The 54,811-nt window shown below is 63.3% G+C and carries 56 protein-coding genes (1 of these 56 cut by a window edge); 30 read left to right on the top strand and 26 right to left on the bottom strand.

Annotation, left to right across the window (positions count from 1 at the left end):
• Window positions 1-2,952, bottom strand: partial view of a choice-of-anchor L domain-containing protein gene (locus tag ACFOD9_RS14665; RefSeq protein ID WP_379510877.1) — the 5' portion only. Its footprint begins 1,305 nt before the window's first position; the window shows 2,952 of its 4,257 coding nt (coding positions 1-2,952); the start codon lies at window positions 2,950-2,952; its stop codon lies off the left edge, out of view.
• A gap of 149 nt (window positions 2,953-3,101) precedes the next feature.
• Here ACFOD9_RS14665 and ACFOD9_RS14660 point away from each other — a divergent pair, with 149 nt between their 5' ends.
• From ACFOD9_RS14660 to ACFOD9_RS14650, 3 genes are all read left to right on the top strand, one after another.
• Window positions 3,102-3,806: a response regulator gene (locus ACFOD9_RS14660; protein ID WP_379510876.1), complete on the top strand. Its 705-nt coding sequence runs from the start codon at window positions 3,102-3,104 to the stop codon at window positions 3,804-3,806.
• Window positions 3,803-5,155, top strand: a complete 1,353-nt coding sequence (locus ACFOD9_RS14655) for an ATP-binding protein (protein WP_379510875.1) — start codon at window positions 3,803-3,805, stop codon at window positions 5,153-5,155. Before ACFOD9_RS14660 ends, ACFOD9_RS14655 begins: the two co-directional genes overlap by 4 nt.
• A gap of 308 nt (window positions 5,156-5,463) precedes the next feature.
• Window positions 5,464-6,708 (top strand): integrase arm-type DNA-binding domain-containing protein, encoded by a 1,245-nt coding sequence (locus ACFOD9_RS14650; RefSeq protein WP_379510874.1) that lies wholly within the window; start codon window positions 5,464-5,466, stop codon window positions 6,706-6,708.
• A 342-nt stretch (window positions 6,709-7,050) separates the two neighbouring features.
• Here the strand turns inward: ACFOD9_RS14650 and ACFOD9_RS14645 are convergent, their stop codons facing one another.
• The 6 genes from ACFOD9_RS14645 to ACFOD9_RS14620 are packed head-to-tail and all read right to left on the bottom strand — an operon-like array spanning window position 7,051 to window position 11,954.
• On the bottom strand, window positions 7,051-7,380 hold the full coding sequence (locus tag ACFOD9_RS14645) for a carboxymuconolactone decarboxylase family protein (RefSeq protein ID WP_449290026.1): 330 nt from the start codon (window positions 7,378-7,380) through the stop codon (window positions 7,051-7,053).
• A 49-nt stretch (window positions 7,381-7,429) separates the two neighbouring features.
• Window positions 7,430-8,215, bottom strand: a complete 786-nt coding sequence (locus tag ACFOD9_RS14640; RefSeq protein ID WP_379510872.1) for a sulfite exporter TauE/SafE family protein — start codon at window positions 8,213-8,215, stop codon at window positions 7,430-7,432.
• 15 nt (window positions 8,216-8,230) lie between these two features.
• Window positions 8,231-9,154: an MBL fold metallo-hydrolase gene (locus ACFOD9_RS14635; protein WP_379510871.1), complete on the bottom strand. Its 924-nt coding sequence runs from the start codon at window positions 9,152-9,154 to the stop codon at window positions 8,231-8,233.
• A complete protein-coding gene (locus ACFOD9_RS14630) occupies window positions 9,151-10,431 on the bottom strand; it encodes a TolC family protein (protein ID WP_379510870.1) in 1,281 nt (426 codons plus the stop codon). The genes ACFOD9_RS14635 and ACFOD9_RS14630 overlap by 4 nt, the downstream gene beginning before the upstream one ends.
• A gap of 26 nt (window positions 10,432-10,457) precedes the next feature.
• Entirely contained in the window at window positions 10,458-10,661 is a 204-nt protein-coding gene (locus ACFOD9_RS14625; protein ID WP_379510869.1) for a YgaP family membrane protein, read from the bottom strand.
• Between the two features lie 12 nt (window positions 10,662-10,673).
• Window positions 10,674-11,954, bottom strand: coding sequence for an NAD(P)/FAD-dependent oxidoreductase (locus ACFOD9_RS14620; protein ID WP_379510868.1), 1,281 nt, complete (start codon window positions 11,952-11,954; stop codon window positions 10,674-10,676).
• 190 nt (window positions 11,955-12,144) lie between these two features.
• Here ACFOD9_RS14620 and ACFOD9_RS14615 point away from each other — a divergent pair, with 190 nt between their 5' ends.
• Genes ACFOD9_RS14615 through trxC form a run of 5 tightly spaced genes read left to right on the top strand, consistent with a single transcriptional unit; the run spans window position 12,145 to window position 17,540 of the window.
• Window positions 12,145-12,492: a rhodanese-like domain-containing protein gene (locus ACFOD9_RS14615; RefSeq protein WP_379510867.1), complete on the top strand. Its 348-nt coding sequence runs from the start codon at window positions 12,145-12,147 to the stop codon at window positions 12,490-12,492.
• Between the two features lie 24 nt (window positions 12,493-12,516).
• Window positions 12,517-13,548: an efflux RND transporter periplasmic adaptor subunit gene (locus tag ACFOD9_RS14610; RefSeq protein WP_379510866.1), complete on the top strand. Its 1,032-nt coding sequence runs from the start codon at window positions 12,517-12,519 to the stop codon at window positions 13,546-13,548.
• Entirely contained in the window at window positions 13,545-16,799 is a 3,255-nt protein-coding gene (locus tag ACFOD9_RS14605) for an efflux RND transporter permease subunit (RefSeq protein WP_379510865.1), read from the top strand. The genes ACFOD9_RS14610 and ACFOD9_RS14605 overlap by 4 nt, the downstream gene beginning before the upstream one ends.
• Window positions 16,796-17,107 (top strand): ArsR/SmtB family transcription factor, encoded by a 312-nt coding sequence (locus ACFOD9_RS14600; protein ID WP_379510864.1) that lies wholly within the window; start codon window positions 16,796-16,798, stop codon window positions 17,105-17,107. The genes ACFOD9_RS14605 and ACFOD9_RS14600 overlap by 4 nt, the downstream gene beginning before the upstream one ends.
• Complete coding sequence (gene trxC / locus ACFOD9_RS14595) at window positions 17,100-17,540, top strand: thioredoxin TrxC (protein WP_379510863.1); 441 nt, start codon at window positions 17,100-17,102, stop codon at window positions 17,538-17,540. Before ACFOD9_RS14600 ends, trxC begins: the two co-directional genes overlap by 8 nt.
• Here the strand turns inward: trxC and ACFOD9_RS14590 are convergent.
• From ACFOD9_RS14590 to ACFOD9_RS14575, 4 genes are read right to left on the bottom strand one after another with little or no spacing between them, the layout of a single operon-like run.
• Entirely contained in the window at window positions 17,537-18,259 is a 723-nt protein-coding gene (locus tag ACFOD9_RS14590; protein WP_379510862.1) for an ABC transporter ATP-binding protein, read from the bottom strand. The genes trxC and ACFOD9_RS14590 overlap by 4 nt on opposite strands.
• On the bottom strand, window positions 18,252-19,454 hold the full coding sequence (locus ACFOD9_RS14585; RefSeq protein ID WP_379510861.1) for an ABC transporter permease: 1,203 nt from the start codon (window positions 19,452-19,454) through the stop codon (window positions 18,252-18,254). Before ACFOD9_RS14585 ends, ACFOD9_RS14590 begins: the two co-directional genes overlap by 8 nt.
• A complete protein-coding gene (locus tag ACFOD9_RS14580) occupies window positions 19,451-20,632 on the bottom strand; it encodes an efflux RND transporter periplasmic adaptor subunit (RefSeq protein ID WP_379510860.1) in 1,182 nt (393 codons plus the stop codon). The genes ACFOD9_RS14585 and ACFOD9_RS14580 overlap by 4 nt, the downstream gene beginning before the upstream one ends.
• Window positions 20,623-21,225, bottom strand: coding sequence for a TetR/AcrR family transcriptional regulator (locus ACFOD9_RS14575; protein WP_379510859.1), 603 nt, complete (start codon window positions 21,223-21,225; stop codon window positions 20,623-20,625). Before ACFOD9_RS14575 ends, ACFOD9_RS14580 begins: the two co-directional genes overlap by 10 nt.
• Window positions 21,226-21,314: 89 nt before the next feature.
• On the opposite strand from ACFOD9_RS14575, the gene ACFOD9_RS14570 reads away from it, so the two are divergent.
• From ACFOD9_RS14570 to ACFOD9_RS14560, 3 genes are all read left to right on the top strand, one after another.
• Window positions 21,315-22,181, top strand: coding sequence for a class I SAM-dependent methyltransferase (locus tag ACFOD9_RS14570; protein WP_379510858.1), 867 nt, complete (start codon window positions 21,315-21,317; stop codon window positions 22,179-22,181).
• Window positions 22,182-22,197: 16 nt separating this feature from the next.
• Window positions 22,198-22,443, top strand: a complete 246-nt coding sequence (locus ACFOD9_RS14565; protein ID WP_379510857.1) for a hypothetical protein — start codon at window positions 22,198-22,200, stop codon at window positions 22,441-22,443.
• A 66-nt stretch (window positions 22,444-22,509) separates the two neighbouring features.
• Window positions 22,510-22,989 carry a ferritin-like domain-containing protein gene (locus ACFOD9_RS14560; RefSeq protein ID WP_379510856.1) on the top strand — a complete coding sequence of 160 codons (480 nt, stop codon included), beginning with the start codon at window positions 22,510-22,512 and terminating at the stop codon, window positions 22,987-22,989.
• Window positions 22,990-23,110: 121 nt separating this feature from the next.
• On the opposite strand, the gene ACFOD9_RS14555 is transcribed toward ACFOD9_RS14560, so the two are convergent.
• On the bottom strand, window positions 23,111-24,067 hold the full coding sequence (locus ACFOD9_RS14555; RefSeq protein ID WP_379510855.1) for a redoxin domain-containing protein: 957 nt from the start codon (window positions 24,065-24,067) through the stop codon (window positions 23,111-23,113).
• 24 nt (window positions 24,068-24,091) lie between these two features.
• Between ACFOD9_RS14555 and ACFOD9_RS14550 the strand changes: the two genes are divergently transcribed.
• Window positions 24,092-24,742, top strand: a complete 651-nt coding sequence (locus ACFOD9_RS14550) for a peroxiredoxin (RefSeq protein ID WP_379510854.1) — start codon at window positions 24,092-24,094, stop codon at window positions 24,740-24,742.
• Window positions 24,739-25,137 (top strand): ArsR/SmtB family transcription factor, encoded by a 399-nt coding sequence (locus ACFOD9_RS14545; RefSeq protein ID WP_162895905.1) that lies wholly within the window; start codon window positions 24,739-24,741, stop codon window positions 25,135-25,137. The genes ACFOD9_RS14550 and ACFOD9_RS14545 overlap by 4 nt, the downstream gene beginning before the upstream one ends.
• Here the strand turns inward: ACFOD9_RS14545 and ACFOD9_RS14540 are convergent.
• Both ACFOD9_RS14540 and ACFOD9_RS14535 read right to left on the bottom strand, forming a co-directional pair.
• Window positions 25,127-26,725, bottom strand: a complete 1,599-nt coding sequence (locus ACFOD9_RS14540; RefSeq protein ID WP_379510853.1) for an ATP-binding cassette domain-containing protein — start codon at window positions 26,723-26,725, stop codon at window positions 25,127-25,129. The two genes, ACFOD9_RS14545 and ACFOD9_RS14540, sit on opposite strands and share 11 nt — an antisense overlap.
• Window positions 26,722-28,062 (bottom strand): ABC transporter ATP-binding protein/permease, encoded by a 1,341-nt coding sequence (locus ACFOD9_RS14535; RefSeq protein WP_379510852.1) that lies wholly within the window; start codon window positions 28,060-28,062, stop codon window positions 26,722-26,724. The genes ACFOD9_RS14540 and ACFOD9_RS14535 overlap by 4 nt, the downstream gene beginning before the upstream one ends.
• Window positions 28,063-28,469: 407 nt before the next feature.
• On the opposite strand from ACFOD9_RS14535, the gene ACFOD9_RS14530 reads away from it, so the two are divergent.
• From ACFOD9_RS14530 to ACFOD9_RS14470, 13 genes are all read left to right on the top strand, one after another.
• Window positions 28,470-30,038 (top strand): cytochrome ubiquinol oxidase subunit I, encoded by a 1,569-nt coding sequence (locus ACFOD9_RS14530; protein WP_379510851.1) that lies wholly within the window; start codon window positions 28,470-28,472, stop codon window positions 30,036-30,038.
• Between the two features lie 14 nt (window positions 30,039-30,052).
• On the top strand, window positions 30,053-31,201 hold the full coding sequence (gene cydB / locus ACFOD9_RS14525; protein ID WP_379510850.1) for a cytochrome d ubiquinol oxidase subunit II: 1,149 nt from the start codon (window positions 30,053-30,055) through the stop codon (window positions 31,199-31,201).
• A gap of 12 nt (window positions 31,202-31,213) precedes the next feature.
• Window positions 31,214-31,324, top strand: coding sequence for a cytochrome bd-I oxidase subunit CydX (gene cydX, locus ACFOD9_RS14520; RefSeq protein ID WP_101797211.1), 111 nt, complete (start codon window positions 31,214-31,216; stop codon window positions 31,322-31,324).
• On the top strand, window positions 31,324-31,899 hold the full coding sequence (locus tag ACFOD9_RS14515; protein ID WP_379510849.1) for a Tll0287-like domain-containing protein: 576 nt from the start codon (window positions 31,324-31,326) through the stop codon (window positions 31,897-31,899). The genes cydX and ACFOD9_RS14515 overlap by 1 nt, the downstream gene beginning before the upstream one ends.
• Before the next feature lie 18 nt (window positions 31,900-31,917).
• Window positions 31,918-32,313 (top strand): cupin domain-containing protein, encoded by a 396-nt coding sequence (locus ACFOD9_RS14510; protein WP_379510848.1) that lies wholly within the window; start codon window positions 31,918-31,920, stop codon window positions 32,311-32,313.
• Window positions 32,314-32,709: 396 nt separating this feature from the next.
• Entirely contained in the window at window positions 32,710-33,042 is a 333-nt protein-coding gene (locus ACFOD9_RS14505) for a hypothetical protein (RefSeq protein ID WP_379510847.1), read from the top strand.
• Window positions 33,043-33,120: 78 nt separating this feature from the next.
• Window positions 33,121-33,651 carry a DUF2244 domain-containing protein gene (locus tag ACFOD9_RS14500; protein WP_379510846.1) on the top strand — a complete coding sequence of 177 codons (531 nt, stop codon included), beginning with the start codon at window positions 33,121-33,123 and terminating at the stop codon, window positions 33,649-33,651.
• Between the two features lie 3 nt (window positions 33,652-33,654).
• A complete protein-coding gene (locus ACFOD9_RS14495) occupies window positions 33,655-33,852 on the top strand; it encodes a hypothetical protein (protein WP_379510845.1) in 198 nt (65 codons plus the stop codon).
• The gene (locus ACFOD9_RS14490) at window positions 33,849-34,340 is read left to right on the top strand and encodes a copper chaperone PCu(A)C (RefSeq protein WP_379510844.1); all 492 of its coding nucleotides are present in this window, start codon (window positions 33,849-33,851) and stop codon (window positions 34,338-34,340) included. Before ACFOD9_RS14495 ends, ACFOD9_RS14490 begins: the two co-directional genes overlap by 4 nt.
• Complete coding sequence (locus ACFOD9_RS14485; RefSeq protein WP_379510843.1) at window positions 34,327-34,956, top strand: SCO family protein; 630 nt, start codon at window positions 34,327-34,329, stop codon at window positions 34,954-34,956. Before ACFOD9_RS14490 ends, ACFOD9_RS14485 begins: the two co-directional genes overlap by 14 nt.
• 44 nt (window positions 34,957-35,000) lie before the next feature.
• Window positions 35,001-37,151, top strand: coding sequence for a TonB-dependent receptor plug domain-containing protein (locus tag ACFOD9_RS14480; protein WP_379510842.1), 2,151 nt, complete (start codon window positions 35,001-35,003; stop codon window positions 37,149-37,151).
• A 68-nt stretch (window positions 37,152-37,219) separates the two neighbouring features.
• Window positions 37,220-37,867, top strand: a complete 648-nt coding sequence (locus ACFOD9_RS14475) for an energy transducer TonB family protein (RefSeq protein WP_379510841.1) — start codon at window positions 37,220-37,222, stop codon at window positions 37,865-37,867.
• Between the two features lie 131 nt (window positions 37,868-37,998).
• Window positions 37,999-38,925: a LysR family transcriptional regulator gene (locus ACFOD9_RS14470; RefSeq protein WP_379510840.1), complete on the top strand. Its 927-nt coding sequence runs from the start codon at window positions 37,999-38,001 to the stop codon at window positions 38,923-38,925.
• A gap of 90 nt (window positions 38,926-39,015) precedes the next feature.
• Here the strand turns inward: ACFOD9_RS14470 and ACFOD9_RS14465 are convergent, their stop codons facing one another.
• The 11 genes from ACFOD9_RS14465 to trbB all read right to left on the bottom strand — a co-directional run bounded on the left by ACFOD9_RS14465 (window position 39,016) and on the right by trbB (window position 48,731).
• Window positions 39,016-39,252, bottom strand: coding sequence for a DUF2274 domain-containing protein (locus tag ACFOD9_RS14465; RefSeq protein ID WP_379510839.1), 237 nt, complete (start codon window positions 39,250-39,252; stop codon window positions 39,016-39,018).
• A 1-nt stretch (window position 39,253) separates the two neighbouring features.
• Entirely contained in the window at window positions 39,254-40,399 is a 1,146-nt protein-coding gene (locus ACFOD9_RS14460; protein WP_379510891.1) for a TrbI/VirB10 family protein, read from the bottom strand.
• A 113-nt stretch (window positions 40,400-40,512) separates the two neighbouring features.
• Complete coding sequence (gene trbG / locus ACFOD9_RS14455) at window positions 40,513-41,577, bottom strand: P-type conjugative transfer protein TrbG (RefSeq protein WP_379510838.1); 1,065 nt, start codon at window positions 41,575-41,577, stop codon at window positions 40,513-40,515.
• A complete protein-coding gene (gene trbF / locus ACFOD9_RS14450; RefSeq protein ID WP_449290027.1) occupies window positions 41,574-42,257 on the bottom strand; it encodes a conjugal transfer protein TrbF in 684 nt (227 codons plus the stop codon). The genes trbG and trbF overlap by 4 nt, the downstream gene beginning before the upstream one ends.
• Before the next feature lie 9 nt (window positions 42,258-42,266).
• A complete protein-coding gene (gene trbL, locus ACFOD9_RS14445; RefSeq protein WP_379510836.1) occupies window positions 42,267-43,607 on the bottom strand; it encodes a P-type conjugative transfer protein TrbL in 1,341 nt (446 codons plus the stop codon).
• Between the two features lie 2 nt (window positions 43,608-43,609).
• Window positions 43,610-43,906, bottom strand: coding sequence for a putative entry exclusion protein TrbK-alt (gene trbK-alt, locus ACFOD9_RS14440; RefSeq protein WP_379510835.1), 297 nt, complete (start codon window positions 43,904-43,906; stop codon window positions 43,610-43,612).
• 9 nt (window positions 43,907-43,915) lie between these two features.
• The gene (gene trbJ, locus ACFOD9_RS14435) at window positions 43,916-44,689 is read right to left on the bottom strand and encodes a P-type conjugative transfer protein TrbJ (protein ID WP_379510834.1); all 774 of its coding nucleotides are present in this window, start codon (window positions 44,687-44,689) and stop codon (window positions 43,916-43,918) included.
• Window positions 44,686-47,124 (bottom strand): conjugal transfer protein TrbE, encoded by a 2,439-nt coding sequence (gene trbE / locus ACFOD9_RS14430; RefSeq protein WP_379510833.1) that lies wholly within the window; start codon window positions 47,122-47,124, stop codon window positions 44,686-44,688. Before trbE ends, trbJ begins: the two co-directional genes overlap by 4 nt.
• A 10-nt stretch (window positions 47,125-47,134) precedes the next feature.
• The gene (locus ACFOD9_RS14425; RefSeq protein WP_379510832.1) at window positions 47,135-47,416 is read right to left on the bottom strand and encodes a VirB3 family type IV secretion system protein; all 282 of its coding nucleotides are present in this window, start codon (window positions 47,414-47,416) and stop codon (window positions 47,135-47,137) included.
• Window positions 47,416-47,748, bottom strand: a complete 333-nt coding sequence (locus ACFOD9_RS14420; protein WP_379510831.1) for a TrbC/VirB2 family protein — start codon at window positions 47,746-47,748, stop codon at window positions 47,416-47,418. The genes ACFOD9_RS14425 and ACFOD9_RS14420 overlap by 1 nt, the downstream gene beginning before the upstream one ends.
• Entirely contained in the window at window positions 47,745-48,731 is a 987-nt protein-coding gene (gene trbB, locus ACFOD9_RS14415) for a P-type conjugative transfer ATPase TrbB (RefSeq protein ID WP_379510830.1), read from the bottom strand. Before trbB ends, ACFOD9_RS14420 begins: the two co-directional genes overlap by 4 nt.
• A gap of 360 nt (window positions 48,732-49,091) precedes the next feature.
• On the opposite strand from trbB, the gene ACFOD9_RS14410 reads away from it, so the two are divergent.
• From ACFOD9_RS14410 to ACFOD9_RS14395, 4 genes are all read left to right on the top strand, one after another.
• Entirely contained in the window at window positions 49,092-49,457 is a 366-nt protein-coding gene (locus tag ACFOD9_RS14410; RefSeq protein ID WP_379510829.1) for a helix-turn-helix transcriptional regulator, read from the top strand.
• Window positions 49,447-50,847, top strand: a complete 1,401-nt coding sequence (locus ACFOD9_RS14405; protein ID WP_379510828.1) for a type II toxin-antitoxin system HipA family toxin — start codon at window positions 49,447-49,449, stop codon at window positions 50,845-50,847. The genes ACFOD9_RS14410 and ACFOD9_RS14405 overlap by 11 nt, the downstream gene beginning before the upstream one ends.
• Window positions 50,848-51,191: 344 nt before the next feature.
• Entirely contained in the window at window positions 51,192-51,704 is a 513-nt protein-coding gene (locus tag ACFOD9_RS14400; protein ID WP_379510827.1) for a helix-turn-helix domain-containing protein, read from the top strand.
• The gene (locus tag ACFOD9_RS14395; RefSeq protein WP_379510826.1) at window positions 51,705-52,316 is read left to right on the top strand and encodes a DUF3800 domain-containing protein; all 612 of its coding nucleotides are present in this window, start codon (window positions 51,705-51,707) and stop codon (window positions 52,314-52,316) included.
• Between the two features lie 320 nt (window positions 52,317-52,636).
• On the opposite strand, the gene ACFOD9_RS14390 is transcribed toward ACFOD9_RS14395, so the two are convergent.
• Entirely contained in the window at window positions 52,637-54,583 is a 1,947-nt protein-coding gene (locus ACFOD9_RS14390; protein ID WP_379510825.1) for an ATP-binding protein, read from the bottom strand.
• Window positions 54,584-54,811 lie beyond the last annotated feature (228 nt).

Genomic DNA, 54,811 nt, shown 5'->3' with positions numbered 1-54,811 from the left:
GCTCGCCGCATCGGCGGGGGCGAAGCTGGCCACGGTGGGGGCGCGGGTGTCGATCGCCTGGTCGGCGGCGCTGGCGGCCTCGCCGGCATTGCCGGCCAGATCGCTCACCGCGCCAGCGGCCAGCGCCAGCGACACCACGCCTTCCACCCCGGCATCGGGAGCAACGGTAACCGCATAGGTGCTGCCGCTGCCGGCAACCTGGGTCACCGCGCCGTTCGTCACCACGAAATCGCCGGCATCCAGCCCGGTCACCGCCTCGGCGAAGGTCACGGTATAGGTGATCGCGCCGGTGGCGGTTCCGGCGGTATCGTCGGTGATGGTGGCCGTGGGAGCGAGCGTATCGACCGCCTGGCTCACGGAGATGTCCGCCGCCAGGGCATTGCCGGCCAGGTCGCTCACAGCGCCGGCCAGCAGGGTCAGCTGCACCGCGCCCTCGATGCCCGCATCGGGCGCCACGGTCACGGTGAACGTGGTGCCATCGCCGCTGATGCCGGCAACCGCGCCATTGGCGACACTGAAGGCCGAGGCATCGAACATGGCGACCGCCTCGCTGAAGGCGAGGGTGAAGGTGACCGCGCCCGTGGCCGTGCCCATGGCATCGCTGGCAATGCTGGCCTCGGGCGCGGTGGTGTCGGCCGGGTGAGCGGCGGCAGCGTCGACCACCAGCAGGGCATGGCCGAGCGTGGCTGCGCCCTGCGGATCGGCGACCAGGTAGGTCACCTCGACCGGGCCGGCATAGCCCGCGTCGGGGACGAAGGTGAAGGTGCCGTCGCCATTGTCCACGAAACTGCCGCCAAGGTCAGCAGTCAGGGCCGAGACGGTCAGCACCTGGCCTTCGGGATCGGTGTAGCCGGCGAGCAGGTCGGTTGCAGAGACGATGCAGGCCGTGTCCTGCTGGGCATGGGGCAGCGCGCCGGTGAAGAAGCCGTCCGGCGCCTGGTTGATCGGCTGGCTCAGCGTTTCCAGATGGCCCTTGTAGGGCTTGAGCGGATCGGTCTGCCCGCAATAATCGTTCCACACCAGGAGGATGCCGGAAAGGCTCGTGGCATCGGCCATGTCCTTGTTGAGACCCTGGACGATATCGAGCAGCCCCGGATCGGTGCCCGCCAGCAGGCTGGCAAGCGTGGCGGGATCGGCCAGGTTGAGCACGGTGCCGGCATCGGCCGCGCCGATCACCGCGAGGGCAAGGTTGAAGCCGGTGGGATCGGACACCGAGGCCGCCATGGCCACCTGGGCCGCCGCCTTCATCACCGCCACGGCCACCGGATCGGCCGGATTGGCCTGGAGCGCGGCATAGGCATCATAGGTCCGCAGGTCCACGCCCGGCAGGCCCAGCGCCGCCAGGATCGCCGCCTCGGCCGTGGCCGGGGTGAAGCCGAGATCGACCGCGTTGGCCAGCAGCGTGGTAAGCGGATCGGCCACCGTACCGCCGGCCGGGGTATCCAGCACCATCAGCTCGATCGCCAGCGCCCCGGTGGGCGCGGCCACGGTGAGCGCGCCCGACTGGACCAGCTCGGCCGCGCCCTTGCCGTCGGTGTAGCTGGCCGTCGCCATGACCTGCTGCCCGGCCTGGGCTTCGGCCAGGGTGAAGGTCTTGGCGGTCACCCCGGTGTCGGTCCAGGTCACCCCGTCGGCCGAGACCAGCCAGGTGTAGGCGATGCCCGCCGGGTCGGCCGGCAGGCCATCGGCATCGGTGACGATCGCGGTGAGCGCATGGCCCGCAACGGCGATGCCGGCCACGGCAAGGGCACCGGGCTGGTTGGCCCCGCCGGTGCTGCCGGCATGGGCGGTCAGCACGCCGCCCGAAAGGTCGAACAGCCCGTCGGCGAATTTCACCTGCTGGATGTTGTGCAGGCTGTCGGTGCCCTCGTCCTTGCCGTCGGCGCCGTGGTCGGTGATCGTGGTCACGCCGGTCGCGGCATAAAAGGCCAGGGCATAGTCGCTCGCCTTGCCGGCATAGACCGCCGTGTTCGCCGCACCCGCGCCGCCATCGAGCAGGTCGTTGCCCTCGTCGCCCCGCAGCGTATCCTCGCCGCTGCCGCCATAGACCCTGTCGTTGCCGGCACCGGCCACCACGATGTCGTCGCCGATCCCGGCATAGGCCACATCGTCGCCGCCCTTGAGGTCGATCAGGTCCGCGCCGGCCGTGCCGTTGACCGTTTCCGCGCCATCGGTGCAGGGCACGTCAGGCGTGATCACCACGCCCGAGCCGGGGGTGGTGCCGGCCACCATGTTGGAAATGATGATCCCGCTGTCATAGATGTGATCGCCGGTATCGGCGATGCCGATCCTGATCGCATTAACCTGGCCGGCGTTGATCGGGGCGACGATCTTGAGCACCTTGCTCACCCCGTCATATTCGATCGGCAGGACGTTCCCGGCATTGTCCTGGAAGTAGCCGGCGGCCAGGTTCGGCCCGATCACGCTCAGCGGGGCATTGGGATCGTGGTTGAACAGGGCATAGTTGACCCCGTTCACGATGATCACCGCGCAGTCGACGAACTGGTCGACCCATTCGGGATACTCGTCCGACCCGAACACGAGGTCGAACGAGATCGAGGTCGCCGCCGGATCGCTGACCGTGAAATCGAAGGCCAGCATGGTTGCATCGTAGGACTGGGTCTGGAACACGGTGTTGACCACCGCATCGATCGCGGGATCGCCGTTGGTGAAGGTAAGCGGCGTGCCATCGGCCGCATAGACCGTGTTGTCCTGGCCGAACCAGCCCACCGTGTTGGTCGTGCCCGGCGTCGTCCCCGAGGTGAGCAGCAGCCCCGCGCCGATCCCCAGCGCGCCGAGCGAACCATCGTAGACGTTCACCGCCGTGGCCCCGGAGGCCGCCAGGGTGATGCTGGCCGCATCGATCTGGATGCCGGAACCGGCGCCCAGCAGCGAGCCGGCCAGGGTGGAAAGGTCCGTGCCGGAATAGACAGTGAAAGGATCGGTCGCCATCGTGTTTCAAGCCCCGTGCAATCGCCGCGCCGTGCCACGCGGATCGCTGGCGCCGGGCAGGAAGGTGGTTTGGGGCTGGACATATCCGGCCAAACTGACACCAGTCTGAAAACCGTGGCGCCGCGATCTGGGGAGGGAGAAAGGCCGGGATGAGCGTGCTCCTCGTCGAGGATGACCGGATGCTGGGCAGCGCCATCGTCGATGGCCTGGCGCGGCATTTCGCGGTCGACTGGGTGCGCTCCCTGGGCGATGCCGAAGTGGCGCTGCGAACCGGCGCCTACGAGTTCATGATCCTCGACCTCGGCCTGCCCGATGGCTCCGGGCTCGACCTGCTGCGCGCGGAACGCCGGCGGGGCAACCAGTTGCCGATCATCATCCTGACCGCGCGCGGCCAGCTGGAGGATCGCCTCGCCGGGCTCAACAGCGGCGCCGACGATTACCTGGTCAAGCCGTTCGACCTCGATGAACTGGTCGCGCGCGGCGAGGCCATGCGCCGGCGGCTGCGCGGCTCGGCCTCGCCGGTCATCACCTGCGGGGCGCTGGCCTATGAACCGGCCACCCGCACCGCCACGCTTGATGGCCAGCCGCTCCACCTCTCCGCGCGCGAACTGGCCGTGCTCGATGAACTGATGGCGGCGCAGGGGCGGGTGATCGGCAAGGACCGGATCGAGGCCCGCCTCTATGACCTGGGCAGCGAGGTCGAAAGCAACACGGTGGAGGTCTATGTCTCGCGCCTGCGCCGCAAGATCGGGCGCGAGCGGATCGTGACCGTGCGCGGCCTGGGCTATACCGTCCCGCGCGAACCGGCACGGCAAGCAGCACCGGAAGCAGGGCCGGAAGCGGGGCGCGCATGAAGCTCTATTCGCTGCGGCGCGCCACCTTCCTCTCGCTGATCCTGCCGCTGCTGCTCTCGCTGGTGCTGGTCGCCGGCTCGGGCCTGCTCAGCGCCCGCTCGGCGATCGCGGTCCTGCGCGATCACGAAATGGAGCAGGAGGCGGTGTTCCTCCAGATGCTGTCGGTCCACGAGGCGGCCGAGGGCGAACGGCTGGGCGTGGTCCGCAGCACCGAAAGCTTCGGCCTGCGCGCCCTCCAGGCCCACGGCGCGGGCTTCCGGATCTGGGCCGGGCGCATGGTGATGACCAGCGCCGGCACCCTGCCCGCACCGGGCGCCGCACCGCCGCCGCCGGGCTTCGCCGACCTTGATGATGGCACCACCCGCTGGCGGCGCTATGCGCTGGGCGGCGGGGCCGAACCGCTCACGGTGGAAATCGTCGAGCCGGCGGCGGTCCGCATGGCGCTGGCCTGGCGCATGGCGCGCGCGCTGGTCGTGCCGATGCTGGTGCTGGTCCTGGCCGTCGCGGTGATCGCCACGCTTCGCCTCACCGCCGCGATCCGCCCGATCGCCGACCTCTCGCACGAGCTGGACCGGCGCGACAGCGGCGATCTCCAGCCGCTGGCCGGCGGCCGCATCCCCCGCGAGGTCGCGCCGCTGGTCGCGGCGATCAACGACCTGATGGGGCGGCTGGGCCGCGCCATCGCCCGCGAACGCGAATTCGCCGACAATGCCGCGCACGAATTGCGTACGCCGCTCGCGGCGCTCAAGGCCCGGGCGCAGGCCACGCGCCAGGCGCTGGGCGGCGACCCGGCGGCCCAGCGCTCGCTCGCCGAGCTGGATGCCGCGGTCGACCGCACGACCGGGGTGATCGAACAGCTCCTGCTGCTCTCGCGAATCGATTCCCAGGCCGATGGCGCCGCCGCGCGGCGCTTCGCCCCGGTCGACCTGTCGCGCCTCGCGGCCGACGTCGCGCGCGAGATCGCCCCCGCCGCCCTCGCCAAGGGGCTGGACCTGGCCGCCGAGATCACGCCGGGCCTGGTGCTGGACGGCAATGCCGACAGCCTGGCGATCCTGATCCGCAACCTGCTCGACAATGCCGTGCGCTACACCCCGCCGGGCGGCCAGGTGACCATCGCGCTCGATCCGGGCGCATCGGGCGGCGCGGAGCTGCGCGTGGCCGACACCGGCCCCGGCATGAGCGCCGACCAGATCGCCCGCGCCTTCGAGCGCTTCACCCGCTTCGATCCCGACCAGCCCGGCAGCGGCCTGGGCCTGTCGATCGCGAAGCAGGTCGTCGCCCAGCACGGCGGCACGATCGCGCTGACATCGCCAGACGAGGGCGGGCTGGTCTGCACGGTGCGGCTCTAGGCCCGCCCCCGCACCACGCGCCAAAAGCGCCGCTTGCGCGGCGCCTTGAAAGGCCGAATCTGGCAGGAAAACTGGAGCGGGCGAAGGGATTCGAACCCTCGACCCCAACCTTGGCAATTTTGAAATTTCCTTACGCCGTAACGCGATATGACACGATATTCGCGTATATTCAACAAGTTATGTATAATCACTTTCGCCGCACCATCCGATTTCCGCCGTCTAAACGCCCTTTTCTGCTTACGTATTGCTTACTTTTGGTCTAGAAGTGATCCGCGTAAGCAAGCGGTAGGCGCTGGATCGAGACGGACATGGCAAAACTCACCAAGAAGGCGATCGACGCCCTGCCGATCCCCCCGAAGGGACAAACTTTCCACTGGGATACTGAAACTCGGGGCTTTGGAATCCGCGTTGGCGCATCGGGAGCGAAAACCTTCGTCATCCAGTATCGCAACGTCGATGAGCGCTCTCGCCGGGTCAAGCTCGGCCGGTATGGCATCTTCACTGTCGAGCAAGCCCGCGATCTGGCCAAGATCAAGCTGGGTGAAGTTGCGGCAGGCGGCGATCCAGCCGAGGCAGTGGTCCAGGCTCGCAAAGATGTCACCGTTGCGGAGCTATGCGATTGGTATCTGGAAGAGGCTCGCGCAGGTCGCATTCTTGGGCGACGCAACAGACCCATCAAGGCCTCGACTCTCAATATGGATGAGAGCCGGATCAAGTCACACATCAAACCGTTGATCGGTCAGCGCAAAGCGCGCCATCTGACGGTGGCTGACGTCGAGGCAATGCAGGCCGACGTCGTAAATGGAAAAACGGCCAAACCGCGCACTGGTGGTCGCGGCGGCGTCAGCACTGGCGGCGCAGGTGTTGCCCCCCGCGTGGTGAGTACGCTTCAAAGCGTGCTGGGACATGCGAAGCACAAGGGCTTGCTGAAGGAACACCCTACCAAGGGCGCCCGTAAACTCGCGACCAACAAAAAGAAGCGTCGTTTGAGTGTAACCGAGATCGAAGATCTGGGTGCAGCCATGATGGTGGCAGAGCGTCACGGCGAAAACCCGGTGGGAATCGCCATCATCAAGCTGCTGCTGCTGACCGGCTTCCGGCGCCAGGAGGGGCAGGCAATGCGCCGCGACTGGCTGAATGCCGGAGGAGGTTATGTGGCGTTTCCCGACACCAAAGGGGACGCTCAACTTCGAGCGATCGGCGCTCCCGCGATCTCGTTGATACTGGAGCAGCCCACGGTCGCCAGCAATCCCTACGTATTTCCATCTGCGGGAACCGATGGCCCAATCACAACGGCCCGGGATTGTCTCGGTCGTTTGTGTGCCATCGCAAAAATCGCCAACGCCACCCCGCATACGCTGCGGCATACATTCGGCAGCGTCGCGGGTGACCTTGGCTTTTCCGAACTGACGATAGCCGCCATGCTGGGGCATGCCGCACAGACGGTGACGCAAGGCTATATCCACGTCGATGAGGCGCTCAGACTGGCAGTGGCGCGGACATCCGAAGAGATTGCAGCCATATTAAATCGCGGTGCAATGCGACTTAAATAGGTCCACGCCACATTGCTAACGAGCAGGATTCTCAGAATTCTTGGCGAGATGAGTGATCTTTCGCGCGACAAACCAACTGATCGGTATTGCTAGTACGAAGCCCGCCAGCGCGGAGATCAGAATTGCCCGGCCTCCTGTGTAGCCCGCGCTCAAAGCCGCAGTTACAAAGATACCCATGATCGTAGTGCTGATCATGAAGTGGAGGATAAATGTCAGTCGTCCCTGCATCACCAATCTCCAATATTAGATTACCATTATGGAATTGGGCGACCCCTGCATTGATCTAACGCAAGGGGAGAGATTGTCGGCTCGCATAAGTAAGATGCGGGGGTGGCCGTGTGATCAGGGTCTGCTCGCTGCAAACTGATCGTAGGCTTCAACAGCCTGCGCCGCGTACATAAGGCTCGGTCCAGCACCCATGTAGAGTGCCATACCCATGGTCTCCATAATTTCCTCCCGTGTTGCACCCTGCTTGACTGCCGCCTGGGAGTGAAAGGCGACGCATCCATCACATCGAATGGCGACAGAGATTGCCAGTGCAATGAGCTCCTTGGTTTTCGTATCGAGAACACCGTCTTCAGTTGCCGCCTTGGCCATGGCCGAGAATGCCTTCATGACCTCGGGAGTGCCAAGCCGAACTTCCTTGATGGCTCCTGACAGTTCGCCTGCCATTGACGGCCAATCCTTGTGCATTGCTGTTCTCCTTGATGATATCGTTCCCTCAGGACTGGAATGCCATCCAGTTGCGGTAGAGCATGTATACAGCGACGATGGCGACCAGTGCGGCGAACAGGGTATTTAGCCGCCCTTTAGATGCCGACAGCTTGCGTGCCGCCGCAGCGCCAAGCATCGATCCGACGATCCCGCCGCTTATGAAGCTTGTTGCAAGCGGCCAGTCGAGCAGGCCGGACAAGGCATAGTTCGCCGCAGTCGTCAGCCCGAATGCGGCAACCGCGATCAGCGAAGTACCGATAGCCCGGTAGATCGGCATCGCTGTCGAGGCGACCAGCGCAGGCACGATCAGGAACCCGCCTCCGATCCCGAAAAAGCCCGACAGCGTGCCCGTACCGATGCCGAAGGTGATTACCTTCGGCAAGTTCTCCCGGTTGCACTGGACGCCTTCTATACCCGATGCGCCCCGACCACGGTACATTGCGACAGCCACTACCAGCATCAAAAGGGCGAATAGGAATAGTAGCTTCTGGCCATCGAAGGCCTTTCCAAGCGTCGAGCCACCGAGCGCGCCGATAACGCCGGCAATTGCGAACGAACCACCGCAGCGCCAGTTGACGTTTTTCTCGCGTGCATGGTTCCACAACCCAGCAAGCGCGTTCGCAGCGACTGCAAGTGCACTGGTCCCAATCGCCAGATGCGGACTTTTGACACCGACCACGTAGACCATCAGCGGCACTGCGAGGATGGAACCGCCCCCGCCTACGAGGCCAAGGGTAAAGCCGATCAGCACCCCGCTCAGGCCGCCCAAAACATATTGGAGTTCACTGAACATAGGCGGCCCTCCCGCTTAGAGCAGGTTCAACGGTAGCTTGAGATAACTGACTCCATTGGCCTCCGGTTCGGGTAAATGTCCGGCACGGATGTTGACCTGGATCGAAGGCAGGATCAGCCGAGGCATTCCGAGTGTTTGATCACGCGCCTCGCGCATGGCGACGAAGGTGTCCTCGTCGATACCATCTCGGACGTGGACGTTATCCTCCCGCTCGGCACCGATGCTCGTTTCCCAGACAAAGTTATCGCGACCAGGAGCCTTGTAGTCATGACACAGGAACACGCGCGTCGCATCGGGCAAGGCCATAAGGCGGCGTATCGAACGGAAGAGTGTGCGGGCATCGCCACCTGGAAAGTCAGCCCGGGCGGAGCCATAGTCGGGCATGAATAATGTATCGCCGACGAAGACCGCGTCGCCGATGACATAGGCCAGGCAGGCCGGTGTGTGGCCTGGAACGTGAAGAGCAATCGCGGGCAAATTGCCGATGCGGAAGGCCTCCCCATCGTCCATCAGGTGGTCGAATTGCGATCCGTCGCGTGCGAAGCTGGCAGGCTCGTTGAACACGCCGGCAAAGACGTTCTGGACGGTGACTATGTCGCGTCCGATCACGACCTTTCCACCGAGATACTTCTTGAGATAGGGGGCGTCCGAGAGATGATCCGCATGCGCGTGGGTTTCAAGCAGCCAGTCGACCGCCAGGTTCTGCTCGCGCACATAAGCGATGACCGCGTCGGCCGACGCATGGCTGGTCCGGCCAGCAGCCTGGTCGAAGTCCATCACCGAATCGATGATCGCGGCGCGGCGCGTCACGGGATCGTGAACGACGTGGGTTGCTGTGAAGGTAGGTTCGTCGAAAAAGGTGCGAACTATCGGCCTTTCGGAGGTGCGACGCGCTGCTTCGATCTGGACGGTGGCCCGGTTGATCGCGGTGTCGGTCATGGCGCGATGTTCCCGGTAAGGGCATTGAGCCGCCAGGCGGCGACCGTCTGCATCCCTTCTGCTTGAAGCATTGCAGTCTCAGCCTCAATTGCTTCGCGTTCGGCGTCCAGTACGGCAAGGGTGGGCTTGGCACCAACGCGCGCTTCCAACTGCGTGCCGCGCAAGGCTTCGGCCGCTGCGTCACGCCGTGCCCGAGAAGCATCGGTCATACGGCGCGCGGTGGCCAACCCCTGCCACGAATCTATGACCATGCCTTCGAGCGTCTGTTCGGCCTGGCGCAGCCGCGCTTCGCTTGCATCGAGATCTGCATCAGCCGCGCGCGTCTGCGATGACACCCGGCCGCCGGCCCACAAAGTCCAGCGTCCGCGCACGCCGACTGCGACAGAATCGGCCTTGTATCCCGGGAAGAACTGATCACGCACATGTGCCGCTTCAGCGAAGGCGCCGATGGTGGGCATTCCCTCTGCCTTGGCTGAGCGAACACCGGCGCGAGCAACGTCGACGCCTGCCTTTGCCTGACGCAGTGCCGGATTGTTCTGACGCGCCATGTCGAGAGCTTCGTCGAGAGTGGGCGGAACCGGCGGCAAGTCAGGCAGAGGCGCAAGATCGCCCGCAGGCTTGCCTGTCAGTCGCTGATAAGCGGCTTCGGCCGAAGCGCGCCTGCCCTGCGCCTGGGCAAGGCCGGCGTCGGCCTCTGCTTTACGCGCTCGGGCTTGGGCCAATTCCGAACTGGCGATTTCGCCCGCACGAAAGCGCAGTCCTGCCTGCCGCTCGGTCTCGGCGAGCTCGCTTGCAAGTTGCCCGTAGCGCGCTTCCAGCTTTCGGGAGGTCAGCACTTCGGTATAGGTGCTAACCGCGAGCACGATCGTTTGCAGACGGGCCTGTTCGGCACCGAAGCGCGCTACGTCGGCCCCGCCGCGTGCCTGATCGATGGCTGAAGACACGCGCCCGCCAGCATAGATTGGCATTTCGGCGGTGGCCTGCAGTGCCAGAGGGGAGACATTGTCGGCGGTAATGCCGAAGAAACCGCCGTTGTCGATCCGGCCTGCGCCGTAGGACCCTTCCACTTTCAGCAGCGGATTGCTCTCTGCACGCGCGCGATCCAGTCGAGCTTTCGCCGCCGCCTCACCGGCACTTGCCTCAACCAACGTGGGGGCGTTGGCCAGGGCGTCGGTGATGGCGGCGGCGAGGTCCTGCGCCATCGCCGGGGGGGCAGCGATGACGCAGGATAGCGGCAGCAGACTGAGGCTCAGGAGTGATGTCTTCAGGCGGGACATGGCATACTCACTTCAGGCGCGACGTATCAGTTGAACGATGCGCCAGGCTTCACGCCCAGCTTTTTGAAGATCATTGCCGCAGGGCAAAAACCAGTAAAACTGGCCTGAAACATGTTCGCTCCGGCAAATGCGGTCAGCCAGAGGAAGGCGGGGTTCACCCAATGGGCGAGCGCCAGACTGCCCAAGACTACCAGTCCGGCAAAACGGAATACGGCGGAATCAATCGTCATCACCTGATCTCCTTACTTGAAACGCAACTTGCGAATGCCCAGTGCATGCATCGCCAGCTTTTCGTAGAAAGGCTCACTGGTTCCCCGACGAACCTTGTGCAGGAAGTATTTTTCGAAACCGATCTTGGCGAGGTGGACCCACTTGCCGCTGGATGACCAATTGAGGTTGCGCGGCGGGATCTGCGGCTGCGCAACGAACGCGACGCCACCATCGCCGAAATCAGCAAGGCACACGGCATTCCAGGTCGCTTCCTCGACCGGCTCTTTGCCGGCCAGTTCAAGCGCCAGGTTGTGCGCGATCGCGGTTACCATCGATTCGATCATGAACCCGGTCTTGGGCACGCCCACCGGCACCGGGGTCGGTCCGATCGGCGGAATGGCTACGCAGACGCCGAGCGAATAGATATTCTTGAATGTCGGGTTGCGCTGGTGCTTGTCGGCAAGGATGAAGCCGCGCGGGTTGGTAAGCCCTTCGATGCCATGCACTGCCCCCACGCCGCGGAACGCAGGCAGGATCATCGAATAACCGAACGGCAGATCATGGCTGGCCTTGACCGAACCATCGTCGGCCACTTCCTCGACGTGCATTGAGCCCTGCTCCACCTTGGTGATGCGGGCATTGGTGATCCATTTGATGTGGCGGTCGCGCAGTTCGCTTTCGAGCAGGGTCTTGGTGTCGCCGACCCCATCGAGCCCAAGATGACCGATATAGGGCTCTGGACTGATGTAGGTCATCGGCACCCGGTCGCGGATCTTTCGGCGACGCAATTCCGTGTCGAGAATCAGTGCGAATTCGTAGGCGGGTCCGTAGCACGAAGCGCCCTGCGCCGCACCAATCACGATAGGCTTGGGATCCTCACAGAAGCGGTCAAAAGCGTCGGCAGCATGTGCAGCGTGATCGGTGCGGCAAACCGACTGGGTAAAGCCATCAGGGCCAAGGCCCTCGACCTCGTCAAACGCCAGTTCCGGACCGGTCGCGATCACCAGATAGTCATAGTGGAGCGAGGTGCCGTCGTTGAGCTCGACCCGATTCTCCGCCGGGTGGACGCGCTTTGCACCGATCGCAGTAAAGCCAATGCCCTTCTTGCTCATGATTGGAGGTAGATGGACTTTGATTGCCTCCGGTTCACGCCAGCGCACCGCAACCCAAGGGTTGGAGGGGACAAACCAGTAATCCTCCTGGTCATTGACCACCATGACCTCGGCCTTGCCCTTCACGGCATCGCGAATTTCATAGGCGGCAATCGTTCCACCGAGCCCAGCACCGAGGACGATTATTTGCGGCAACGACATTGCGTCTTCTCCCTTAGCCCGGCGGGGTATCTGACCCGCGCGGCGATCACTTTGCTAGACCGGATCGCTTGTCCAACGATCTGCATCGGACTTGACTTATATAAGGCAAATGCGATATGAGCAAGTGGTAATCTAGTGTTGGGCGCTGCAGTCATGTCGTGCGGTGCCATGAACGGGAAAGGCAGAGGCCATGGTTTTCGGTTTCGGAAAGGGAAAGAAGCGCATGCAGCACCGGGAAATCAGCGCATCAGAGCTCAACGCAATGGTTCGTGCAGGCGAAGCGCTCGTCGTCGATGTCAGGGAAACGGATGAGTTTGCGGCCGGTCACATTCCGGGCGCGGTGAACATGCCTTTGTCCACATTCCAACCATCAAAGTTACCCGAATCGGAAGGCAAGACCTTGGTGCTCAACTGCCTCGGCGGCAAACGTTCTGCGATGGCGCTCGACAAGTGCGGAATAGCTCAAGCCGCGGTCGACACGCACCTCGCAGGTGGCTTCGGTGCGTGGCAGTCAGCCGGCTTGCCGATTGAGCGATAAGACAAGTCAGTGAGGAACACGACGATGCGGGGATATCTGATGGCCTTTGCTGCGGTGAGCACAGTGGTGCTTGGCCTGCCGCTCGGCGGGTGTAGCGGCAGCGACGAGACCAGACAGGCCGCGAAGGCTCCGGAAGGTCCGCGTCTTGTCCTTGCCGCGCAGGATACGACGAACTGGCAGGACGTGAGCGCCGAGATCGCTACCGTCGACCAGGCACAGGTTCTCGCGCGTATACCCGGCATCCTCACCACCCTTTCCGTCAAGGAAGGCGACATGGTGTCGAAGGGACAGGTGATCGGGCGCATCGTCGACAGCCAGCTCGGCTATCAGGCCGGAGCCTATGGTGCCCAGGCGGCTGCAGCGCAGGCGCAAGCCGCTCAAGCTGCGGCAGAGTTTCAGCGTGTGAAGTTTCTCCACGACAATGGGGTCTATGCCAAAGCCAGGCTGGAGCAGGCGCAGGCAGCAGCCAGTGCGGCACAGGCGCAAGTTCGCGCCGCTCAGGCCCAGCAAGCCGCAGTCGGTGCGGTCGCAGGGCAAGGTTCGGTGATCGCACCTGCAACCGGACGTGTCTTGCGGGCCGATGTCCCGGCGGGGTCGCCTGTCGCGCCTGGAATGGCCATTGCCGTCATCACCGCAGGTCCGACCATCGTCCGTCTCGAAATGCCTGAGTCGCTGGCCGGCAAAGTTCAGGCCAGTTCGCGGGTGACGGCTACCGGACTTGAACCAGGCCGGGTGATCAAGGTCTATCCGTCGGTCAATGCGGGCAAGGTTATGGCCGATGTCGATATGCCCGGAGTCGATAACATCCTGATCGGCAGACGTGTCGCGGCCCGGGTCGAAACCGGCTCGCGCAAGGCGCTTTTGGTGCCCGCCGCCTTTGTCACCACCCGCTACGGTATCGATTACGTCACATTGCTGACAAAGGATGGCAGTGCGACGCAGGTCCCGGTCCAGACCACGCCGTCAAGCGAAGCAGGGAAGCTTGAAATCCTGTCGGGCGCGAACCCGGGCGATACTCTGATCGGCAATTCGGGGACTGGAGCCGCCGGCAAATGAAACTCGGTCTTTCTGGCAAGCTGACCCGCGCGACGATCCAGTCGCCGCTCACTCCGTTGTTTCTGCTTGCGGCGATGATAGTCGGCCTGATCGCCACGATCACGATTCCGCGTGAAGAAGAGCCGCAGATCAAGGTGCCGATGGTCGACATCATGGTGCAGGCACCCGGCCTATCGGCCTCGCAGGCGGTAGAACTCGTGGCCAAGCCGCTTGAGACAATCGTCAAGAGCGTGGATGGCGTGGAGCACGTCTATACTCAGGCGCAGGACAACGGCGCGATGGTAACGGCGCGCTTCCTTGTGGGGTCAAACCCGGAAGATGCCGCGATCCGGATCAACGAAAAGATCGAAGCGAACAAGACCCGCATTCCGGTCGGCATACCGGCACCGCAGGTCACGGTGCGCGGGATCAACGACGTGCCGATCGTGGTCTTAACGCTCACTCCAAAGCCGGGCGTACCCGGCCGATGGGATGATCAGTCACTGGCCGAACTTGCTGGCAAGCTCCGGACAGAAATTGCCAAGGTCGATGACGTGGGGCTGACTTTCATCACGGGTGGCCAGCGCATGGCTCTACGCGTGGTTCCAGACCCTGCAAAACTGGCGCTTTACCGAGTGCCTCTGGGCAACCTGATCGAGGCGGTAACCCAGGCCAACCGCGCCTTTCCTGCAGGTACGGTGCGCGAGGGCGGGCGGGCTGCATTGGTGGTGGCCGGGCAGACGCTGAAGGACGCGCAGGAGCTTCAGACCCTGACTGTGCGCTCGGTGGGCGGCGCGCCGGTTCTGTTGTCTGATGTGGCGCGCGTCGAGCAAGCCCCGACGCAGGATCAGGCGCGCGCATGGCGCTGGGCGAAGAGCGCGAACGGCATGTGGGACATGGCGCCCGCGGTCAGCCTCGCCATCGCCAAGCGCGCCGGGGCCAATGCCGTTACCGTCTCGGAAAATGTGGTTGAACGGGTGGAGACCCTCAAGGGCTCGCTGATCCCGGCGGGTGTCGAGGTCGCGGTTACCCGCAACTATGGCGAGAGCGCCAACGAGAAGGCCAACGAGCTGATTTTCCACCTCGCGCTGGCAACCGTGTCGATCGTGGTGCTGATCGGCTTTGCCATCGGCTGGCGCGAAGCAGGCGTCACCGCGATCGTTATTCCGACCACGATCATGCTGACGATGTTTGCCTCGAACGTCATGGGCTTCACCATCAACCGAGTCAGCCTGTTTGCACTGATCTTCTCGATCGGCATCCTGGTTGATGATGCCATCGTGATGATCGAGAATATCGCACGCCACTGGGCTATGCCGGATGTCGGGATCGAAGGCGGTCGAAGCCGGATAGATGCGGCTGTCGAGGCGGTCGCCGAAGTCGGCAATCCCACGATCATTGCCACACTCACGGTGGTTGCTGCACTGCTGCCCATGCTGTTCGTGTCTGGCCTCATGGGCCCCTACATGGCGCCCATTCCGATCAACGCTTCGGCAGCCATGATCTTTTCGTTCTTCGTCGCGGTGATCATCGCGCCGTGGCTGATGATCCGATTTGCCCGCCAGACACTCGCCCACGGCCATGACGAGCACGGCGGCAAACTCGGTGCGCTCTACAAGCGCTACGCCTCGCAAGTGATTGCCACACCGCAGAGTGCAAAACGCTTTCTGATCGCGGTCGGCATCGCGACGCTCGTCGCCTGCTCGATGTTCTATTTCAAGGCCGTGACGGTCAAGCTGCTGCCCTTCGATAACAAGAGCGAAGTGCAACTGGTGGCCGACTTGCCCGAGGGCACCAGCCTTGAGCAAACGGCACGGGTGCTCGAACAGGCGTCGGCCGTAGCGCGGACTGTTCCCGAAGTGATCTCGATGGAAGCCTATGCGGGCACCTCTGCCCCGTTCAACTTCAATGGACTGGTGCGGCACTACTTCCTGCGCAACCAGCCCGAGATGGGCGACCTCATGGTCACGCTGCTTCCCAAGGGCGATCGTTCACGCTCGAGCCACGACATTGCCGTTGCCCTGCGCGAAAAACTGAAAGCAGTGCCTCTGCCCGCCGGCGGCTCGCTCAAGGTCGTGGAAACTCCGCCTGGTCCGCCAGTACTCGCAACACTCTTGGTGGAGGTCTACGGGCCCGATGAGGCAACCCGCCAGAAAACGGCCACTCAGCTAGAGCGGATATTCCGCTCGGTGCCCTACATCGTCGACGTCGACAACAGCTTCGGCCAGTCGCGGCCCACGCTCAAGCTCATCCCCGATCGGGCCAAGCTTGATCATTACGGGCTCTCTGAGCGACAACTGTTCGACAGCATCGGCGCACTGATGGGCACCCAAGTGGTTGGGTATGCGCCCAGGACTACTTCGGGTGGAAGTGATCGCGATCCGTTGCCGATTGAACTGGCGCTCGACCAATCGCAACGCTCGTGGTCGGCCGCGCTCGCGGCAACCCCGGTAGCGGTTGGACCAACCGGGCAACTGGTCGAACTCGGTGAACTGGTCAGTGCGCAAATGGCGCCAGGCGAGCAGGCGATTTTCCGCCGCGACGGACGCGGGGCAACCATGGTCACGGCCGAACTCGCAGGCCGTTATGAAGCGCCGATCTACGGCATGCTTGCGGTCGACGATGCAATCGACAGTTTCGACTGGAAGGCTCACGGCTTGCAAAGACCGGAAATCATCCTGCACGGCCAACCCGAGGACGAAAGCAAGGCCTCAATCCTCTGGGACGGCGAATGGGAGATCACCTGGGTCACCTTCCGCGACATGGGCGGTGCATTCATGGTTGCCCTACTTGGCATCTATGTCCTGGTAGTCGGGCAATTTCGCAGCTTCACCATTCCCTTGGTGATCCTGACCCCGATACCGCTGACGCTGGTCGGTATCGTCCTGGGCCACCTGCTGTTCCGCGCTCCGTTTACGGCGACCTCGATGATCGGGTTCATTGCGCTCGCGGGCATCATCGTTCGCAATTCGATCCTGCTGGTGGATTTCATCCGGCACACCCGCAGCCCGGACAAGTCGTTGCGAGACACCCTGCTTGAAGCCGGCATGATCCGCTTCAAGCCGATCGTGCTTACGGCTGCGGCCGCAATGATCGGAGCGGCGGTGATCCTCACCGATCCGATCTTCCAGGGCCTGGCGATTTCGCTTCTCTTTGGCTTGGCCTCCTCGACATTGCTGACCGTACTGGTCATCCCGGCCATCTATATCATTTTGCGGGATGACGGCGTCCCGCTTGTGGCGGATTGGGCCCCTTTGGACAAAACGACATGAAACCGACCGACCTTTCCGAACTCAAGGCTAACGCCGTGGTCATGGCGTCCCGGCTCAAGCTGATGAGCCATCCCGAGCGCCTGCTGATGCTGTGCCGCATGGACGAAGGCGAAGTATCCGTGAACGAACTGGTGGAGCTTGCGGGGCTGTCGCAATCTTCCGTCTCACAGCACCTCGCAATGCTGCGTGAGGAAGGCGTTGTCAGCATTCGCGGCGAGGCGCAGACACGGTTCTACAGTCTGAAAGATCCTATCGTGCGCGGGATCATTCATGCCCTGTGCGAGTTGTGCGGTGACAGCTGTGGCTGACCTGATCGTTGTTTGCCCCTCATGCACGACCAGCAACCGTGTGCCGCAGACCAGGCTGGGCGCAGGAGGAACCTGCGGCCGTTGTGGCAATGCCTTGTTTGAAGGCCATCCGATCACATTGGGTTCGCTCAATTTCAATGCGCATGCGATGAAAAGCGATCTTCCGTTGCTTGTTGACTTCTGGGCGACTTGGTGTGGGCCTTGTCGCCAGATGACGCCTGCCTTCGAAGCGGCTGCCGCATCCCTTGAACCGTTGATACGCCTCGGCAAGGTCGATACGGAAGCAGAGCTGAACATTGCCAGCCGTTATGACATCCGCTCCATTCCGACGCTCGTGATGCTGCACAAGGGGCGTGAGATTGCTCGGCAATCGGGAGCTATGCCTACGAATGCGATTGTAGCATGGGCACGGCAGGCCGCTGCGGGCCTCTAGCCGGGAGTAACCTGGTGAGTTGAGGCGTGGGTCCCGAATTCCTCAATCGTGATGCCTTCACGAATATTATACACGCGACCAAAGGTTGGGATTATCTTTTCATCATGGGTGACCACGATGACCGCAGTCTCGAACTGCCGGGCCATGGTATTGAGCAGGTCGACAACAGCGAGTGCACGGACGCTGTCGAGCGGCGCGGTGGGTTCATCGGCGAGGATCACTGGTGGGCGATTGACGAGGGCACGGGCAATGGCGACGCGTTGCTGTTCACCCCCTGACAACTGCGACGGCATCGCCGCCGCGCGGTGCGCCACATCGAGCGCCTCAAGCAGGTCGCGCGCCTCCTTGCGCGCTTCGGCGTTAGGTTTGCCGGCCAGCATCGGCAGCAAGGCGACATTATCGGTCACGTCAAGAAACGGGATCAGGTAGGGTGCCTGGAAGATGAAGCCGATCAGGTCGCGGCGCAGTGCGCGCAGGTCGGCCACCCTCCAGCCATCCTCGAAGATCACGCTGTCACCGATGGTCATGCGGCCCGAAGTCGGCTCAATCACGGCGCCAAGGCATTTCAGCAGCGTACTCTTGCCCGAGCCGGACGGACCGATCAGGCCTACGACTTCGCCTTTGGCTACCGACATGTTGACGCCGCGCAAGGCGTGGACGGCGGTGTCTCCGCTGCCATAGGTCTTGATCAAGTTCTCGATGCGGATGCCCTCAGCCACCGATTGCCTCCGCCGGATCGACTTTCAGCGCGGCATGAATCGCCAGCAGGCTGGCCAGTGAACAGATCGCCATGACTGCGACAAATCCGCGCACAGAATCGGCGGGCAGCAGCAGCACATATTTGGGAAAGAACGGCGCCCAGAAAGTGGCGGCGATCTTGCCGACGGCAAAGCCGATCAGGCCCAGCCCCAGCGCCTGTTGCAGGATCATGCCGGCAATCGTGCGGTTGCGGGTGCCGATCAGTTTCAGGACGGCGATCTCGCGGATCTTGCCGATGGTCATGGTGTAAATGATGAATGCGACGATTGCGGCGCTGACGATCGCGAGGATCACCAGGAACATCCCGATCTGCCGCGCGGAATTGGCGATCATCTTGTCGACCAGGATCTCTTCCATCTGCGCGCGGGTATAGACGGTCACGCGCTGCCAGCGCCGGATCGCGGCGGCGACGGCGTCTGCATCGGCACCCGGGGCAACGGTCACCAGCACGGCGTTAACGTTGGTGCTGCTGGCCTGCGCGGCATTGACTGCGTCGAGCACGGCCGGATTCCCCGGCGGGTTCAACACTGGGCTGGATGCTGTACGCGCCCGCTGACGGACAATGGCATCGGCATCCTTTTCGAACTGGGCTTCCTGCGCGTCCTTGAGCGACAGGAACAGCATGGGATCACCGCCGGACGACACCATGCGGCTGGTCAGGCCAACGATGTGATAGGTATCCTGGCGCACTTTCACCTGATCGCCGATTGCAAACCCGGTCTTCACATCGGCCACGGCCTCGTAATGGCCCTGGACGATCCGGCGTCCGGCCATCAGGTGCGGTGGCTGACCCGGCTCACCCTGCTGGGCAACTTCCGCGCCCACTACCATGACCCGCACATCCTTGCCCTCGTGCGCGATCTGCATGGTCAGATAGGTGACGCCCGCTGCCCGGTCCACACCGGCCATGGCCCGGATCGGGCGTTCGGTATCCTCGTTCAGGCTGGAGGGTTCGGCATAGGGTCCTAGCGTATCCTTCTGCACCACCCAAAGATCGGCGCCGCTGTTGTCGAGCAAGGCCTCGGCATCGTCGATCATGCCGCGATAGACCCCGGCCATCGACAGGGTGACGCCGATCAGAAGGCCGAGCCCCATACCGGTGAGCACGAACTTGCCCCAGCCATGGAGGATGTCGCGGCCGGCAAGGCTGATCATGGCAGCTTGTCGACTACGGTGATGCGGCTGGAGGGCGTGAGCGGCCGGGCACTGTGCAGGACGACGTGATCGCCCCTGCCGAGGCCATCCAGCACCTGGATCCAACCATCGGCATCTTCCGCGCCGAGCCTCAGGGGAACGAATTCCAGATCACCGTCACGCAAGGCCCACACGCCCACGTCGCTACCGATGCGGTGCACAGCGGCATTGGGCACCGCAAGCGTGCGCGCCCGTGCGGGCAGGACCACAGTCACTTCGGCGAGCTCCCCGATGGGTGGAAGGGCCGCACCCGCATCGAAGCTGACCTTGGCCAACACTTCTTCGGTCACGGCATCGGCAACGGGCTCGACCCGAAGGATAGAGCCCCGCAAGGGTGTGTCGATCCGCGAGCGCAAGACGATCCGTGCCGGAAGACCGTCCACGATGCCGCCCGCGCGGGTCTGGTCGAACCGCGCGTTGATCCACAGCTGCGCGGGATCGACGATTTCCACGACGGCTTGTCCGGCCACCACGGTTGTCCCGGGCTCAGCTAGGCGGCGCACGACCAGACCCGCCGCAGGGGCGACAAGGCGTAAATTGGCTTTCTGCTCCTGCAAGGCTGCGCGCTCCGCGCCGGTCCGGCCACGATCCTGGACTGCGGCCACCCGGTTGGCCTGAGCCGCTGCCAACCCTGCTTCGGCTGCCGCCAGGGCCTGGCGGCGCTGTTCAAGCGCCGAGCGGGTCAGCCAGCCACCCCGGAACAGTTCTTCGCCGCGCGCTGCTTCGCTGCGGGCTAGGGCAAGGCGAGCGCTGGCATCGGCCACCTGCGAGGCCGCAGCGTGTTCCAGTGCGGCAGAACGACCGGCGCTGCCCGAGGCTGCCGCGATGCGCTGGTCGAGATCGATCGGATCGATCACGGCCAGCACTTGTCCGGCTTCCACCCGGTCGCCCACGTCAACCGCCAAGCTGATGACGCGGCCCGGCGCGGTCGGGCCGATCCGGTGGGTATAGCGCGCTTCCACCGTGCCGATTCCGAACAGGGCCGGCGTGATAGCGCGCCCCTCGATCTTGGCTACCGTCACCTTGACCGGGGCCAGCGGGCCAGAGCGGACCGCCACGAAGCCGAGCAGGAGCACCAGTGCAGCAAGCACGGCCATCAGCAGCAGGGTGCGGCGGCTTTGCGGAAGGGCTATACGCATGACGAGGCTCCGAGACTCTGCCGGAACAAACTGAACAAGCGACGCGCCAGAATCGGCATGGCCGAAAAATCGTCGATTGCCAGACCCTGCATGACCATGCCTTGCACCATGGCGAGAAACAGCACTGTCGCGGCCTCGACATCGGCGTCGCCCGCGATATCGCCTGCCTCGCGGGCCGCGTGAAGTTCGCGAGCTACCCTTGCCCGGTATCCTGCCATCAGCTGGCGGGCGATGGCCTTTGTCGGGGTGTCCCCGGCGCGTTGCAGTTCACCAAACAGGATGCGCGGCACGCCCGGCTGTTCGATGACGAAATCGACATGGGCGGCCAGCATCGCCTCCAACCGAGCGAGCGGCCGGTTGTCTGGCAGGAGGTCGAAGCGGTGGTTGAGTTCGCCGCAGGTCCATTCGAGCACGGCAGTCCAGATCGCCATCTTGTCGGGAAAATGCCGGAACAGCGCGCCCTGAGACACGCCCATTGCCACTGCGATCTGGCCGGTGGTCATCACGGCCGGATCGTGGGTTGCGGCCAGCTCGATCACGGTCGCCACGGTCTCGGCCCGGCGCAGGTCGGCGGAAAGATAGGGGCGGTTCATGGCCATACCCTGCCACAAAGAAAGCGACTAGTCACTTTTCTTTTTGAGCGGCGCGGTTATGGTGCACCTATCACCACAGGAGCCCCGCGATGACCGACGCCCCCCACCATCATGCTGATGCCCTCAAGTACGAAGACTGGGCCGGCGAAATGGGCGCGCGCTGGCTCGCCAACCTCACCGGCTTCGAAAGCACGATTGCTCCGGCAGGCGAGGCACTGCTGGCGCATGCGGCCTATCGGCCCGGCGAACGCGTGGTGGACATCGGCTTTGGCGGCGGGGCTACCAGCCTTGCCATTGCAAAGGCCGTCGCCCCGGAAGGCGAAGTCGTTGGCATCGATATTTCACCCGACCTTGCCGCTGCGACGACGCGCCGTGCGGCAGGTGCCGGAATTGCCAACGCGCGCTTCATTTGTGACGATGCGGCGACCGTTGCCGTGCCGGAGTTGCCGTTCGATCGGCTGTGTTCGCGCTTTGGCTCGATGTTCTTTTCCGAGCCGGTCCCGGCCTTCGCAAACTTGCGGGGCCTGCTGAAGGCCGGCGGACGGCTCGATCTTGCTGTCTGGGGGCCGCCGCAGCAGAACCCCTGGATGCTCGAAGGCATGGCAGTGGCCCGCCGTCATGTCGAAATGCCCGCGCCCGTGCCGCGCGCGCCAGGGCCGTTTGCCTTCGAAGAGCGCGACTACATGGAGGAAACGCTGGTCGCTGCTGGCTTCAGCAATGTGCATATCGTTGCGGCAAGGGGCGAACTGCCCGTCGGCGGTCCTGGCGCCACTCCGGAACAGGCGCAGGCCTTCGTGCGTCACGCGCTCGCTTTTGGGCAGGCGCTGCTGGATTACCCGCCGGAGGTTCAGGAGGCAGCCGCAGCTGAACTGACAACGCTCTACACCAAATACTATCGCCCCAGCGAAGGAGTGATGATGGGCTATGCCATCTGGCTGGTTAGCGCCAATGCCTGACAATAGGCGATCTGCCATGCGCTTTGGCTGCGTGTTCCTGCCAGCAGTCCTGCTGTTTGCCGAACCGGCATTTGCCGATCCTACCCCGGTTACGGTGCGCGTCATCAGCCAGGACGCCAAGTTTGTTGGAGACAGCACCGGCGGGGCGCAGGTGATCCTGCGCGATGCCGAGAATGGGCACATTCTTGCTGAGGGCATACCGGCTGCGAGTTTGGTTTATGTCGATTCGGTCTCGCTGAAGCCATGCCGTGCTGTAACATGAAGTGCTGAATTAGAACGATTACTGGTATAACCTTGTTTGAAATGACTTGGCACAAAGGACGAAGTCATGAGTGCTTCCGATCTGGAGGGAACTCTCCGCGATGCCCTTGAGGATGAGCGTAAGGCTGAGGCGACATATGCCGCCGTGATCGAGAAATTTGGCGAGGTTCGGCCCTTCATCAACATCATCGATGCCGAGCGGCGGCATTCCGCTGCGATCGAGCGGCAGATGACACGCCTGGGCTTCGCGATTCCGGCTAATCAATGGCACGGAAGGGCGGGAGCCCCGGCTACGCTAGCCGAGGCTTGCAGCATGGCCATCGAGGCCGAGATCGATAACATCGCCCTCTACGATCGACTGCTCCCCGGCATCGCTGATGACACCGTCCGACAAGTCCTGCAGAACCTGCAGGATGCATCGCGAGACAACCACTTGCCGGCATTTCGCCGCTGCCTGGAACGGGAGCATGACGGAGGCGGAACTGGTGGCGCCAGAGATGGATGGGGTAATCGTGGGCGGGGCCGTCGCGGCGGATGCCGATCCTGATCACACCTCAAGATCGATGCCCAAGCCTGCACGAGATTCGGCCTTCGCAGTCGCCCGATTGGTTGCCTTTTGACGCCATGCTCATGGTGAGTCGCGATGAGCCAATACTCGCCCAAACGAGCTAGGGCTTTGGCTGTTCCAGCGCTCGGATTGCAATATCGAGCTGGACACGGGTGATCTCGCCCGTGTGGATCTGGCGGACCGTGCCATCGCCATCGATGAACAGGGTGGTCGGCAGAGCCCCCGCGCCGGTCATCTCGCCCAGCAGCCCCGACGGATCGCTGGCGACATGGGCGGGATCCAGCCCCTGGGCGCGCAGGAAGGCCGTGATCTGGGCTGGCGTTTCGCCCTGGTTTACCAGCAGGATTTCGGCCCGCCGCTCCGTTGCGGCCGCCTGCGTCAGCATCGGCATTTCGCGGCGGCATGGCGGGCACCAGGTGGCCCAGAGGTTCAGCACGATGGGCCGCCCCCGCAGGCCCCCGATCCGCCAGGGCGGCACAGGGGCGGTTTCCGCAGTGACCCGTTCCAACGTCAGGGTCTGCGGCAGGCGGAGCGACGATTTGCCGTCACCGGCGGCAAGAAAACCTGCCCATGCCAGCGTCAGGGCACCCAGAACACCCAACCCGGCCAGTACCGGTTTGCGGAGCCGCAAGGTTAGGATCAGCACCAGCCCAGCGGCCGCCACGCCGGCATGCCAGTCCCATCCGCCCAGCCAAACTTGTAGGGCCGCGACCGGCTCAAGTGCATAACTTTCGCGGTATTGCCAGACATGGCCGGCCCGTGCGGCAACAATGCCCGCCAGCAGGGTCAGGCCTGTCGGGTGCCAGGCAGTCACTCGATACCGGCGCACGATCCAATCCAGTGCCGTCAGAAAAGCGAGCATCAATCCGACTGCCGCGAGGCGATCCAGCGCCAGTGCCAGAGGGCCAATCTGGATGATGTCGTCCGGGTTCAAGGTACCTTGCCGATCATGACCGATATCAATGACGTTGTGATTGCCGTGTCTAGCAGGAAAGCTTTCCCGATTGTTCAGGGCGGGAACGTTGCCATGACTGCAACATTTATTTAAAACGATCAAGCGATGGCTGATCAGGAGGGCTAGATGGACGATAGTGACGGCATGGCCCAGTACGCGCCGGTTCGCATTGGCGAAGCCGCGCCGGACTTCGTTGCCCGCTCGACCGAAGGCATGGTCCGCTTGTCCGACTATCGTGGTCGCTGGCTGGTGTTCTTCTCTCACCCCGGCGACTTTACCCCGGTCTGCACCAGCGAATTCGTGGCTTTTGCTCGCGCCTTTGACCGCTTCGAGGCGCTGGGTTGCAGCCTGCTCGGCCATTCGGTTGATAGCCTGTTTTCCCATCTCGCCTGGATCCGGGCGTTACATGATGACCTGGGAGTGACCGTGCCCTTTCCCATCGTCGAAGATCCCAACCTCGAGATCGCACGCGCTTTCGGTATGGTCTCTGCAGAAGCCAACAATGCAGCATCGGTGCGGGCCGCCTATTTCATCGATCCGCAGGGCATTGTACGGGCGATGAACTGGTATCCGCTCGCCGTCGGGCGGTCGGTTGACGAGATACTGCGGATCGTGACCGCGCTCCAACGCACGGCAGACGGACAATGCCTGACCCCCGAGGGTTGGCAGCCGGGCGGTCCGCTGCTGGCGCAACCGGGCTTTAGCAAGCATGAGGCGCTCGCCGCCGAAAAGGCGACGGAATGGTTCTATCGTCCGGTTACGGACCACCAGCCATGATGGCAGTTCAGGCTTTGTCCAGCACCGAGGAGCAGGCCGAACTGCTGCGGGTGCTCGGCCACCCGATGCGCCTTGCCGTCCTCAAGGAGTTGACCGGAGGCGAGCGCGCGGTGGGCGACATTGCCGAGCGCACGGGGTTGGGCCTGTCCGTGCTCAGTCAGCAGCTGGCAATCCTGCGCAAGGCGGCGCTGGTTTCCTCGCGGCGCGAGGCCAAGCAGGTGTTCTACACGATTGATGCCGACCAGATGAAAGTGGCCCGGGCCGTTCTCGATGCCCTGGTTCCGGAGGACGGAACCCGCGGTGCCTCGGAGAGCACGCGTCCTGCTGAACCGCCCCGCCCCGATGTGCGGCTTGGCGCGGCCATGTTTGCGCAAGTCAGCCGCGTCACGCGCTGATAGGAACCAGCGTGACCACCTGACGAGCGAGCAGGTGCAGGCCGCTGCGGTGGCTGACCAGCACCAGCCCGGTTCCGGTCTTGTCCAGCCATGCCGACAGGCGCTGGCACAGCGCAAGTTCCGTTTCCGGGTCCAGCCCTTCACTCGGTTCATCGAGGACCAACCAGGGTTTGGCTGCCAGCAGCGCACGGGCCAGCGCGAGCCGCTTGCGCTGCCCGCCCGACAGGCGCGCGCCATTGTCACCGAGCCACTCGCCGAGGCCCTGAGGAAGGCTGCGGACGGTTTCAGCGAGGCAAGCGGTTTCCAGTGCGGCCCACATTTCTGGCTCGGTAATGCCCGGACGGGCCAGACGCAGATTATCCGCAACGGTGCCGGCAATCATCCCTGCATCCTGCGGGGCATAGGCAAACAGTGGACGTAAACCCGCCAGCCCCAGAGCGCGAACATCCTGTCCGTCCACGGCCAAGTCTTCCGGCGCATCGCTGCGCAAGCCGATGAGCGTGCCCAGCAGGCGCGACTTGCCTGAGCCTGAAGGCCCGGCGATCAACAGGCGTCCGCCCGGGGGCACGGCATGGAACTGACCATCGATGGTGACAGCAATGCCCCCGCCGACGAAGGGCAAAGCCGCATCGGTCTGGCGGGCGGGCAACATGGCGATGCTTTCCAGACGGGTGATGGCATCGTGCACCCGCAGGCGTTCCATGTCCGTCCGGGCCAGCGTCGACCAGTTTTCCGTCGTGGCCGCTGCGGCAAGGGCCGCCAGGGCCACCAGCGCCGCGCCGCCATCGGCCAGCGCCAGCACGCCCGCCACGGTCAAGGCTGCCAGCACCAATTGCACCCCCTGGAGCATCACTTCGCCCCGGGCCAGCGCGCCGCGCGCCGTGTCGAGCGCACGAGTGTGCGGTTCGAGTGCGACGATGATCTGCGTGCCCAGCCCATAGACCGCGATCTCGCCGGAACAGGCAGCATAGCTCGCATAGTCGGCCTTGAGACGATTGAGCGCTGCGGCATGGTCCTGTCGGGGCTGCGCCAGCAGGCGCGGTGTCAGCATCCGCGAGGATAGCCGCATGGTCGCAAGCCCCGCAAGCAGCGTCAGCGCCGCCGGCCAGCCCGCCAGACTCGCCGCGATCAGGCCCGCTACTGCCCCTGCCAAGGCGCCCGGAACCGTGACCTTGCGCACCACGCTGTCCTCCAGCGCATCGACATCGGAGCCAAGCCGGGCCGCCATGTCGCCGCTTGACCGGGCCAGAGAAAGTGACGGATCGCTTGCCGCCAGCCGGGCAAACAGGGCAGGGCGCAAATCCGCCAGGGCAAACAGCGCGGCCCGGTGGCCGAACAGGCGCTCGCCATAGCGGCTGAGCGTGCGGGCGATCGCAAGCCCCCGGATCCCGGCGCTTGGCAGCAGGTAGTTGAAGGCGCGCACACTGGCCACGCCGCCCGCGCCGGCAAGGGTGGCGCCGGTCAGGAACCAGCCAGACAGCGCCAGCAACGCCACGCCCGCCAGCGCCGCGACCATGGCCAGGCCGATGGCAATGGCCGTGCTGCGGCGTTGCCGTCGGGTTGCATCGCGTAGGAGGCGCTCGATCATGGCATCACCATGCGGCTTTTTGCGCAGGCGATCAGCGCCGGATCGTGCGTGGCAGCGATCACCAGACGGGTGCGGGCGGTGTCTTGCAGCAAGGCAATCACCTTGGCTGTGGTTTCGGGATCGAGATCGGCGGTCGGCTCGTCAAGCAGCAGCAGTGGCCGCCCGCTGGCAATTGCGCGCACCAGCCCGATCCGCCGCCGTTCGCCGCCGGACAGGCCGGACCCCCGCGGATCGATCGTCAGGTCTTCGCCCCGCGCGGCAATCAGGGCAGTCAGGCCGCTCGCATCGGTTAGCCGGGCGAGTTCCTGCGGTCCAAGGTCCTTGCCGCCAAGCCGAAGGTTGTCCGCCAATGTGCCGGGCAGCAGCAGGGGGCGCTGCCCGGCCCAGCCTGTCAGGGCCGGCAACGCGCTCGCGGCGACTGGCGTGTCATCAAGGATGATCCGGCCCGCCGATACCGGCGCCAGGGCGATCAGGGCATGGAGCAGCGAGGATTTTCCGGCGCCGGTCGGTCCGGTCACCACGTGCAGGCCGGGGCCCTGCCAGCACGCGCTCACCGGACCAATACAGTTGTCATCAGCATAGCGGATCGTCAGACCTTCGGCGCGGAGCTGGCAGACGCGATTGCGCGGGACGGCTCTGGCTTGCACCGCCAGTAAGCGGGCCTGGTCCAGCGCGTTGGCCACGCTGCGTTCGGCAGCCTGGCCTTGCTGCTTGTCGTGGTAGGCCGCCGCGAGCCGCCGCATGCCGAGATAGAATTCCGGAGCCAACGCGAGGGCGAAGAAGGCCTCGCCAAGGCTCAGGTCTTCCGGAGCCGGGAACGGCAGCAGCCCCAGCAGCGAGAAGCCGCAATAGACCGCCACCAGTGCGACGGAGAGGGCGGCGAAGAATTCCAGCATGGCGCTGGATACGAACGCGATCCGCAAGACCTGCATCGTGCGCCCCGCCACTTCGCGGGCTGCCCCGCCGATCTGGCGTGTCACGCGATCCTCCGCCCCGAAGGCCAGGATCGCCGGCAGAGCAGCCACGCGATCAACGAACAGGCCGGACAGGCGCGACAGGGCCAGGAACTGCCGGTCCGCCTCAGCTTTCCCGGCCAGCCCCGCCAGCGCCATGCCCGCCCCGAAGGGGATCAGCGTAGCCAGCAGGATCAGGGCGGAAAACCAGCTGGCCAAGGCGACGGCCATGGCAATGACAAAGGGCGACAGCATCGCGGCGTGACGCAGCGGCTGAAAGCGGGCGATCAGCCCCTCATGCGCTTCCACGTCGTCGATCGCCACGCGCAGGTCCTCGCCGATCAGGCGGCCTCGCATCTGCCCGCTGGGCAGCAGCGCGGTCATCACGCGGACCCGCAAGGCAGACTTTGCATGGGTGGCAGCCTTTTGGCCCGCTAGCCCCGCCAGCGCCTGCGTGCCAGCGCGAAGCATGCCGCTGATCCCGATCCCGGCCAGCAGGCACCAGCCTTGAGTCGGAAGTCCCCCGGCTGTCCACGATGCGATGAACGCGGCTAGGCACCCGGCAAACAGCACGGCGCCCACGGTGTCGCCCAGCCACCACAGTACTGCGATCTGGCTGGCCGGACGAGGCGTTCTTCTCGCGGCGAATTGGGACTGTTGCGGCGGCATGGGAGCTTTCAGGTCGCGATTGACGACAGTTTCATATTAGCATATTCGCAAATTCAATAATTGAGTGGATGCGCTGAGTCGAGTCCCATCCGGTCAATCGGGGCCGGTAAAGGAGCGTGCATATGGATATGGCTGTTGTCGAGCTAAGTCGGCTCCAGTTCGCGCTTACCGCGATGTATCACTTTCTGTTTGTTCCCCTGACGCTTGGCCTGTCGTTCCTGCTGGTCATCATGGAAAGCATCTATGTGATGACCGGCCGGGAAATCTGGCGGACCATCACGCGCTTCTGGGGCAAGCTGTTCGGCATCAACTTCGTGCTCGGCGTGGCCACCGGGATCACGATGGAGTTCGAGTTCGGAACCAACTGGGCCTATTACTCTCACTATGTCGGTGACATCTTCGGCGCACCGCTGGCGATCGAAGGGCTGATGGCTTTCTTCCTTGAAGCGACTTTCGTGGGCCTGATGTTTTTCGGCTGGGACAAGCTATCCAAGGTCGGCCACCTTGCCGTCACCTTCCTCGTCGCGCTCGGCTCCAACCTCTCGGCGCTGTGGATCCTGATCGCTAACGGCTGGATGCAGAACCCGGTCGGCGCGCGCTTCAATCCTGAAACCATGCGGATGGAAGTGACCGATTTCTATTCGGTCCTGTTCAACCCGGTCGCCCAAGCCAAGTTCGTCCACACCGTCAGCGCCGGCTATGTCGCCGCCTCGGTCTTTGTCATGGGCGTGTCGGCCTACTATTTGCTCAAGGGCAAGTGGACCAACGTGGCCCGCCGCTCGATGATGGTCGCCTCGGCTTTTGGCCTGGCCTCCTCGCTCTCGGTCGTCGTGCTGGGCGATGAATCCGGCTACGCGCTGACTGACAACCAGCGCATGAAGCTCGCCGCGATCGAGGCCATGTGGCACACCGAGGAAGCGCCGGCCGGCCTCTCGATCTTCGGCATTCCCGACATGGCGGCGCAGGAGACCCACTTTGAAGTGAAGGTCCCCTATGTGCTGGGCCTCATCTCTACGCGCAGCCTGACCGGCGAGGTCATGGGTATCAACGAGCTGGTACTGAAGGCGGATGAGCGAATCCGCAGCGGCATCGTCGCCTACGACGCGGTCGAGAAGCTGAAGGTCAACCGCGCGGACATGGCCGCGCGCGAGCAGTTCGAACGGCACAAGGCCGATCTTGGCTATGCCATGCTGCTGAAGCGTCACGTGGCTGATCCGCGTGCTGCCACCGATCAGCAGATTCTGATCGCGGCCAAGGACACGATTCCCAACGTGCCGGTGATGTTCTGGCTGTTCCGGATCATGGCCGGGCTGGGCTTCTTTTTCATCGGCTTCTTCGCACTCGCTTTCTACTGTGCTTCGGCGTGCAAGTTCAGCAAGCCATGGTTCCTGAAGATCGCGGTCGCCATCATGCCGCTGCCGTGGATCGCGATCGAGTTCGGCTGGATGCTGGCGGAAATCGGGCGGCAGCCCTGGGCGGTGGAAGGCGTGCTGCCGACGTTCCTTGCCGCATCGTCGCTAACGATTGGCCAGATCTGGACCACGATCATCGGTTTTACCCTGCTGTACGGCACGCTCGCCGTGATCGAGGTGCGGCTGATGATCGCCACGATCCGCAAGGGACCGGTGGAGCACCATGAACCCGAAATGTCGCGCGGGTCGGCGGGCTATGCCCCGCTGCCGGCAGAATAAGGGAGGAACACGAAATGGAAATCCCTCTCGACTACGAAACGCTCCGGGTCATCTGGTGGGGCCTGATGGGCACGCTGCTGATCGGATTTGCCTTGACCGATGGCTATGACCTGGGCGTCGCCGCGCTGATGCCGTTCATCGGCAAGACGGATGAGGAACGCCGCATGGCGATCAACGCCATCGCGCCGCACTGGGAAGGCCACCAAGTGTGGTTCATCTTGGGCGGCGGGGCAATCTTCGCGGCCTGGCCGTTCGTCTATGCGGTCAGCTTTTCCGGCTTCTACCTCGCCATGTTCCTGGTGCTGAGCGCGCTGATCCTGCGCCCGGTGGCGTTCAAGTACCGCTCCAAGCATGCCGATGCCGGCTGGCGCAATCGCTGGGACTGGGCGCTGTTCATCGGCGGCTTCGTGCCCGCGCTGGTATTCGGCGTGGCTGTGGGCAACGTGCTGCAAGGCGCGCCGTTTCGGTTGGATAGCGACCTGCGCAGCTTCTACGAAGGCTCGCTGCTCGGCCTGTTTTCGCCATTTGCGCTGATGACCGGGCTGCTCTCCGTCGCGATGGTGGTGATGCACGGGGCGGGTTTCCTCTCGGTCAAGATCGAGCAAGGCCCGGTTCTGGACCGCGCGCGCCGGATCGGCAGCGTGGCGGCCATCGCCAGCGTCATCCTGTTTGCGGCCGGCGGCCTGTGGGTTGCCAATGGCGTGATGGGCTTCCGGCTGGAAGGCATGGTCGATCCGAGTGGCCCCTCCAACCCGCTGTTCGTCAAGACCGTGGCCGCCCCCGGTGCCTGGATCGACAATTACGGCCGCTATCCCTGGATGGTGATTGCGCCCATTCTGGGGCTGGTCGGACCGCTGGTCGCGCTGCTGGGCATCCGCCGCCATAGCCACGTGCTGAACCTGGCCGGATCGTCGCTGGCCACCGTGGGCATCATTGCCACGGTCGGCCTGTCGATGTTCCCGTTCATCCTGCCGAGTTCCATCGATCCGCAATCGAGCCTGACCGCGTGGAACGCCTCGTCCAGCCACCTGACGCTGTGGATCATGCTGCTGGTGACGGTGATCTTCCTGCCACTGGTGCTGACCTATACCGCCTGGGTGATGAAGGTCCTGTTCGGCCGGGTGACCCTGCGCGACGTGCGCACCAACCCCGACTTTTACTAAGGAGCGAAAACGATGTGGTATTTCGCATGGATCCTGGGGCTTGGCCTGGCGCTCGCCTTCGGCATCATCAACGGGATGTGGCACGAATTCCAGTCACCGCTGGATGAGGACCCCAACCTGTGATGCGCCTCATCCTGACGGGCGTTGTCCTGGGGCTGGCCGGATGCGCGGCCCCGGCGCCGCAGCCGGTGGATGTTTCGGCCAAGTCGGCTGCGCTGGCCGACCGCTTCCAGGCTGACCTTCAGGGGCAATTGCAGGCGGCGATGAAGGTCGGCGGTCCGGTGGGTGCCATCGGCGTCTGCCAGCAGGCAGCTCCGGCCATTGCCGCCAGTCTGTCCCAGGAAAGCGGGGCAGAGGTGCGCCGGATCGCGCTCAAGGAGCGTAATCCGGGCGCGGCTCCGGATGGCGAATTGCGTGAGCGGCTGGAGCAACTGGCCGCCGCGCCTTTGTCCGCCGATGGCAAGCCGGCGGTCATGCAATGGACCAGCGGTTCGGGTGCCGGCGCGAGAGCGCATTTCATGCGCGCGATTCCGATGAAGGAACAGCCCTGCGCGGCCTGCCATGGCACCGAAATCGCGCCCGAAGTGAGGGCAAAGCTAGACGAACTCTATCCGGCGGATAAAGCCACCGGGTTCAAGCCTGGTGACTTACGCGGCGCGATAGCGGTAAGCTGGCCGCTCGCATCAGCAGCGCAGTAAGGGACGGGAGCAAGTAGCATGAAGGGGTTCGTCGACAACATTGAGAAACTGACCGAGGAAAACGGCGATTTCCGCCGGGTGCTTTACACCGGCCACAATCTTCAGCTGGTCCTGATGGCGATCCAGCCCGGTGATGAGATCGGCGAGGAAGTTCACGATGACCGTGACCAGTTCTTCCGCATCGAAGGCGGCGAAGGTGAAATCTGGATCGACGGCGTGTGCAACAAGGTTGCTGCCGACGACGGGGTGATCGTGCCGCAAGGCGCTCGTCACAACGTGATCAGCACCGGCACCGAACCGCTGCGCCTCTACACGATCTACGGTCCACCCGAGCATATCGATGGAACCGTGCACAAGACATGTGCGGAGGCAAGCGCGGCTCACGAACATTTCGATGGCCGGACGACCGAGTGACTCTCACGGGCCAACACAGGCAATGTGCGAGGCGATTTTTGTGACTGAGTAAAGCGCCCGTGACAATCGCAGTCCACGTCGTACCAGGCACCTCGTGTGTCGGCCCGCTATTCCAGAATATCGCAATCTTTAGCGTACTGTTCCTGATCTGGGTTCGCGGCGCTGGCACGTACACCTCGGATAACCGCGAGCAGAAATCGCTCACGGCCCAGAATTGGCCTAAACAAGCTACTTTGATCCATCGCATCGAGAAAATTTGGAAAGCAACTCATAACTTCCAAATTTGATGACAATCGAACTCACAAGGATTAACGGCATCCGAAGATGCCGCTGATACGCGCCCTTCTGATGCGACACCGCACCTTGGCCCTACTTGTGGTCATCACAGCGCTGTGCATGAAGATCGTGGTGCCGACCGGGTTCATGATCGGGCAAAATTCCAAAGTTCTGACCGTGCAGATCTGCGATGAGACCTTCGGCAATCACGCAGTCAAGCAACTCATCATTCCGATGAAGGACGGCAGCAGCGAATCAGGCAACAAGCAAGGCAAGGTTGAATGTCCCTTCTCCTCGCTGTCGATGGCCTCCATGACCGGTGCCGATCCCGCGCTGCTTGCGCTGGCCCTTGCCTTCATTCTGGCGCTGGGCTTCGCGTCCGTCCAAACTGCTCATCCCAAGCGCGTAACTCACCTTCGTCCGCCTCTGCGCGGACCGCCGGCTCTCGTCTGACAATCTGAACCGATTTGTCGGACCGGCCGGTCCCGCGCCCATTATGCGCGTGCACCGGCCTAGCCGGAGCATATTCCAATGTACGAACTGCTGTGCCGCTCATCCCAGCGGCCCTGGGCACCCCAGCCTGAAAAGCTGGCAGAGGTGCCCGACCGGGGCGATCCGAAGCCTCTCATCCTGCAAATGCAGGAGAACCGCTCACACCTGACGCAAGATGCGCGGGTCTGTTTCAGCGTCATCGCTCTGCTGTTTCTGGTAACCGCCATCGGGCCAGCATTGCATGGCTATTGGCTGGTCCCTGCCTTCTCGATCCTGGCAATGGCAGCCCTGACCTTCGCGCTCGAACGACATGGCAAGTCCCGGCCTGCCCGCGAAACGCTCGAACTTGCCGAAGGCCGGGTGCGGCATCGCGATAGCACCGGGCAGCAGATCGAGCTGCCCGCCTTCTGGATGCGGTTGACGGCAGAAGAACGCAGCCCATCCGATCTGCGCCTGTTTCTGAGGGGACGGGACGGATCGATCGAATTTGGCCGCTGTCTCAGCCTCGACGAACGCCGCGCCGTTGCCCCGCTGGTAGCTGCGGCCCTCGCGCAGACACGGGGGTGCTGAGCCATGAGCATCCTCGCCGTTTCCAATCAACGCCACCAGAGCCTGAAGCGATTCCGCCTCAAGGTGTGGAAGGCAATCGTTCTTTGCGCCGCGTTGCGCCTTGCCGACACCGCGCTCGGCTTTGGTTTCATCGAACCCACCCACTCTCTCGCCGCACAGGAAATACCTGCCGGCTCTGTCGCACAGGAGTGCAATCCATGATGTTCCTTCAGTCCAGAATTCTCGTTCCGATGGCTGCATTGGCGGCCCTGGGCACCTCCGCCCTGGCGCAAGCCAACCAGTCCGAGGGCCTTGCTGTTCATCATGCCTGGTCGCGCGAGACGGCAGCCGGGCAGTCCGTGGGCGGCGGGTTCATGAGCATCTCCAACCGCGGAGCCGTAGCGGACCGCCTCCTGTCCGGCACCAGCCCTGTGGCCGCCGAAGTACAACTCCACACCATGACCATGGATGGCGGCATCATGCGCATGCGCCGGGTCGAGGGTGGCATCGCCGTGCCAGCCAGAGGCACGCTCGAACTCAAGCCCGGCAGCTATCACATCATGTTCATGGGGCTGACGCGCCAGCTGCGCCAAGGCGAGAGCTTTCCCGTAACGCTGCGTTTCCAGCGCGCAGGCAATGTGATGGTACAAGTCTCTGTTCTGCCCGTGACGTCTTCAGGCCCGATGGACAGTAGCCATGCAGGACATTGAGAAAAAGCCTGAACGCAAGGGCCTGGCGCGGCTGCGCTTAGCCCTCTGGCTGGCCGCTGGACTAAGCGTATTGATTGGATTGGCCGTGATCCTTGATCGCAGCCAATCCGCCGGTGATGCTGCCAGCCAATATGCCAGCGCCTTCGGTGGCCCGTTCGTCCTGACCGCACCAGATGGGTCGCGCGTCACGGAACAGACATTGGCCGGAAAGCCCTATGCGATCTTCTTCGGCTTTACCCGTTGCCCGGACGTTTGCCCGACCAGTCTTGCCCGCATGGCCCGGCTCAGAAAGCAACTCGGCCCGGACGGCGCAAAGTTCAACATCGTGTTCGTCTCGGTCGATCCCGGTCACGACAAGCCGGCCGATATTGGAAACTATGTGGCGCTGTTCGGCACCCCGATCATCGGGCTGACCGGCACCGAAGCCCAGCTGGCCCAGATCAAGAAGGGGTATGGGGTCTACTCCGCCAAAGTCCCGCAGCCGGGCGGCGACTATACCATCGACCATACTGCCGCGATCTACCTGATGACCGCCAGAGGCGCGTTTTCAGGCACGATCGACACCCACGAACCCGACGCGACGGCGCTTGCCAAGCTCAAGCGCCTGATCGGCTGAACCGACCTTCGAATTTTCAAGCATCATTCCAGGAAAGGCATTCCATGAATTCGAAAATTGTCTCGCTGCGCATTCTGCTCGCGGCATCATCCGCCCTGCTGCCGCTTGCCGCGCACGCACAGGACGTCACGCAACTCCCCCCGGTCGATGCAGATGCCGCAAGTCCCGTCGATAGCGTGAGCACCGCACCGGTGACAGGACGGGAATTGACCCGGCAGGACATCAAGCGTCGCCAGAACTCAACAAGCGACACCGGCGATCTGCTGCGCCAGTTACCCGGTGTCAGCGCCAATTCGGGCGGCGGGTTCTCCTCAATGCCGGCGCTGCGCGGTCTATCCGAGCAGCGGCTGCGCATTACGGTTGATGGTGCGCCGATCGATCTGTCCTGCCCCAACGACATGAATTCGCCGCTGTCCTACACGGTTCCACAGACGATCGAAGCGATCCGGGTCGTGCCGGGCGTGGCGCCGGTCAGCATGGGTGGCGACAACATCGGCGGCATCATCGCGGTGGAAAGCGTGGGGCCCCGCTTTGCCAGCGATGGTACGACGCTGGTGACCGGCGAGGTTTCCACGTTCTACCGCTCGAACGGCGATGGGTTCGGGGGATCTGCGCTCGTTACCGTGGCGAACTCCAACCTTAGTGCAACCTACACAGGCTCGTACACTGAGGCACAGCAGTACAAGGCCGGCGGCAATCTGGGGCGGGTCCGCTCGACCGAATACGCCAAGACCGACCATGCCCTCGCCCTCGCCCTGCAGAGCGAGGCCGGCCTGTTCCGCCTGAAGGGCGGCTATCACTTTTCGCCCTACGAAGGCTTCGCCAACCAGGCGATGGACATGGTCTCCAACAAGTCCTGGTTCCTGAACGCGGGCTACGACGGGGAGTTCGACTGGGGATCGGTCAAATTCACGGCCGATTACCGCGACACGGACCATGAAATGAACTTCCTGGAAGACAAGCTCCCGGGTGCAATGCCGATGAACACCGAAGTCCACACCTTCAGCACGGCGCTGAAACTGGAGTTACCGGTTTCCGCACGAGACAAATTGCGACTTGGCGGCGAATACCACCACCAGTGGCTTAACGATTATTGGCCGCCGGTAACTGGCAACATGATGATGGGGCCGAACACCTTCGTGAACATCAACGAAGGCACGCGCGATCGCTTTGGCGGCTATGCCGAATGGGAGGCCCACTGGAGCGACACCTTGTCGAGCGTCATCGGCGCGCGGCTTGACCACGTGCGCATGAATACCGGGCAGGTTCAGCCCTACTCGACCTCGATGATGAACATGGTCGATGCGATGGCGGCAGATGCGTTCAATGCGGTCGGACACAAGCGTACCGACAACAACTGGAGCGCATCGGCGCTGGTCAGCTATGCGCCCACGACTGGCGTGGCGATCGAACTGGGTTATGCCCACAAGGCGCGTTCACCCAACATCTATGAGCGCTACACTTGGGGGCGCGGCACGATGGCGAGCCGGATGATCGGCTGGTATGGCGACGGCAACGGCTATGTCGGCAACCTGAACCTCAAGCCCGAACGGGCCGACACGGTGAGCGCGGCCATCGAATTCAAGGGCGCCGAAGATGCCTGGTCGCTGCGGGTCTCGCCCTACTACACCCACGTCAACGATTATATCGACGCTGTGTTCGTGAAGAATCTGACGCACCCGATGTCGGGCATGCCGATGCCCTTCGTGCAGCTGCAATTCGCCAATCAGAAGGCTGAATTTTACGGGGTCGACGTGTCGGGTCACGTTGCGCTGTGGAATGGCGGCAAGGATGCCGGCACGCGGCTGAGTGGATCGCTGTCATGGGTGCGTGGCCAGAACCTTTCGGACAGCGCGCCACTTTACCACCAGATGCCCTTGAACGTGAAGGTCGCGCTAGATCACCGTCAGGGCCCGCTTGAAGCAGGCGTCGATCTGGAATGGGTGGCCGAGAAAAACCGGGTTGACCTGACCCGCAACGAACCGGTCACCAAGGCCTATGCCCTGGTCAACCTGCGACTTGCCTATAACCTGGGGCCCGTGAAGGTCAGCTTAGAAGCTGAAAACCTGTTCGACAAGGGCTACAACCTGCCGCTCGGCGGCATGTCGCTTGGCGACTACAAGGCGACCGGCGTGCTGCGGCCGGTTCCCGGCCGTGGGCGGTCGGTCAACTTCGGCCTTAGCGCCAGCTTCTAAGCATGCAGGGCGGCGGGCGACCAGGCAGAGTGTGGCAGGAGTGCCGTGAGGCATTCCTGCACCGCGACGTGTCTGTTGCTCGCCTGCTGGCCTTCATCACGTCATTGACGGTCCACCTGTTGGCGATTGCTGCCTTCGTGACCATGCCCGATCACCGGTCTAAGCTAGGCGACAACCATTTGCCTGTTTTGACGGTTGTTACGTTGGAACCGGCTCGACCAGTGGCTGAACAAACATCCCCCCCGAAGCCTGCGCGACATGACCCACTTTTGGAAGTGGCGCCAACGCAGCCGACGAAGCCGAAAATGGACGCCTTGGCCAGCGGTCAAGCGGTCGTTTCATCAAGGCCGTCGTCCGCTCCCGTGCCTCACGAAACAGGAATAGCCCTGGAAGAGGTGGTTCCAAGTCATAATTCGGGACGAAGCCGCCCGAGAGATGAACTGGATACGGCGCTGAGCGAATATCAAGCCGCGCTATGGCGAAAAATTGACGCAAACCGCCCCCGTGGCGTGAACCTGAGCGGGACGGTTCTTATTCTGTTTCAGCTGTCGGAAAACGGAGAGCTCCGCTCCGCCGACGTGTCGCAGAGCAGTGGGAACATTCTCCTCGACAAGATCGCGCTTCGTTCCGTGCGCCGAGCCGCTCCATTCCCGGTTCCACCGAAAGGAATTCCAGACGCAGCACTTACCTTCAAGATTCCGATCAATTTTCGTTAGTTGGTGGCGCGACGTCAGCATGGGCCGGGATTGATGCCTGCTCCCGCCGGCGTCTGCTTCCCTGACAGAAACAACGATGGCTCCCGTCATAGCGTGGGAAGGAAAATGTCCTGCCTGGATCTCGCATTGAATTGAGGCATATCCGTTATGTGGTTGCTGCTGCTGACCATGGCAGCTTCCGCCGGGCCGCTGCCGCTCTTGGCATTCAGGAGTCGGCCGTCAGCCGTCGTATTCGTGACCTTGAAGATCGACTGGGGACGATGTTCTTCATCCGCTCTCCTGGCGGCGTGAAGCTCACACATGCGGGCAAACAATTCGTCCAGCGTGGTCGCAAAGCCTTGCTAGAGATCGGCATGGCGAAGGCTGAGGTTTCGGCCATAGGCCGCGGAGATGACGGTCACCTGAAGATCGGGATTTTCTCGTCATTGGCCTCGGGCTTCCTCTCCGAATTGGTCCAGGCATTCGGCGAGCGACATGTGGCGATCCAACTTACCTTTATCGACGGCAATCCGGCCGAGCATCTAGCGGCAATTCGCCACCACAAGTTGGACATCGCTTTCATTACGGGCACCGGCCCTTGGCCAGGCTGTGACAGTCAGCAACTCTGGTCAGAGCGGATCTTCGCAGTGCTGCCGGTGCATCATCCCCGCGCAAGTGAGCTGGAGGTCAGCTTCGAGGATCTGGCCCATGAGCCATTCATAGTGAGCGAGGCTGCGCCGGGCGAGGAAATTCACGACTATCTGGTGCAGAGGCTCGCCAGCCGCGGAAGACATCCAGATATCCATCAGCACCTGGTTGGGCGGGATAATCTGATGCAACTGGTTGCGTTGGGACGCGGGCTTACCGTCACAAGCGAAGCCACCACGGGAACACAGTTCCCCGGTGTCGTATTCCGGCCGATCGAGGATGAAGTGCTACCCTTCTGCGGGGTGTGGTCGGCGAGCAACGAAAACCCCGCGTTGGCAGGCCTTCTCGATCTGGCCCGGTCAATGACCAGCGCCGTAGAACAATCCGCGTTCAATTTCCTGTTTCCCGACAAGGGCGACGCCGATCCGTAGAACCTTTGGTTCCGATGAAGTGAACGCGGAGCAAGGCGATTGACGATGTCCAAAACATGTATGCAAATTTCGGACACGCGGCTCTGGCCATCAATCGCTGGTTTGGTGTTGGCCATCGCGCCGGGCTTTGGCAAAGCCCCGATCCGAAGCCATGAATCGCTCGAGCATCGGCACGATCAGACGAATCGGATCTGCACTCGCATTTCCTGCCTCGCGGCCAAGTATCGCAGCATAAGCGACGAGATCGCGGTGGAGGCTCGCCGGCAGCTCCAACGTGACCTTGACCGGCTTGTCCTCTACAATCGGGCCAAGTTTCAGCTTTGCCATCTCAGCCTCCGTAGGGTTCGAGCACGAGGTCGCGCGTGACCATCACCCGGACCGGGAATCCGGGCCTGATGGTCAGAGTAGGCGCGATGCCGAGCTGGCGGCTGACGATTTGCTGGCCGGTCTGGCTGATGCTGTTCGAGGCCCCGGAGCGCAGCGCCTGCACCAGGCTGCTCTCGTTCTGGCTGGTTCCTGCCTCGGCGCCCACCGAAAGCAGCGTCGAAAGCGCCGCAGCCTTGAACATCTCGCCCCAATGGAAATCGACGCCGTCTTCCAGTCCCGCATAGCCCTCTGCATTGGCGCCAGGTTGCCGTTCAAGGACGATGGAACGGCCATCGGGCATGATGAGGCGATTCCAGACCAGCAAGACCCTGCGCTGGCCGAAACCGACGCCGTTGTCATACTGGCCGATGATCCGGGTTCCCTGGGGCACCAAGAGGATGCGACCGGTGGGGCTGTCATAGACGTTCTGCGTGACCTGCGCCGTGATCTGGCCTGGCACATCCGAGCGGATGCCCGTTATCAGGGCAGCGGGAATGACCGCGCCGGCTTGAAGGACGTTCGCGGAGGCTGGCGCTGCGATCCGGTCTGGCGCAACCGTGCGCTTGTCAGGCGTTTGCCCCAGGAAAGCCAGTTGCCGGTCCTGCGCTGTGGGTGTGGCCGGCTGCGGTGTGAGGCCCAGTCCGACCAGATCCGTCGTGCCTGGTGCCGTCACCACCGGGGGAGCCGCGTTGCCAGACACCGCCTGAGAGGCAGAGAACAGGCGAGCCGTCCGCGCGGCCTCCAATTCCTGAAGGCGGCGCTGGACTTCCGGATCGGGACCAGCAGGCGCGGCAGCCGGCGGCGCCATACCCGGTACGGGAACGGGCTGGCCGCCATTCTGGGCATTGAGAATCGGACGCCCGAGGTCACCGGGCAGCGGCGGCCCAAGCCGCGGGACAGCGCCGTAGTCCTTGGGTAATCCCGCAAGGCCATCAGGCGCGCTGCGCCCATCCGTCGTGTACAGTTCCTCGGTCGCCTTGCCGCCATGCTGGACCTGGAGCGCGTAGATCAGCGCGCCGCCAATACCGAGGCCGGTCACAATGCCAACCCCGGCCAGGACTCTTCGCGACAGGCGGGTTACACGGGGCGGTTCGGGCCGCAGTCGCATGCGGGCGACTGGTTCGCCGACGAGCGGCAGCGCGCCGTCGCCGTCTTCCGCATCCGGCGGGGCAGTACCCTGCGCCACCGTCCCATTCCCCCTTCCGGGTTCATGTTGTTCGCTCACGATGCCGGCCTCCCGTCGGTCCGGGAGATCCGGACCCGCTGCTGGCGCTTGCCGGACCCGAAACGCAGTTCCGCGGCGGCGAACAGCCGGTCGACGATCATGTAGTTGGCCCGGACCCGATAGTTCACCAGCTCGGACGTGCTGCCTTCGGGGCCGACGACGAAGATTGGCGGCATCTCGCCTTGAGCAACACCGCGCGGGAATTCGATGAAGACCTGGCGGCCATCGTCAAATGCACGCAGAGGTTTCCACGGCGCACGATCGCCCGCAATCTCGTAGCGGAAATTGACGCGGGTGAGATCGATGCCCGACGCGACGGGCTCGGCGGCCCTTGCTTCGGCATTCTGGCGACGGAGCGCGATGAGCTGGTCCTGCGGATACTGCCACGAGACCGACGCCATGTAGGTCTTCTCGGTGGAGCGCAGCTCGATGTGGTAAGTGCGCGAAGTGGTGTTGATGACGAGGTTCGTCATCAGCGATGCGCGCGTCGGCTTGACGAGGATGTGGACCTGCCGTGATGCGCCGACACCGCTTTCGGTGTCGCCGATGATCCAGCGAACGGTGTCGCCGGCGGCAACGGGGCCGGCACCCACGAGCTGTTCGCCCGGTTGCAGGCTGATGTCGGTGATCTGTCCCGGCGCGGTATAGACCTGATAAAGCGCCCCATCGACGAACGGGTAGACCTGGATGGCGTTGATGAAGCCGTTTTTGACCGGCTGCATGCGCGCTGCGGCGTTGGCGGCGTTCACGCGCGAGGCTGGATCGGCCAAGTCGGACGTAGACGGCCCGTCCCTGCCGACTGGCTTTAGCTGTCCCGGCAGCGGGAGTACCTGCGGCATTTCAACGATGCTGACGGGTGCCGGAGGTTCGACCGCTTGCATGGCTGCGGGCGCCTCGTCGAAATTGATGGCAGGCGGCTTCTGCACTGTGGCGCAGCCACCCAGCGTGGACGTGGCCAACAGGAGCGGCAGCGCAGATCTGCGCACGGCGGGGATGGCTGCGAACAGAAAAGCCGGGAACCCCACACTCGGGCTCATGGCTTCGCGCGAGGGGTGTGTCATTGTCCAAGCTCCTTCGACCAGTTGATGGCGTTGATGTAGATGCCGAGCGGATTGGCCCGGAGTTTCTCGGGATCGCGGGGTGGCTGCACGGCGATGGTGAGAATGGCGGTCCAGCGCTCGGTCGCCGCGAGCGCGCCGTCCTGATAAGTGCGCTGAACCCAGGCGACGCGGAACGAGCTGGGCGAAGCCCGGATCACGCTGGAAACGTCGATCGCCACCTGCGTCTTGCCGACTTTGGCGAAGGGATCGTTGGCTCGGGCATAGTCTCCCAGCGCGAGAGCACCGGCCTGCGTCGTGAAATCATAGGCGCGCAGCCAGTTCTGGCGCACGATGATGGGGTCTGCCGGGATGCTGCGGACCTGCTCGACGAAGCGCGCGAGATAGAACGCAATCTGCGGATCGGTTGGCTGATAGTCGGCAGTCGCGGGGGCGACGGCTTGGGCCTGCCCCAGATGATCGACCTGCACTACCCAGGGAACGATCGAACCACTGGCGGTCTGCCAGACGAGCGCGGCGGACAGGCCTGCCGACAAGGTCAGGGAGCCGAATGCCATGAGCCGCCAATTGCGGGCCTGGACGCGGGCCGAGCCGATGCGGTCATCCCAGACCTGGCCTGCGCGTTGGTAAGGTGTCTCGGGTTCGGGCGATTTGCCGTAGTGGGTTGATGGCCTTTTGAAGATGCTCATGGCTCAGTCGCTTTCTGAGAGGTTGATAGAAGCACCGCCGCCGTGGCTGTCGCCCGATTTGACGGCGTGCGCGGCGACCTGAACGCCTTGGGAAAGCTGCTGATTGCGCTTCATGCGCTTGGCCCAGTCGGGCTGGCCCTCGGCAGGCACGGTGGTTGCAGCAGCGGAAGCCCCCGGTTCAACATCGGATGTGGCGCCCGCGATTTCGGCAGCGGCATTGGCACCGGACTGATAGCTCGATTTCAGGCTATCGGCGGCCTTCGATGCTGCGCGCTTGAAGGGCGAGGCCGCAGCCTGCGCCCCGGTACTGGCGACGTTGCCGAGACCGGAAGCCACGCCTCCAACGCCCGATTGCCCGGCGGCACCAAGGCTGTACGCACTCGATGCACCGCCTGCGAGCGTAGCGCCGCCACGAGCGGCGGCGGCCGCACCGCCGGCAAGGGCGGCTCCGCCCGATGCGACAGCACCGGCGGCTGCAGCCCCGGCGACGGCCACGCCGCCAGCGGCAAGGCCTGTTCCGATGGCGGCGCCTGCGCCAAGCTGCGGGCCGCCCGATACAATGCCATTGGCGATGCCCGGCCCGAAGATGCCAAGGCCTAGCAGCGACAGCGCCGCAAGGACGATCGCCATGGCATCATCGATTGTAGGTGTTGCCCCGCCGAATCCGGCGGTGAATTCGGAAAAGAGTGTCGAGCCGATGCCGATGATCACGGCGAGCACCAAAACCTTGATCCCCGACGAGATGACGTTGCCGAGCACCCGTTCGGCCATGAAGGCGCTTTTGCCGAAGAGGCCGAAGGGGATGAGCACGAACCCGGCCAGCGTCGTCAGCTTGAACTCGATCAGGGTGACGAAGAGCTGGATGGCGAGGACGAAGAAGGCGAGCAGCACGAGCGCCCAGGCGAACAGCATGCAGGCGATCTGGATGAAGTTCTCGAAGAACGACCAGTAGCCCATCAGGTCTGAGATGGAATCGAGCAGCGGCCGCCCGGCATCGAGGCCCGTCTGTGCAACCTTGCCCGGGCGCAGGAGATCTGCGGTGCTGAACCCCGTTCCGCTCGCTTTCAGGCCGAGGCCGGCAAAGCTTTCGAAGACGATGCGGGCAAGGTTGTTCCAGTTGCCGATGATGTAGGCGAACATCCCCACGAACAGCGTCTTCTTGATGAGACGCGCCATGATGTCGTCGTCGGCGCCCCACGACCAGAACAAGGCAGCAAGGGTTACGTCGATGACCACCAGCGTCGTCGCGATGAACGCGACTTCGCCATGCAGAAGCCCGAAACCTCCATCGATGTAGCGGGTGAAGACCTCGAGAAAATGGTCGATGACGCCGGTGTCGCCCATGATCAGCGGACCTCCGGCCGGTCTGAGGAGGTCTGATCCGGCACAGGCGTAGCCCCGAGGAAACGGCGCCGATTGTCAGCCCATGCCTTGAGGCATTGCGGATCATGGGCGCCTGCTTCGCCTGCCAGCGCGCAGCGGGCAAGCTGGTCATCGAGCGGATCGTGCCGGACGATGGTCGGCGGCTTGTCTGTGGCCGTTTCAGGACCTGCATCGCTGCGGTTCATATCGATCGCAGTCGCGGTGACCGCGAGGGCCACGAAGACGACTGCGCCGATGCGTGCGAGGGTCTTGCCGTCCATCGTCTGACCTCAGTTGCCCGGCTGGAACATTTTGGCGTTGCCGGGCTGGTAGCCGCTGCCCGGCGTCAGGAACCGGCGCCGTTGCTCCTGCCCCTGTGCGGCCGCTGCCGCCTGTTCGGCTGACTGAAGCGCCTGCGCCCGGCCATTGGCCGCGATGAGCGCGGTAAGGTCGGCCAATTGCTGTGCCTGAAGCGCGAGAAGCTGATTGCCGGCCTGCGCCGCCTGCAATGCACCGGTCGCGCCCTGGCTCTGGCCGATCAGGGCAGACATCTGGGTGCGGTTGGTGTCGATATTACCGACGACGCCTGCCTGCACCCGCATGGCGTCCTGCAAGCCGCCGACCGTATTCTGCCAGCGCGCACGAGCATCGGCGATGAGCTGGGTATCGCTCGCCGACATCGCCGTGCTGCCGTATTTGAGCTGGAACGCGCGATCGATCGACTGCACGTCGTAGGCGATGTTCTGCGCCTGGCTCAGGAGCGACTGGGTGCGCTGCACCGACTGTTGGAGCTGCTGGAGCGCGGAATAGGGCAGGCTTGCCAGATTGCGCGCCTGGTTGATCAGCGACTGCGCCTGATTTTGCAGCGACGTGATCTGGTTGGTGATCTGCTGGAGCGATCGCGCCGCCGTCAGCACATTCTGGGCGTAATTCGAGGGGTCATAGACGATCCCGCCGAACCCGAACTGGGCATAAGCGGGCGCGGCCAGCATCGGCGTGAGGGCGACCGGGGCGACGAGCAGCGCGGCAACGAGCCGAACCCTGCGGGAGGTGCGCAGTTTCATGGTGCTTTGTCCTGATTTGTAAGGTTGGGGACGAGGTCAGCGGCCCAACCGAGCCCGCGGAGTCGAAGCCATTGAATGAGGAAGGCTTCGCGTCCGTGCTCGCTGAGGATCTTGGCAATGGCGGCCTGATCGGTCTTCGATGAGGCAGCGCAGAGCGCCAGTGCGACGTCGGAAAGACCCAGCTCGAAGAGCCGGTTGCCGCGCCGGGACTGGCAGTAGTAGTCGCGCTTGGGGGCTGCCCTCGCGATAATCTCGATCTGGCGATCGTTGAGCCCGAAGCGGCGATAGATGGCCGTGATCTGGGGCTCGATCGCGCGCTCATTGGGCAGAAGGAGCCGGGTCTGGCAGCTCTCGATGATGGCTGGTGCTATTGCCGATCCGTCGATGTCGGACAGCGACTGCGTGGCGAAGACGACGCTGGCGTTCTTCTTGCGCAGTGTTTTCAGCCACTCGCGCAGCTGGCCGGCAAATCCCTCGTCGTCGAGCGCGAGCCAGCCTTCGTCGATGATGATGAGTGTCGGCGATCCGTCGAGCCGATCTTCGATCCGGTGGAAGAGATAGGCCAGGACCGCGGATGCCGCTCCGGTGCCGATGAGGCCCTCGGTCTCGAAAGCCTGCACGGTGGCGCTGCCGAGATATTCAGCCTCGGCATCGAGCAGGCGGCCATAGGCGCCGCCGACGCAATAGGGCCGAAGGGCTTGTTTCAGGTCATTGGACTGGAGCAGGACGGCAAGTCCGGTGATCGTCCGCTCATCGACGGGCGCCGAAGCCAGTGAGGTCAGCGCGGTCCAGACGTGCTCTTTCACGTCAGGCGTCATTGCCACGCCTTCGCGTGTCAGGATCGCGCCGATCCAGTCAGCAGCCCATCCCCTTTCGGCCAGATCATGCACACGCGCGAGCGGTTGCAGGTTGACGGATGTTTGCGCGGCATCGGTGAGCCCGCCGCCGAGATCGTGCCAGTCTCCGCCCATGGCGAGCGCCGCCGCCCGGATCGAACCACCGAAATCGAAGGCAAAGACCTGGGCACCGGGGTAGCGCCGGAACTGGAGCGCCATGAGGGCCAGGAGAACGGACTTGCCCGCGCCGGTCGGGCCGACGACGAGCGTGTGTCCGACATCGCCGACGTGAAGGGAAAACCGGAACGGGGTCGAGCCTTCGGTCTTGCCGAAGAGCAGTGGGGGCGCTGCAAAATGCTCGTCCCGTTCCGGCCCTGCCCACACCGCTGACAAGGGTATCATGTGGGCGAGGTTCAAAGTGCTGAGGGGCGGCTGCCGGACATTGGCGTAGACGTGCCCCGGCAGGGAGCCGAGCCAGGCATCGACCGCGTTGATGGTCTCCGGGCTGGCGGTGAAATCGCGGCCCTGGATGATCTTCTCGACGAGGCGCAGCTTTTCATCGGCGGCGCGCGGATCTGCATCCCAGACCGTCACGGTCGCGGTGACATAGGCCATACCGGCATAGTCTGCGCCGAGTTCCTGAAGCGCGAGGTCAGCGTCCGCGGCCTTGTTCGCCGCATCGGTATCGACGAGCACGGACGCTTCGTTGGTCATCACCTCTTTCAGGATCGCGGCGACGCTTTTGCGCTTGGCGAACCATTGCCGCCTGATCTTCGTCAGCAGCTTGGTCGCATCGGTCTTGTCGAGCAGGATCGCGCGTGTCGCCCATCGGTAGGGGAAGGCCAGGCGATTGAGCTCGTCGAGCAAGCCCGGCGTGGTGGCCGTCGGAAAGCCGGTAATGGTGAGAACCCGCAGATGCGACGCGCCCAGGCGCGGCTCGAGGCCGCCGGTCAGCGGCTGATCGGCGAGCAGCGCGTCGAGATACATCGGCGTTTCGGGCACGCAGACCCGATGCCGCTTGGTCGAGACACAGCCGTGGAGGTAGGTCAGCGTTTCGGCGTCATCGAGCCAGCGGCATTCGGGCATGAAGGTTTCGATCAGCCGCAGGATGCGATCGGTGCGGTCTGCAAAGCCGCTCAGGGCTTCGAATGGTTCGATCCCGGAATGCTCCCGGCCTTCGTAGAGCCAGGTTTCTGCGCGGGAGGCATCTTCCGCGGGCGGCAGATAGCAGATGGTGAGAAAGTAAGCGGACTCGAAGTGTGCGCCGGCTTCCTCGAAATCGGCCTTGCGCTCGGCATCGACCAGCGCCGACGCCGCATCAGGAAACCGGCAGTCAGGATAGTGGGCCGCGGCATGGCGATCGGCTTCTACGAAGATTGCCCAGCTCGATCCGAGGCGGCGGAAGGCATTGTTGAGCCGTCCTGCCACGGCGACCAGTTCGGCAGGCACAGCAGAGTCGAGATCCGGTCCCCGGAACTGCGCGGTTCTTTGGAAGCTGCCGTCCTTGTTGAGCACGATCCCTTGGCCGACCAGCGCTGCCCAGGGCAGGAAATCGGCGAGTCGGCTATTGCGGTTGCGGTATTCGGCCAGGTTGAACACGTGTGCCCCCTCAGACGGAAAGATGGCCGGGGATGCGCAGATGGCGGCGCACCACATCGACGAAGAGCGGATCGCGCTTGGCGGCCCAGACGGCGACGACATGGCCGATGGCCCAGATCCCGATGCCGATGAGCCAGAGGCGCAGGCCGAGGCCGACGGCGCCTGCGAGCGTGCCATTCAGGATAGCGAGACCGCGCGGTGCGCCGCCGAGCAGGATCGGCTCGGTCAGCGCCCGGTGAACCGGGACCGTATAGCCCGCGATCTCGCCGCCCTGATCACCGCCGCCCATCATCAGACGAGCGCCCCGCCGCCAAACGAGAAGAACGAGAGGAAGAAGCTCGACGCGGCAAATGCGATCGAGAGGCCGAAGACGATCTGGATCAGTCGGCGGAAACCGCCTGACGTGTCGCCGAACGCCAGCGTCAAGCCCGTGGTGATGATGATGATCACCGCGATGATCTTGGCGACCGGTCCTTCGATCGACTGGAGGATGGATTGCAGCGGGGCTTCCCAGGGCATGGAGGAGCCCGAAGCGTGGGCGGCAGGCGCCATGACCGTGGTGAGGACGATCGCGGACAGGGCCGCTGTCAGGCGGCGATGGGGACGACGGACAGGCGCATTCATTGGCAGGCTCCTTCTTCGGGCTGAGGGATGACGGGAGTGACGTGGTAGTCGCCGTCCGGCCCCAGGCCCTCGACGCGGGCGAGTTCGACGAGGCGGCGAGAGGCGCCGCGACCGGCGAGGACGGCGATGAGATCGATGGTTTCCGCGATCAGCGCGCGGGGAACGGTCACGACGGCTTCCTGGATGAGTTGCTCCATCCGTCGGAGCGCGCCGATGGCGCTACCGGCGTGGATCGTCCCGATCCCGCCGGGATGCCCGGTTCCCCAGGCTTTCAGGAGATCGAGGGCTTCGCTCCCGCGCACCTCGCCGACGGGAATACGGTCGGGACGAAGGCGGAGCGACGAACGCACCAGCTCGGACAGCGATGCCACACCGTCCTTGGTGCGCATGGCGACGAGGTTCGGCGCGGTGCATTGCAACTCGCGCGTATCTTCGATGATGACGACGCGATCGTCGGTTTTCGCGACTTCGGCCAGGAGCGCGTTGGTGAGTGTGGTCTTGCCGGTCGAGGTGCCGCCAGCGACCAGGATGTTCGCGCGGGTGGCAACGCCTGAGCGCAAGGCCTCGGCCTGATCGCTCGCCATGATCCCGGCCGCCACATAGTCGCTGAGCGTAAAGACCGCGACGGCAGGTTTTCGGATGGCGAAGGTGGGTGCTGCGACGACAGGCGGGAGCAGCCCCTCGAACCGCTCCCCCGTTTCGGGAAGTTCGGCGGATACGCGCGGCGCGTTGGCATGCACTTCGACGCCGACATGGTGTGCGACCAGGCGAACGATGCGCTCGCCGTCGGCAGCGGAGAGATGTTCGCCGGAATCGGAGAGTCCTTCGGACAGACGGTCGATCCAGAGCCGTCCGTCGGGATTGAGCATGACCTCGACGACTGAGGGGTCTTCGAGCAGGCGGGCAATGGCGGGGCCGAGCGCCGTGCGCAGCATGCGCGCACCGCGTGCCGACCTTTGCGAATTATGGTGTGAAGCCGCCATCGGGTCCCCGTTTCATCGGGGAGAACAAGCACTCCCCGGCTTGGGGATGATTAAGAGAGCCAGAAATTTGCCCGGTTCAACAGCTTTCGGTCGTAGTAGAAGCGTGGCGTGCAAATACAGGGAAACGGCGGAGTTCCGAGGTCTTGGAAAGGCGCGGGAGCCGAGCGCGGCGCCCAAGGTCGCCTGCAACTGAGCATGGCAGGCGCTTGGCGTGTCCAGTACCTTGAGCTTTTGCCTACATGGACGAAATTGACCGCCATAACCGCCACGAATGGGCTTTCTGACTGCCCTCGCGGTCATTGCATTGCTTTTTAACATAGTTGATGATATTGACCGTTATCGCGGTCGAGAAATAGCCTTATGACCGCCATAACCGGCATTGAGGTTCATATGACGGAACATCCACGCACCTATTCGCGCGTGACGCGCGAAGCCCTGACCATGATGGGTGGGCTCATTCGTCTCGCGCGCAAACAACGCAAGATGTCGGAGGCTGACTTGTCGGCCCGGGTCGGTATCGCGCGCAGCACGCTGCAACTCATCGAGAAGGGAAATCCCAAGGTAGAAATCGGGCTGGTCTTCGAGGCTGCAACGCTGGTTGGTGTACCGCTCTTCGTTGACGAGCCTTCGCGGCTCGCTCCCGAGATTTCCAGGGTCAACGACAAGCTGGCGCTCCTGCCACAGTCAGTGCGGCGTCCGCGTTCGGAGGTGAAAGATGACTTCTGATCGCCCTCAACCCGCAGCCTCCGCTCAAGGCCCTGTCCCGCCAGCCACGGAAGCTTTCGTCTGGATATGGCTGCCAGGTGCGCTGGAGCCCGTCATTGCCGGGCGGATCGAGTTGGACGGTGGCGTTTATGCCTTCAACTATGGTCGTTCCTATCTCGAACGTGCCGCCGCCATTCCGATCTATGCACCGGAGCTGCCGCTCCAGCGCGGCAGGATCGCGCCCAACGCGCCGCTCGACATGGCGGGGTGTCTGCGAGATGGCGCGCCGGACGCATGGGGCCGCCGGGTCATCATCAACCGTCTGACTGGCCTCCGCGGCCAGGCGGCAAACAGTATCGATTTCGACGAACTGACCTTCATGCTCAATTCGGGTTCGGACCGCATTGGCGCGCTCGATTTTCAGACTTCGGCCGATCAGTATCAGGCTCGTGAGCAGGACAATGCGACGCTCGAGGAGTTGCAGGAAGCAGCGGAACGGGTCGAACGGGGTGAACCCATCCCCCCGGCTCTCGACAAGGCGCTGTTCCATGGGAGTTCCATCGGCGGCGCACGCCCCAAGGCATTGATCCAGGATGGCGAGGACAAGTTCATCGCCAAATTCTCCGCAACCAACGACACCATGGCCGTGGTGAAAGCCGAGTTTGTTGCCATGCGCGTGGCGGCAGAAGTGGGCCTCGACGTCGCGCCGGTTCAACTGACCAAGGCGAGCGGCAAGGATGTGCTCCTGGTGCGCCGCTTCGACCGCGAATGGAACGGTGCAGGCTGGACTCGCCGGGCGATGGTCTCCGCCCTGACGATGTTCGGCCTCTCGGAAATGCAGGCCCGCTATGCAGGCTATGTCGATCTCGCCGAGATGGTGCGCGCGCGCTTCACCGATCCGCAAGCGACCCTGCGCGAACTGTTCGGGCGGATGGTCTTCAACGTGTTGACGGGCAATACCGACGACCACGCCCGCAACCATGCCGCCTTTTGGGATGGCGCCAATCTCACGCTCACGCCAGCCTACGACATATGCCCGCAGCCGCGTAACGGCCGAGAAGCCAATCAGGCGATGCTGGTGAATGGCGAGGACAAGCGCAGCCTGCTGGAAAGCTGCCGCCTTTCGGCTCCGAATTTTCTGCTGAATGACCGCGATGCGCGCGATCTGATCAACGGCCAGATCGAGACGATCACCCGGCTGTGGGGCGACGTCTGCGACGAAGCCGGGCTGAGCGAAGTCGACCGTGGCTACCTGTGGCGCCGCCAGTTCCTCAACGACTACGCATTCGATGGCTACGCCGAGGGAACGCTCAGCCAAGTCCAATCACGTTTGCGCGCGCATGTCCCTGCTGAAGCCAGCCTGTCCGACGAACTTATCGCTGATCGCCGGCAGGCATCCGAGCAAGAGTGAAGCTGGATACGCGAACACCTCAGGCGAGGTCATCGTCTGCCGGCGAGCATGGTCGAATCTGAGGTTTGGACGAATCGACGCATGCTTTCGGGATTGGGTGCGGATTGATCGTATGGACCCTCCGCGTTTTTAGAAACCGACCAGACATGCAGGACGGGGGGTCCTTGATACTCGGTTAATCCGCTTCCCGATTGTCCAGTTTCCCTGCGTCCTTATTAAGACAGGACACTTCGGCCCCCTACTAGGGGTCATAATTGACTGGTATCCTCCAGTCATATATGTCTGGTCGCCAGATCTTGTCTAAGCCGTAAATTCGGCACATGTGCAGGATACGGAGAACCACTATGACTGACAAGACGAAATCTGTTTCGAAAAAGCCACCGGCGAAGCGCGCCTCACGCAAGGCCGCATCGGAAGAGAAGTGGGGCGTTAAGGTGATTGCGCTTGGCTTCTGCATTCTACCATCACTGCTGCTGCGAGCGCAGCGTAGGCTGCGGCTCTCGCCGACACAGCTTGCGGTCCTGATCCAGCTCGCCGATTTCTGGTGGGATGCCGGTCGCAAGCCTTTCCCCAAGAAGGCCGATCTGGCTGACCGCTTGGGACTCAGCGAGCGCCAGGTGCAGCGCTACATCGCTGAGCTTGAGGCAGCCGGTTATGTCCAGCGCATTGAGCGCCGAGCATCGCATCGCGGCAAGATCTCGAATGAGTATGATCTTCAAGGGCTTGTCGACAAACTGGCGGAAATCGAGCCGGATTTCCGCGAAGCGGCCGAAGGGGCACGTGCTGCCCGCAAGGCCGCGGCGCGCCCAGGAATCCGCCGTCGTAGGCTCGGGGCCCCTGCGGCAGGAGGCGAATGAATGGCTGTACGCCTCAACAAGAAGGTGCTTTTCTTTATCGACGAGTACGGGACGGCGGGGACCGATTCCTTCCATCTCGGCGCGGTGTTCGTGCCTGCCAGGGAAGCGGGGCGGCTCGACAAGTGCTTCAGCGATCTACTCGAGCCCAATGCCAATGAGGTTCATGCGGCCAATCTAAGCGACGGCTATCTTCAGGGACTCCTGCATCGGCTCTGGATTGATGCGCCGCGCGACCACGTCATCATGCTGAACCAGAAGTTCGTTGCCCAGGCCGGCGAGCCGTCGGTGCTGTATGCACAGGCCGTTGTCGAGATCGTCAAGATTGGTCTCAAGCGCTTTCGCGGTGTCCTCGGCCGGGATACGATTGCGAATGTCGATGTCATAACCGACGTCAACCAGCACAATGATCATCCGCTTTTCATGGAAGAGCTCGAACGCGCCCGGCATGGTGATGGCCGGTTCAAAGGCGTGAACCGCATCGTGCGCCTCGATTCGGCTGCATCACGGTTGCTCCAGCTCGCCGATGTCGTGGCTTACTCGCGGAAATGGATAGTTGCCGAAGAGCAGAATGCGAGAGGCCTTCGCGACAGCTTCGGCATCGAAGTGCTTTGAAAACAAAAGAGCCGCCCCGAAGGACGGCTCTTGAAATTGGTGAGGGAGATTGTGGCCGGCAACCAGGACTTTGCGGCCCTGGGTAGCCACGGCGCTTGCCAAACACGCGGTCAGACAAGTCGCCTGCAGGTCTCCCTGCAACCCCCACATATGCGAAACATCCGTTGATTTCAAGATGCCTCGAGACAGGGATGACCAGTCAGCGGAGGTGCTGCATAACTTATACCCTGCGGACATTAACGTCTGGTTGACCGACAGAGAGCGCGCCAAGGGCGCACGTGGCCGTCCGGATAGGGAGAAAAAGTGCTCAGGGCCGGCAATCAAGCCTTGATCACGGCCTTGGTCAGTTCGTTGATGCGCGCCTCGATATCCGTGTCAGACACTTCGATCTTGAGCTTGTCCTGAATGAACTGGTGCCGGGCATCGCTTTCGCGAAGCACCTCAGCCCAGGTCTTGACCCAGAGCGTGTACCCATCACCATCCTGCGCAATCCCCTTCGCGCGCCCTGACTGCGAAATCCTGGCCTCGACTGAATCGTCATATTCACTCGTTATCAGGAAGAAATGCCACGTCGTATCAGTATGGCTGAAATCCGGCTGCTGACGGATTGCATTCATGTAGTCCTCGACCTGATCCAGTTCCTTGCGGCCAATCTTCAACGACGGCCTCTTCAGCTCAATGATCAGGTATTCACGCTTGCTCTGGATGGGACCCGGCACGACACGACCGAGAAACTGATCGGCGCGGCCGCGCTTGCCGTCAGGTTTGGTCACCTTGCGCCGTTTGCCCTTCGTGCCGAGATCTTCGGCTACACGTTCCATCACCTTGGTCAGTCCGACCTCCGGCATCGTGAAATGGAACTGCTCGCCAAACAGCCAGGTGTTGTCCCGCACCAATGCATCGAGCTGACCACGCTCCTTGACTGTCTGTCGGTACTTGGGCTCGAAAACCATTGTCCGCAAAACTTGGAGCACCGCGACACGGTCAGCGATCAGGCTGGACGACGAGATGATGTTGCCCAGCTCGGTGCGTTCGAGCAGCTCAGAAAACTCGTTCTGCTGCGTTTTGGGCAGGTTCACAACCGCCCGCAGGATTCGCGAAAGCGCATCTGGGTTGTGTTTGACCGCTTCCTTGAGGAAGGTGAGCGTCATCAGTTTTAGTGAACTGTCGGCGCGCGCAAACTCACGTGAGTGCGAGGAAACTGCATAGGTCGCGATGTCGAAAACCTGTCTTTCGCGCGCCTCTATCTCGTCGCCTGGCTCGCCTTCGTAGGGGTACGCACCTTCGTCCTTGAGTTCCTGAATCAGCCCCTTCGCGACGTCTGCCTGACGTTTGCGAAAGTAGTCCTTGAGGCTGCCACGAATGTGTTCAAGCACATGCAGGAAGTCGGGATCATTGATGCCTTCAAGATCAAGCAGATTCGCATCGGCCAATTCTCGAAAGAACGCACTGTAGGCATAAGCCGAATAGGCGAAGTTCGGCGCCGTCACATAAGCGGCCTGTGATCCCAGTACGATACCATTATCGCCGCCGAAGAATATCTGCCGCCCTTCCGTTGGCGCGTTCCACTCGATCACCTTCAACCGGAGATCGTCGATCGTCCTGTTCGGGCAGATAATCGGAGATTGGGGAATGTCGTGCGTGCAATGAATCGTAATCCGAGGGTCGACCTCGAACGTGTTATAAATGATGCGCACGCCTGGGTATTGGAGGATGTAGGGGGCGAAGATCGTGCTGAACTGTCTGAAGGCGTCGGTGCCATCAAGGACGTCAAGCGTATCTTTGAGCGGTGCCAGCTCAACCGCAGTGCCGGTCGGCGCATCCGTTTCGGAAGTGTCACTTCGATCGCATTTTTCCAGATTATTTGCCTGGATGGTAAGGGACAGCGCAACGCGCCGTCCGTCGACTGCGGCCACGCTCGTCCACTTTGCGCGGCGGGCCAGCGAAAAGAACTTCAGCCGCCCGCGCCCTTCCTTCCCATGAACGGCGCGTTCGAGCGACTGCGTCCTCGACTCGGTGCGCTTGTGAGAGGCCCCCAGATTTCCGAAATCGTGGTCGGCCCGCTCGGGAGATATGCCGTGTCCGTTGTCTTCGATCCTGATTGCCGTGATGCCTCCAAGGTCGTTCTTGTCCAGGGTAACCCGCACTTCTGTGGCGTCGGCATCAAGCGCATTCCAGACAAATTCCGCGATAGCCTTGATCGGATCGCGCGTACTCGCGTCCTTTTCCAGAAAGTCCTGTTTGGCCTGAAGGCTGAGTATTGTCATAGAAGCCCTTTCACGCGTTCATGACTAACGCGAGATGGCTCGGATTGCGAGAAGCGCACCGGAACAAAATTGACCGATCGTGCGGCCTTATCTGCCCTCGAGCTAGGCTCAGGACCTATTAAATTGCTTGCGTGAGGCATGATTGGTTGATTCAATGGCAGCGTCGAGGAGGCGCTGATTGTGGATGTACCGTTTCTGCTGAGCGAGGCGCAGATGCGCCGGATCGAG

Origin of the sequence: Novosphingobium bradum, from assembly GCF_042646485.1 — a bacterium.
Lineage (GTDB): Bacteria > Pseudomonadota > Alphaproteobacteria > Sphingomonadales > Sphingomonadaceae > Novosphingobium > Novosphingobium bradum.
This window is presented reverse-complemented; position numbering and strand designations above follow the sequence as displayed.

What these genes read in the sequence shown, in the direction of transcription:
- ACFOD9_RS14575 (WP_379510859.1), bottom strand. Translation starts at nt 21,225, where the DNA reads ATGAACCGCCCCTATCTTTCCGCCGACCTGCGCCGGGCCGAGACCGTG.
- trbB (WP_379510830.1), bottom strand. Translation starts at nt 48,731, where the DNA reads ATGGCGGCTTCACACCATAATTCGCAAAGGTCGGCACGCGGTGCGCGC.
- trbJ (WP_379510834.1), bottom strand. Translation starts at nt 44,689, where the DNA reads ATGAAACTGCGCACCTCCCGCAGGGTTCGGCTCGTTGCCGCGCTGCTC.
- ACFOD9_RS14405 (WP_379510828.1), top strand. Translation starts at nt 49,447, where the DNA reads ATGACTTCTGATCGCCCTCAACCCGCAGCCTCCGCTCAAGGCCCTGTC.
- ACFOD9_RS14645 (WP_449290026.1), bottom strand. Translation starts at nt 7,380, where the DNA reads ATGGCAGGCGAACTGTCAGGAGCCATCAAGGAAGTTCGGCTTGGCACT.
- ACFOD9_RS14655 (WP_379510875.1), top strand. Translation starts at nt 3,803, where the DNA reads ATGAAGCTCTATTCGCTGCGGCGCGCCACCTTCCTCTCGCTGATCCTG.
- ACFOD9_RS14545 (WP_162895905.1), top strand. Translation starts at nt 24,739, where the DNA reads ATGATGGCAGTTCAGGCTTTGTCCAGCACCGAGGAGCAGGCCGAACTG.
- ACFOD9_RS14565 (WP_379510857.1), top strand. Translation starts at nt 22,198, where the DNA reads ATGCGCTTTGGCTGCGTGTTCCTGCCAGCAGTCCTGCTGTTTGCCGAA.
- ACFOD9_RS14480 (WP_379510842.1), top strand. Translation starts at nt 35,001, where the DNA reads ATGAATTCGAAAATTGTCTCGCTGCGCATTCTGCTCGCGGCATCATCC.
- ACFOD9_RS14495 (WP_379510845.1), top strand. Translation starts at nt 33,655, where the DNA reads ATGAGCATCCTCGCCGTTTCCAATCAACGCCACCAGAGCCTGAAGCGA.
- ACFOD9_RS14530 (WP_379510851.1), top strand. Translation starts at nt 28,470, where the DNA reads ATGGATATGGCTGTTGTCGAGCTAAGTCGGCTCCAGTTCGCGCTTACC.
- ACFOD9_RS14465 (WP_379510839.1), bottom strand. Translation starts at nt 39,252, where the DNA reads ATGGCAAAGCTGAAACTTGGCCCGATTGTAGAGGACAAGCCGGTCAAG.
- ACFOD9_RS14605 (WP_379510865.1), top strand. Translation starts at nt 13,545, where the DNA reads ATGAAACTCGGTCTTTCTGGCAAGCTGACCCGCGCGACGATCCAGTCG.
- ACFOD9_RS14490 (WP_379510844.1), top strand. Translation starts at nt 33,849, where the DNA reads ATGATGTTCCTTCAGTCCAGAATTCTCGTTCCGATGGCTGCATTGGCG.
- ACFOD9_RS14535 (WP_379510852.1), bottom strand. Translation starts at nt 28,062, where the DNA reads ATGACCGCGCTGCTGCCCAGCGGGCAGATGCGAGGCCGCCTGATCGGC.
- cydX (WP_101797211.1), top strand. Translation starts at nt 31,214, where the DNA reads ATGTGGTATTTCGCATGGATCCTGGGGCTTGGCCTGGCGCTCGCCTTC.
- ACFOD9_RS14625 (WP_379510869.1), bottom strand. Translation starts at nt 10,661, where the DNA reads ATGACGATTGATTCCGCCGTATTCCGTTTTGCCGGACTGGTAGTCTTG.
- ACFOD9_RS14580 (WP_379510860.1), bottom strand. Translation starts at nt 20,632, where the DNA reads ATGCGTATAGCCCTTCCGCAAAGCCGCCGCACCCTGCTGCTGATGGCC.
- ACFOD9_RS14615 (WP_379510867.1), top strand. Translation starts at nt 12,145, where the DNA reads ATGGTTTTCGGTTTCGGAAAGGGAAAGAAGCGCATGCAGCACCGGGAA.
- ACFOD9_RS14460 (WP_379510891.1), bottom strand. Translation starts at nt 40,399, where the DNA reads ATGCGACTGCGGCCCGAACCGCCCCGTGTAACCCGCCTGTCGCGAAGA.
- trbG (WP_379510838.1), bottom strand. Translation starts at nt 41,577, where the DNA reads ATGACACACCCCTCGCGCGAAGCCATGAGCCCGAGTGTGGGGTTCCCG.
- trbL (WP_379510836.1), bottom strand. Translation starts at nt 43,607, where the DNA reads ATGGGCGACACCGGCGTCATCGACCATTTTCTCGAGGTCTTCACCCGC.
- ACFOD9_RS14630 (WP_379510870.1), bottom strand. Translation starts at nt 10,431, where the DNA reads ATGTCCCGCCTGAAGACATCACTCCTGAGCCTCAGTCTGCTGCCGCTA.
- trbK-alt (WP_379510835.1), bottom strand. Translation starts at nt 43,906, where the DNA reads ATGGACGGCAAGACCCTCGCACGCATCGGCGCAGTCGTCTTCGTGGCC.
- ACFOD9_RS14390 (WP_379510825.1), bottom strand. Translation starts at nt 54,583, where the DNA reads ATGACAATACTCAGCCTTCAGGCCAAACAGGACTTTCTGGAAAAGGAC.
- ACFOD9_RS14485 (WP_379510843.1), top strand. Translation starts at nt 34,327, where the DNA reads ATGCAGGACATTGAGAAAAAGCCTGAACGCAAGGGCCTGGCGCGGCTG.
- ACFOD9_RS14640 (WP_379510872.1), bottom strand. Translation starts at nt 8,215, where the DNA reads ATGTTCAGTGAACTCCAATATGTTTTGGGCGGCCTGAGCGGGGTGCTG.
- ACFOD9_RS14395 (WP_379510826.1), top strand. Translation starts at nt 51,705, where the DNA reads ATGGCTGTACGCCTCAACAAGAAGGTGCTTTTCTTTATCGACGAGTAC.
- ACFOD9_RS14420 (WP_379510831.1), bottom strand. Translation starts at nt 47,748, where the DNA reads ATGAATGCGCCTGTCCGTCGTCCCCATCGCCGCCTGACAGCGGCCCTG.
- ACFOD9_RS14515 (WP_379510849.1), top strand. Translation starts at nt 31,324, where the DNA reads ATGCGCCTCATCCTGACGGGCGTTGTCCTGGGGCTGGCCGGATGCGCG.
- ACFOD9_RS14500 (WP_379510846.1), top strand. Translation starts at nt 33,121, where the DNA reads ATGTACGAACTGCTGTGCCGCTCATCCCAGCGGCCCTGGGCACCCCAG.
- ACFOD9_RS14585 (WP_379510861.1), bottom strand. Translation starts at nt 19,454, where the DNA reads ATGATCAGCCTTGCCGGCCGCGACATCCTCCATGGCTGGGGCAAGTTC.
- ACFOD9_RS14660 (WP_379510876.1), top strand. Translation starts at nt 3,102, where the DNA reads ATGAGCGTGCTCCTCGTCGAGGATGACCGGATGCTGGGCAGCGCCATC.
- cydB (WP_379510850.1), top strand. Translation starts at nt 30,053, where the DNA reads ATGGAAATCCCTCTCGACTACGAAACGCTCCGGGTCATCTGGTGGGGC.
- ACFOD9_RS14570 (WP_379510858.1), top strand. Translation starts at nt 21,315, where the DNA reads ATGACCGACGCCCCCCACCATCATGCTGATGCCCTCAAGTACGAAGAC.
- ACFOD9_RS14550 (WP_379510854.1), top strand. Translation starts at nt 24,092, where the DNA reads ATGGACGATAGTGACGGCATGGCCCAGTACGCGCCGGTTCGCATTGGC.
- ACFOD9_RS14410 (WP_379510829.1), top strand. Translation starts at nt 49,092, where the DNA reads ATGACCGCCATAACCGGCATTGAGGTTCATATGACGGAACATCCACGC.
- ACFOD9_RS14505 (WP_379510847.1), top strand. Translation starts at nt 32,710, where the DNA reads ATGAAGATCGTGGTGCCGACCGGGTTCATGATCGGGCAAAATTCCAAA.
- ACFOD9_RS14600 (WP_379510864.1), top strand. Translation starts at nt 16,796, where the DNA reads ATGAAACCGACCGACCTTTCCGAACTCAAGGCTAACGCCGTGGTCATG.
- ACFOD9_RS14540 (WP_379510853.1), bottom strand. Translation starts at nt 26,725, where the DNA reads ATGATCGAGCGCCTCCTACGCGATGCAACCCGACGGCAACGCCGCAGC.
- ACFOD9_RS14620 (WP_379510868.1), bottom strand. Translation starts at nt 11,954, where the DNA reads ATGTCGTTGCCGCAAATAATCGTCCTCGGTGCTGGGCTCGGTGGAACG.
- ACFOD9_RS14635 (WP_379510871.1), bottom strand. Translation starts at nt 9,154, where the DNA reads ATGACCGACACCGCGATCAACCGGGCCACCGTCCAGATCGAAGCAGCG.
- ACFOD9_RS14560 (WP_379510856.1), top strand. Translation starts at nt 22,510, where the DNA reads ATGAGTGCTTCCGATCTGGAGGGAACTCTCCGCGATGCCCTTGAGGAT.
- ACFOD9_RS14425 (WP_379510832.1), bottom strand. Translation starts at nt 47,416, where the DNA reads ATGATGGGCGGCGGTGATCAGGGCGGCGAGATCGCGGGCTATACGGTC.
- ACFOD9_RS14400 (WP_379510827.1), top strand. Translation starts at nt 51,192, where the DNA reads ATGACTGACAAGACGAAATCTGTTTCGAAAAAGCCACCGGCGAAGCGC.
- ACFOD9_RS14650 (WP_379510874.1), top strand. Translation starts at nt 5,464, where the DNA reads ATGGCAAAACTCACCAAGAAGGCGATCGACGCCCTGCCGATCCCCCCG.
- ACFOD9_RS14610 (WP_379510866.1), top strand. Translation starts at nt 12,517, where the DNA reads ATGCGGGGATATCTGATGGCCTTTGCTGCGGTGAGCACAGTGGTGCTT.
- ACFOD9_RS14510 (WP_379510848.1), top strand. Translation starts at nt 31,918, where the DNA reads ATGAAGGGGTTCGTCGACAACATTGAGAAACTGACCGAGGAAAACGGC.